The sequence below is a fragment of the Pseudomonas sp. GW822-FHT06D10 genome (assembly GCF_058799535.1).
Genome location: NZ_JBXALN010000007.1, coordinates 222,575 through 278,355, shown reverse-complemented (window position 1 = coordinate 278,355; position 55,781 = coordinate 222,575). Strand labels below are relative to the sequence as shown.

At 64.3% G+C, this 55,781-nt stretch carries 54 protein-coding genes (1 of these 54 cut by a window edge); 26 read left to right on the top strand and 28 right to left on the bottom strand.

Annotation, left to right across the window (positions count from 1 at the left end):
• Window positions 1–38 precede the first annotated feature (38 nt).
• Window positions 39–923: a sugar nucleotide-binding protein gene (locus AC1RL5_RS24050; RefSeq protein ID WP_036995925.1), complete on the top strand. Its 885-nt coding sequence runs from the start codon at window positions 39–41 to the stop codon at window positions 921–923.
• Window positions 916–1,845, top strand: coding sequence for an NAD-dependent epimerase/dehydratase family protein (locus AC1RL5_RS24045; RefSeq protein ID WP_072444880.1), 930 nt, complete (start codon window positions 916–918; stop codon window positions 1,843–1,845). The genes AC1RL5_RS24050 and AC1RL5_RS24045 overlap by 8 nt, the downstream gene beginning before the upstream one ends.
• Before the next feature lie 58 nt (window positions 1,846–1,903).
• On the opposite strand, the gene AC1RL5_RS24040 is transcribed toward AC1RL5_RS24045, so the two are convergent.
• The 5 genes from AC1RL5_RS24040 to AC1RL5_RS24020 all read right to left on the bottom strand — a co-directional run bounded on the left by AC1RL5_RS24040 (window position 1,904) and on the right by AC1RL5_RS24020 (window position 5,961).
• Window positions 1,904–2,602 carry an OmpW/AlkL family protein gene (locus tag AC1RL5_RS24040; RefSeq protein WP_072444882.1) on the bottom strand — a complete coding sequence of 233 codons (699 nt, stop codon included), beginning with the start codon at window positions 2,600–2,602 and terminating at the stop codon, window positions 1,904–1,906.
• A 167-nt stretch (window positions 2,603–2,769) separates the two neighbouring features.
• A complete protein-coding gene (locus AC1RL5_RS24035; protein WP_026019988.1) occupies window positions 2,770–3,291 on the bottom strand; it encodes a DUF3299 domain-containing protein in 522 nt (173 codons plus the stop codon).
• A 25-nt stretch (window positions 3,292–3,316) separates the two neighbouring features.
• Entirely contained in the window at window positions 3,317–4,582 is a 1,266-nt protein-coding gene (locus AC1RL5_RS24030; RefSeq protein ID WP_072452864.1) for an ABC transporter permease, read from the bottom strand.
• A gap of 1 nt (window position 4,583) precedes the next feature.
• Window positions 4,584–5,294: an ABC transporter ATP-binding protein gene (locus AC1RL5_RS24025; RefSeq protein WP_019093216.1), complete on the bottom strand. Its 711-nt coding sequence runs from the start codon at window positions 5,292–5,294 to the stop codon at window positions 4,584–4,586.
• A gap of 61 nt (window positions 5,295–5,355) precedes the next feature.
• A complete protein-coding gene (locus tag AC1RL5_RS24020; RefSeq protein ID WP_492590131.1) occupies window positions 5,356–5,961 on the bottom strand; it encodes a DUF2796 domain-containing protein in 606 nt (201 codons plus the stop codon).
• Between the two features lie 134 nt (window positions 5,962–6,095).
• Between AC1RL5_RS24020 and AC1RL5_RS24015 the strand changes: the two genes are divergently transcribed.
• Entirely contained in the window at window positions 6,096–6,437 is a 342-nt protein-coding gene (locus AC1RL5_RS24015; protein ID WP_072452868.1) for a hypothetical protein, read from the top strand.
• Window positions 6,438–6,529: 92 nt separating this feature from the next.
• Here the strand turns inward: AC1RL5_RS24015 and trxA are convergent, their stop codons facing one another.
• The 3 genes from trxA to AC1RL5_RS24000 form a co-directional block, all read right to left on the bottom strand.
• Entirely contained in the window at window positions 6,530–7,402 is an 873-nt protein-coding gene (gene trxA, locus AC1RL5_RS24010) for a thioredoxin (RefSeq protein ID WP_145714326.1), read from the bottom strand.
• A gap of 62 nt (window positions 7,403–7,464) precedes the next feature.
• The gene (locus AC1RL5_RS24005) at window positions 7,465–8,121 is read right to left on the bottom strand and encodes a class I SAM-dependent methyltransferase (RefSeq protein WP_053154128.1); all 657 of its coding nucleotides are present in this window, start codon (window positions 8,119–8,121) and stop codon (window positions 7,465–7,467) included.
• On the bottom strand, window positions 8,118–8,576 hold the full coding sequence (locus AC1RL5_RS24000) for a hypothetical protein (protein ID WP_011063740.1): 459 nt from the start codon (window positions 8,574–8,576) through the stop codon (window positions 8,118–8,120). The genes AC1RL5_RS24005 and AC1RL5_RS24000 overlap by 4 nt, the downstream gene beginning before the upstream one ends.
• Window positions 8,577–8,705: 129 nt before the next feature.
• On the opposite strand from AC1RL5_RS24000, the gene nrdR reads away from it, so the two are divergent.
• The 12 genes from nrdR to AC1RL5_RS23940 all read left to right on the top strand — a co-directional run bounded on the left by nrdR (window position 8,706) and on the right by AC1RL5_RS23940 (window position 17,380).
• Window positions 8,706–9,170, top strand: coding sequence for a transcriptional regulator NrdR (gene nrdR / locus AC1RL5_RS23995; protein WP_019095943.1), 465 nt, complete (start codon window positions 8,706–8,708; stop codon window positions 9,168–9,170).
• Entirely contained in the window at window positions 9,167–10,300 is a 1,134-nt protein-coding gene (gene ribD, locus AC1RL5_RS23990) for a bifunctional diaminohydroxyphosphoribosylaminopyrimidine deaminase/5-amino-6-(5-phosphoribosylamino)uracil reductase RibD (protein ID WP_103408106.1), read from the top strand. The genes nrdR and ribD overlap by 4 nt, the downstream gene beginning before the upstream one ends.
• Window positions 10,301–10,347: 47 nt before the next feature.
• A complete protein-coding gene (locus AC1RL5_RS23985; protein ID WP_011063737.1) occupies window positions 10,348–11,010 on the top strand; it encodes a riboflavin synthase in 663 nt (220 codons plus the stop codon).
• 16 nt (window positions 11,011–11,026) lie between these two features.
• Window positions 11,027–12,118, top strand: coding sequence for a bifunctional 3,4-dihydroxy-2-butanone-4-phosphate synthase/GTP cyclohydrolase II (gene ribBA, locus AC1RL5_RS23980; protein WP_011063736.1), 1,092 nt, complete (start codon window positions 11,027–11,029; stop codon window positions 12,116–12,118).
• 91 nt (window positions 12,119–12,209) lie between these two features.
• On the top strand, window positions 12,210–12,686 hold the full coding sequence (gene ribH / locus AC1RL5_RS23975) for a 6,7-dimethyl-8-ribityllumazine synthase (protein ID WP_011063735.1): 477 nt from the start codon (window positions 12,210–12,212) through the stop codon (window positions 12,684–12,686).
• Window positions 12,683–13,183 carry a transcription antitermination factor NusB gene (gene nusB / locus AC1RL5_RS23970; protein ID WP_011063734.1) on the top strand — a complete coding sequence of 167 codons (501 nt, stop codon included), beginning with the start codon at window positions 12,683–12,685 and terminating at the stop codon, window positions 13,181–13,183. Before ribH ends, nusB begins: the two co-directional genes overlap by 4 nt.
• Window positions 13,184–13,201: 18 nt before the next feature.
• Window positions 13,202–14,167, top strand: a complete 966-nt coding sequence (thiL, locus tag AC1RL5_RS23965) for a thiamine-phosphate kinase (protein WP_072452873.1) — start codon at window positions 13,202–13,204, stop codon at window positions 14,165–14,167.
• Entirely contained in the window at window positions 14,164–14,667 is a 504-nt protein-coding gene (locus tag AC1RL5_RS23960; RefSeq protein ID WP_011063732.1) for a phosphatidylglycerophosphatase A family protein, read from the top strand. Before thiL ends, AC1RL5_RS23960 begins: the two co-directional genes overlap by 4 nt.
• Before the next feature lie 10 nt (window positions 14,668–14,677).
• Entirely contained in the window at window positions 14,678–15,421 is a 744-nt protein-coding gene (locus AC1RL5_RS23955; protein WP_015637198.1) for a substrate-binding periplasmic protein, read from the top strand.
• Window positions 15,422–15,549: 128 nt separating this feature from the next.
• Complete coding sequence (gene ribA / locus AC1RL5_RS23950; RefSeq protein ID WP_011063730.1) at window positions 15,550–16,167, top strand: GTP cyclohydrolase II; 618 nt, start codon at window positions 15,550–15,552, stop codon at window positions 16,165–16,167.
• A complete protein-coding gene (locus tag AC1RL5_RS23945; RefSeq protein ID WP_011063729.1) occupies window positions 16,164–16,583 on the top strand; it encodes a hypothetical protein in 420 nt (139 codons plus the stop codon). The genes ribA and AC1RL5_RS23945 overlap by 4 nt, the downstream gene beginning before the upstream one ends.
• Window positions 16,583–17,380, top strand: a complete 798-nt coding sequence (locus AC1RL5_RS23940; RefSeq protein WP_011063728.1) for a cobalamin-binding protein — start codon at window positions 16,583–16,585, stop codon at window positions 17,378–17,380. Before AC1RL5_RS23945 ends, AC1RL5_RS23940 begins: the two co-directional genes overlap by 1 nt.
• A gap of 68 nt (window positions 17,381–17,448) precedes the next feature.
• On the opposite strand, the gene AC1RL5_RS23935 is transcribed toward AC1RL5_RS23940, so the two are convergent.
• The 4 genes from AC1RL5_RS23935 to AC1RL5_RS23920 all read right to left on the bottom strand — a co-directional run bounded on the left by AC1RL5_RS23935 (window position 17,449) and on the right by AC1RL5_RS23920 (window position 22,602).
• Window positions 17,449–19,341, bottom strand: coding sequence for a TonB-dependent receptor plug domain-containing protein (locus tag AC1RL5_RS23935; RefSeq protein WP_492590129.1), 1,893 nt, complete (start codon window positions 19,339–19,341; stop codon window positions 17,449–17,451).
• Between the two features lie 120 nt (window positions 19,342–19,461).
• Window positions 19,462–21,363, bottom strand: coding sequence for a 1-deoxy-D-xylulose-5-phosphate synthase (dxs, locus tag AC1RL5_RS23930; protein ID WP_011063726.1), 1,902 nt, complete (start codon window positions 21,361–21,363; stop codon window positions 19,462–19,464).
• A gap of 112 nt (window positions 21,364–21,475) precedes the next feature.
• On the bottom strand, window positions 21,476–22,363 hold the full coding sequence (ispA, locus tag AC1RL5_RS23925) for a (2E,6E)-farnesyl diphosphate synthase (protein ID WP_011063725.1): 888 nt from the start codon (window positions 22,361–22,363) through the stop codon (window positions 21,476–21,478).
• Window positions 22,360–22,602: an exodeoxyribonuclease VII small subunit gene (locus tag AC1RL5_RS23920; protein WP_011063724.1), complete on the bottom strand. Its 243-nt coding sequence runs from the start codon at window positions 22,600–22,602 to the stop codon at window positions 22,360–22,362. The genes ispA and AC1RL5_RS23920 overlap by 4 nt, the downstream gene beginning before the upstream one ends.
• Window positions 22,603–22,969: 367 nt before the next feature.
• Here AC1RL5_RS23920 and AC1RL5_RS23915 point away from each other — a divergent pair, with 367 nt between their 5' ends.
• From AC1RL5_RS23915 to nirK, 7 genes are all read left to right on the top strand, one after another.
• Window positions 22,970–23,761 (top strand): YfaP family protein, encoded by a 792-nt coding sequence (locus tag AC1RL5_RS23915; protein ID WP_019092777.1) that lies wholly within the window; start codon window positions 22,970–22,972, stop codon window positions 23,759–23,761.
• 37 nt (window positions 23,762–23,798) lie between these two features.
• On the top strand, window positions 23,799–25,511 hold the full coding sequence (locus tag AC1RL5_RS23910; protein ID WP_015637192.1) for a DUF2138 domain-containing protein: 1,713 nt from the start codon (window positions 23,799–23,801) through the stop codon (window positions 25,509–25,511).
• Entirely contained in the window at window positions 25,496–26,155 is a 660-nt protein-coding gene (locus AC1RL5_RS23905; protein ID WP_015637191.1) for a DUF1175 domain-containing protein, read from the top strand. The genes AC1RL5_RS23910 and AC1RL5_RS23905 overlap by 16 nt, the downstream gene beginning before the upstream one ends.
• Complete coding sequence (locus tag AC1RL5_RS23900) at window positions 26,152–30,729, top strand: alpha-2-macroglobulin family protein (protein WP_072452879.1); 4,578 nt, start codon at window positions 26,152–26,154, stop codon at window positions 30,727–30,729. The genes AC1RL5_RS23905 and AC1RL5_RS23900 overlap by 4 nt, the downstream gene beginning before the upstream one ends.
• A 1-nt stretch (window position 30,730) precedes the next feature.
• Window positions 30,731–32,374 carry a DUF2300 domain-containing protein gene (locus AC1RL5_RS23895; protein WP_011063719.1) on the top strand — a complete coding sequence of 548 codons (1,644 nt, stop codon included), beginning with the start codon at window positions 30,731–30,733 and terminating at the stop codon, window positions 32,372–32,374.
• A gap of 3 nt (window positions 32,375–32,377) precedes the next feature.
• A complete protein-coding gene (locus AC1RL5_RS23890; RefSeq protein WP_015637188.1) occupies window positions 32,378–33,196 on the top strand; it encodes a YfaP family protein in 819 nt (272 codons plus the stop codon).
• 113 nt (window positions 33,197–33,309) lie between these two features.
• Window positions 33,310–34,398, top strand: coding sequence for a copper-containing nitrite reductase (gene nirK, locus AC1RL5_RS23885; protein WP_011063717.1), 1,089 nt, complete (start codon window positions 33,310–33,312; stop codon window positions 34,396–34,398).
• 33 nt (window positions 34,399–34,431) lie between these two features.
• Here the strand turns inward: nirK and AC1RL5_RS23880 are convergent, their stop codons facing one another.
• The 15 genes from AC1RL5_RS23880 to exaC all read right to left on the bottom strand — a co-directional run bounded on the left by AC1RL5_RS23880 (window position 34,432) and on the right by exaC (window position 50,852).
• A complete protein-coding gene (locus tag AC1RL5_RS23880) occupies window positions 34,432–35,514 on the bottom strand; it encodes a dienelactone hydrolase family protein (RefSeq protein WP_093409682.1) in 1,083 nt (360 codons plus the stop codon).
• 126 nt (window positions 35,515–35,640) lie between these two features.
• Window positions 35,641–36,090: a DUF3828 domain-containing protein gene (locus AC1RL5_RS23875; RefSeq protein WP_011063716.1), complete on the bottom strand. Its 450-nt coding sequence runs from the start codon at window positions 36,088–36,090 to the stop codon at window positions 35,641–35,643.
• 10 nt (window positions 36,091–36,100) lie between these two features.
• Complete coding sequence (locus tag AC1RL5_RS23870) at window positions 36,101–36,472, bottom strand: hypothetical protein (protein WP_011063715.1); 372 nt, start codon at window positions 36,470–36,472, stop codon at window positions 36,101–36,103.
• Window positions 36,473–36,628: 156 nt separating this feature from the next.
• Window positions 36,629–37,804, bottom strand: a complete 1,176-nt coding sequence (locus AC1RL5_RS23865; protein WP_492590127.1) for a GGDEF domain-containing protein — start codon at window positions 37,802–37,804, stop codon at window positions 36,629–36,631.
• 138 nt (window positions 37,805–37,942) lie between these two features.
• The gene (locus AC1RL5_RS23860) at window positions 37,943–38,374 is read right to left on the bottom strand and encodes a hypothetical protein (protein WP_072453043.1); all 432 of its coding nucleotides are present in this window, start codon (window positions 38,372–38,374) and stop codon (window positions 37,943–37,945) included.
• 503 nt (window positions 38,375–38,877) lie between these two features.
• A complete protein-coding gene (gene ppa, locus AC1RL5_RS23855; protein WP_011063696.1) occupies window positions 38,878–39,405 on the bottom strand; it encodes an inorganic diphosphatase in 528 nt (175 codons plus the stop codon).
• Window positions 39,406–39,622: 217 nt separating this feature from the next.
• Window positions 39,623–40,435, bottom strand: a complete 813-nt coding sequence (locus AC1RL5_RS23850; protein ID WP_072452888.1) for a M90 family metallopeptidase — start codon at window positions 40,433–40,435, stop codon at window positions 39,623–39,625.
• Between the two features lie 5 nt (window positions 40,436–40,440).
• The gene (locus AC1RL5_RS23845; protein WP_093409692.1) at window positions 40,441–41,097 is read right to left on the bottom strand and encodes a DedA family protein; all 657 of its coding nucleotides are present in this window, start codon (window positions 41,095–41,097) and stop codon (window positions 40,441–40,443) included.
• A 242-nt stretch (window positions 41,098–41,339) separates the two neighbouring features.
• Complete coding sequence (locus AC1RL5_RS23840; protein ID WP_011063693.1) at window positions 41,340–41,798, bottom strand: GNAT family N-acetyltransferase; 459 nt, start codon at window positions 41,796–41,798, stop codon at window positions 41,340–41,342.
• Between the two features lie 106 nt (window positions 41,799–41,904).
• Window positions 41,905–42,729 (bottom strand): ethanolamine ammonia-lyase subunit EutC, encoded by an 825-nt coding sequence (eutC, locus tag AC1RL5_RS23835; RefSeq protein ID WP_041120010.1) that lies wholly within the window; start codon window positions 42,727–42,729, stop codon window positions 41,905–41,907.
• A gap of 11 nt (window positions 42,730–42,740) precedes the next feature.
• Window positions 42,741–44,135 carry an ethanolamine ammonia-lyase subunit EutB gene (locus AC1RL5_RS23830; protein ID WP_492590125.1) on the bottom strand — a complete coding sequence of 465 codons (1,395 nt, stop codon included), beginning with the start codon at window positions 44,133–44,135 and terminating at the stop codon, window positions 42,741–42,743.
• Window positions 44,136–44,186: 51 nt separating this feature from the next.
• Window positions 44,187–46,382, bottom strand: a complete 2,196-nt coding sequence (locus AC1RL5_RS23825; protein WP_103407242.1) for an ethanolamine ammonia-lyase — start codon at window positions 46,380–46,382, stop codon at window positions 44,187–44,189.
• 29 nt (window positions 46,383–46,411) lie between these two features.
• Window positions 46,412–47,848, bottom strand: coding sequence for an ethanolamine ammonia-lyase reactivating factor EutA (locus AC1RL5_RS23820; protein ID WP_015637179.1), 1,437 nt, complete (start codon window positions 47,846–47,848; stop codon window positions 46,412–46,414).
• Between the two features lie 25 nt (window positions 47,849–47,873).
• Window positions 47,874–49,154, bottom strand: coding sequence for an ethanolamine utilization protein EutH (gene eutH, locus AC1RL5_RS23815; RefSeq protein WP_011063688.1), 1,281 nt, complete (start codon window positions 49,152–49,154; stop codon window positions 47,874–47,876).
• Window positions 49,155–49,331: 177 nt separating this feature from the next.
• Entirely contained in the window at window positions 49,332–50,852 is a 1,521-nt protein-coding gene (exaC, locus tag AC1RL5_RS23810; RefSeq protein ID WP_011063687.1) for an acetaldehyde dehydrogenase ExaC, read from the bottom strand.
• Between the two features lie 375 nt (window positions 50,853–51,227).
• Here exaC and AC1RL5_RS23805 point away from each other — a divergent pair, with 375 nt between their 5' ends.
• The 4 genes from AC1RL5_RS23805 (at window position 51,228) to AC1RL5_RS23790 (ending at window position 55,530) form a co-directional block, all read left to right on the top strand.
• Window positions 51,228–53,150, top strand: coding sequence for a sigma-54-dependent Fis family transcriptional regulator (locus AC1RL5_RS23805; protein WP_072452895.1), 1,923 nt, complete (start codon window positions 51,228–51,230; stop codon window positions 53,148–53,150).
• A 121-nt stretch (window positions 53,151–53,271) separates the two neighbouring features.
• A complete protein-coding gene (gene mpl, locus AC1RL5_RS23800; protein WP_072452897.1) occupies window positions 53,272–54,621 on the top strand; it encodes a UDP-N-acetylmuramate:L-alanyl-gamma-D-glutamyl-meso-diaminopimelate ligase in 1,350 nt (449 codons plus the stop codon).
• The gene (ubiX, locus tag AC1RL5_RS23795; protein ID WP_011063684.1) at window positions 54,618–55,250 is read left to right on the top strand and encodes a flavin prenyltransferase UbiX; all 633 of its coding nucleotides are present in this window, start codon (window positions 54,618–54,620) and stop codon (window positions 55,248–55,250) included. The genes mpl and ubiX overlap by 4 nt, the downstream gene beginning before the upstream one ends.
• Window positions 55,243–55,530, top strand: coding sequence for a YceK/YidQ family lipoprotein (locus AC1RL5_RS23790; protein ID WP_011063683.1), 288 nt, complete (start codon window positions 55,243–55,245; stop codon window positions 55,528–55,530). The genes ubiX and AC1RL5_RS23790 overlap by 8 nt, the downstream gene beginning before the upstream one ends.
• Before the next feature lie 60 nt (window positions 55,531–55,590).
• On the opposite strand, the gene AC1RL5_RS23785 is transcribed toward AC1RL5_RS23790, so the two are convergent.
• Window positions 55,591–55,781 carry the end of an oxidoreductase gene (locus AC1RL5_RS23785; RefSeq protein ID WP_072453046.1) on the bottom strand. The gene runs 451 nt beyond the window's last position, so the window shows 191 of its 642 coding nt (coding positions 452–642); its start codon lies beyond the right edge, outside the window — the gene reads right to left on this strand; it ends in the stop codon at window positions 55,591–55,593.

The following is a 55,781-nucleotide window of genomic DNA, read 5'->3' as shown; positions in this document are numbered from 1 at the left end:
CCAACCATCGTTCTGAACAGACTGGGCCTGCTGACTCTATGCGAATGCGCCTTATGTTACTGGGCGGCGGAAATGCCCTTGGGCAGGCGCTGATTCGCCTGGGTGCGGAGGAAGACATCGGTTTCCTCGCCCCCCGTCCGCCGCAAGACGGCTGGGATGCCGCGAGCCTTACGCAACTGCTCGACGACACCCGCCCGGATGCCTTGATCAACCTGGCTTACTACTTCGACTGGTTTCAGGCGGAGAGCGTGAGCGAGGCGCGCTTGAGCGGCCAGGAACGGGCGGTCGAGCGTCTGGCAGAGCTGTGCCAGCATCACAACATCATCCTCTTGCAGCCTTCGAGCTATCGGGTGTTCGACGGCTCCCGGGCGACTGCCTACAGCGAAAAGGACGAGCCGGTGCCCCTGGGCCTGCGCGGCCAGGCTCTGTGGCGGATCGAGCAAAGCGTTCGCGCTACCTGCCCGCAGCACGTGCTGCTGCGTTTCGGCTGGCTGCTGGATGACAGCCCGGACGGCATTCTCGGGCGTTTCCTGGCCCGGGCCGAATCCCCGGACGAACTGTTGATGGCCGACGACCGGCGGGGTAATCCGACCCCGGTGGACGATGCCGCGCGGGTGATCATCTCGGTGCTCAAGCAGCTCGATTGCGCCGCGCCGCTTTGGGGCACTTACCACTACGCCGGCCAGGAAGCCACCACGCCCCTGGCCCTGGGGCAGGCGGTGCTGACCGAAGCCCGGCAATTGCACCCGCTGGCCATCGAGGCGCCGACCGCCCAGGCCCATGCCGCCAGCGCCGATGCCGCCGAGGAACCGCAGCACGCAGTACTGGCCTGCAAGAAAATCCTTCATACCTTCGGGATCAAGCCGCGCGCCTGGCGTGCCGCGCTCCCGGCTTTACTGGATAGGTTTTATCGTCATGGCTGAGGGCCTCGTATTGATCACCGGCGGTGCCGGTTTCATTGGCTCGCACCTGGCCGATGCCCTGCTCGCCAAGGGCTACGCGGTGCGGGTGCTGGACGACTTGTCCACCGGCAAACCGAGCAATCTGCCGCTGGCTGATCCGCGAGTCGAGCTGATCGAAGGCAATGTGGCCGATGCGTCGCTGGTCAGCCAGGCCATGCAAGGCTGCTGCGCTGTGGCGCACCTGGCAGCGGTGGCTTCGGTGCAGGCCTCGGTGGACGACCCGGTGCAGACCCACCAGAGCAATTTCATCGGCACCCTGAATGTCTGTGAGGCCATGCGTGAGCACGGCGTCAAGCGAGTGCTGTTCGCTTCCAGCGCCGCGGTGTATGGCAACAACGGGGAAGGCCAGTCCATCGACGAGGACACGGCCAAGGCGCCGCTGACCCCTTATGCCTCGGACAAGCTGGCCAGCGAGTACTACCTGGATTTCTACCGGCGCCAGCACGGGCTGGAACCGGCGATCTTTCGCTTCTTCAACATCTTCGGCCCGCGCCAGGATCCGTCTTCGCCCTATTCCGGAGTGATCAGCATCTTCAGCGAACGCGCCCAGCAAGGCTTGCCGATCACCGTGTTCGGCGATGGCGAGCAGACCCGGGATTTCGTCTACGTCGGCGATCTGGTTCAGGTGCTGGTGCAGGCCATCGAGGCGCCGCAGTTGGAAGTGGGAGCGGTCAACGTTGGCTTGAACCAGGCCACGACCCTCAAGCAGATGCTTGCGGCCCTGGCCGAGGTGGTGGGTGCCTTGCCTCCCATCAGCTACGGCCCGGCCCGTGCCGGTGATATTCGTCACTCCCGTGCCGGCAATCAGCGACTGCTGCAGCGTTTTACCTTCCCCGAACCCACGCCGATGAGTGTTGGCCTGGCTCGCCTGATGGGCCGCTGAATGAAATTGCGGACATGAAAAAGGCGCCTGCAAGGCGCCTTTTTCATGTCTGGCGGGCTTAGAACTTGTAGCCCAGGCCAACCATGTAGACCATCGGGTCGACGTCGACATTGACCTTGGCACGGGTGCCTGGAGCCACACCGTTGTTGTCCACATAGGCGCGGGTGTCGATATCGATGTAACGCACTTGGGCGTTGATCATGATGTTGTCGGTCAGCATGTAGTCGGCGCCGACCTGCCAGGCCAGGCCCCAGGAGTTCTTGGCGCGGAAGTTGTCGAAACCGGCGGTCTGGGCGCGGCTGCCGACGTGCTCGTCGTAGATCCAGGTGTAGTTGATACCGGCACCGACATAGGGCTGGAACGCCGATTTGTTATCCAACGGGTAGTACACCACGCTCAGGGTTGGCGGCAGGTGCTTGAGGGTGCCGAGCTTGCCGTTGGCCGGAGCCAGGGCAGTGTTCTTGATCTTCACATCGTGTTCGAACGGGGTGGCGGCCAGCAGTTCGATACCGATGTTGTTGGTCAGCATGTAGGCGAAGTTCAAGCCCAGCTGAGTGTCGCTGCTCATGGTCGCCTTGCCGCCGAGGTTGGTGCCGGCCAGAGGACCGCGATCGACTTTGACGTCGGAGCTGTTGGCTTTTGGATTGACGGTAATCGCACCGGCACGAACGATGATGTCACCGGCTTCGTGGGCGTTGGCAATCGGGGCGGCGAGTGCGAGCGCGATCAGGGAGGCGCTAAGCAGAGACTTGTGCATGGGAGCTCCAAAGGACGATTCAGATTGGCTATGTCCAATGGTAAGGATCGTCAAGTTGACCGCCTTGACTCAGCTCAATGAAATGGCAAACCCCGGTTGGCGGGGTGAACTATTCTTTTGCCCCGCACTCTTTTGACGTTCCCCGGGCATCGCCCGCCCGCACTCTTTTACTCTGGCAACTCGTAGACGTAGATCTTCTGCGCCGCCATCTGGTAGCCGGCATCCGCCAGCTCGCTGGTGGAGGGCTTGACCTGCATATCGCCTTCGATCCAGTACGGCTGGTACAGCTCATCGAGTTTCACCCCGACTTCGCTGGTGACGTGGACGATCTGGTTCGATGGCGGTGGCGGTACGTGGATGCAGGCGCCGAAGTAGGGCACCAGCAGGAAGTCTGTGGTGCGTCCTTCCTCGCTCACTTCCAGGGGCACGATGTAGCCGGGCAGACGCACCGATTGGCCGTCGAGGCTCTTCACCACCGGGGCATTGGGCAGGTCTTGCTTGGCAGCGGGGGCCGATTCGGCGGACAGCGCATCGCTCATCTGCGACAGGTCGTGCAGCGGCTTCATGTTCGGCACTTCCGGCGGCGCGTCCGGCGGGATCATTTCCGACCAGGTCAGGTCCTTCGGAGCCCCCGCCGCCCACAGCGGTGAGCTGAACAGCAGCGATAGGGCAAGCAGAGAGCGCAGCAAGCGTTGGGTCTTCATAAACCAGGGCTCATAAACGAATCGACAGGCCATCGGCCAGGGATTGCCGGTAGGCGCGCCAGGCCGGCACGCTGCCCATCAGCAGCGCGGCGATCAGAATACCGCCCAGCAGCGTCCACTCATACTGGCTGGGCCAGGACAGTGGCAGGTACAGGCCGTAATTCGACTGCACGTAGCCCTGGGCCAGGGCGATGCCCAGGTACAGCAGGCCAAGCCCGGCCAGCACCCCGAACAGCGCCAGGGCGAAGGCTTCGAAGATCAGCAGGGTCGCAATGTGCCAGGGGCGCGCGCCCACCGAGCGCAGGATGGCCATCTCCCGTCGGCGTTCATTGAGGCTGGTGAGGATCGCCGTGAGCATGCCGATCAGGCCGGTCAGGACCACGAACAGCGACACCACGAACAAGGCTTTCTCGGCGGTGCCCATCAGGCTCCAGAGTTCCTGCAGGGCCACGCCGGGCAGGATCGCCAGCATCGGCTCGCCGCGGAATTCGTTGATCTCCCGTTGCAGGGCGAAGGTCGAGATCTTGCTGTTGAGGCCCAGCATGAAGGCGGTGATGGCCTGGGGCGTCAGGTCCATGTTGCGCGCCTGGTCGGCGCTGATGCGCCCCTCGCCACGGGCCGGCACGCCGTTGTGCCAGTCGATGTGGATCGCCTCCATGCCGCCCAGGCTGATGTGCAGGGTGCGGTCCACCGGAGTGCCGGTGCGCTTGAGGATGCCGACCACGGTGAAGGGCTTGTCGTCGTGCTTGACCAGGCTGATGGCCGCCACGCCATGGGCCAGTACCAGCTTGTCCCCCAGCTTGTAGTGCAAGGCATCGGCGACTTCGGCCCCCAGCACCACTTCGAAGGGGTCGCTGGCGAAGGCCCGGCCCACCGCCAGTTGCAGGTTCTGCTGGTGGCCGTACTGGTAGTGCTGGAAATAGGAGTCAGTGGTGCCCATCACCCGATAGCCGCGGTGGGAGTCGCCCAGGGAAATCGGGATCGCCCACTTTACCTTGGGGTTGCTGGCGAAGTGCTCGAAGCTGTCCCAGCGGATGTTGTTGGTGGCGTTGCCGATGCGGAATACCGAGTACAGCAGCAGGTTCACCGAGCCGGAACGGGCGCCGACGATCAGGTCGGTGCCGCTGATGGTGCTGGCGAAACTGGCCCGGGCTTCGGTGCGCACCCGCTCCACCGCCAGCAGCAGGCAGACCGAGAGGGCAATGGCGAAGGCGGTGAGGATCGCGGTGAAGCGACGGTTAGCCAGGCTGGCCATGGCTAGACGGAACAGATACATCTCAGACCTCTGCGGGCTTGGCGGCGCGATTGAGTTCGGCCAGCGACAGGTTGCGATCGAACAGCGCTGCCAGGCTCTGGTCGTGGCTGACGAACAGCAGGCTGGCCCCGGCTTCGCGGCATTCGGCGAACAGCAATTGGAGGAAGGCTTCCCGGGCGTCGTGGTCCAGCGCCGAAGTCGGTTCGTCGGCAATCACCAGTTCCGGCTGGCCGATCAGCGCCCGGGCCGCAGCGACCCGCTGCTGCTGGCCGATGGATAGCGAATCGGCGCGGCGGCCGAGCAGCTCTGGGTCCTTCAGCCCCAGGTGGGCCAGCAGGGTGGCTGCGGCCTGGTCGACGCTGCCATGGCGCTGTGCGGCGCGGCCGGCCCGTAGCTTGGAGAAGTGGCAGGGCAGCTCGACATTCTCGCGTACCGAGAGAAACGGCAGCAGGTTGAACTGCTGGAAGATGTAGCCGGTGTGATCGACGCGAAAGCGGTCGCGGGCGCCGGCCGAAAGCTCGGTCAGCTCCTGGCCCAGCAGGCGAATGCTGCCCTGGTTGGGTTTCTGCACGCCGCCCAGCAGGCCCAGCAGGGTGGTCTTGCCGCTGCCGCTGGGGCCCTTGAGGAACAGGGTTTCGCCGACTTCCAGGCGAAAGTCCGGAATGTCCAGTAACGGTGGATGACCGGGCCAGTTGAAGCCCAGGTTGGACAGTTCGATAAGTGCTTGGGTCATGTCGGGTCGATCATCGGATGAGTGTTGTAGCCGCCGAAGGCAGCGGCTACAGGGTTGGCGCTCAGAACTTCAGGGTTGCCGCCGTGGCGCTGGCTTCGACGCCCTGCTGGCCATTCGGCGAAATGAGTTGTACCTGAATTTTCTGGGTGGCGGGGAAGGTCTTGAAGACCTGCCCCAGATCGAGGGTCTTCAGGGCATCCGGCTTGGCGCAGGTGAAATGGTAGTGGGCGTGGATCTCGCTGTGCTCATGGTGATGCTCGTGGCCAGCGGCATCCTTGGCATCTTCGTCGTGGTCGTCATCGTGATCATCGGCATCGGGCTGGTCGCCGAACAGCGGGCTCTCCAGCTCCTGCTTGGCCACCACGCACGCCGCTGCCTTGGGCAGGCTGAACAGCACCAGCGGCTGTTCCAGCTGGGTGCGGGCGGCAGCCACCTTGGCCTTGTCGGCGTCGGTGCTCGGAGCGTGTTCGAAGCCCACCAGGTTCATTGCCGGGCTCTCCAGCTCCAGTTCCAGGGTCTGGCCGTCGAGCACTGCGTTCAAACGGCCGACTCCATGTTCGTGGGCGCCGAGGCTGCCATGTTCATGCTCGTGATCATGGGCTTGCGCGGCCTGGGCGGCGGCCAGCGGCAACAGGGCGAACGGCAGGGCGAGTAGCAGACGGCGCATAGCAAGTCTCCGGAGCGAAGATGAAATAAATGTTATGTGATCTTATAACAATTGGCCGCTGAGTTTGACCGGCCGCTTGGCGTTGCGCAAGACGCGTGGGAGCATGCTCGTCAGAAAAATTCAGGAGCACAGCAATGTTGCGGATTCGTGGAAGCATCGGCGACTGGCCGGTGGATTTGACCCTGGAACTGGACGAAGGCGACTGGGCGCAACTGGGTGCGCAGTTGCAGGCGGCCAAGCCCGAGAGCGTCGCGGTGGCGGCGAAGCCGGCCAGCCAGGACGATGCCCTGTGGCAGACCACCAAGGAGTTGCTGCGCAAGGCCGGGCAGCTCAGCGGGCCGGAGTTGCTGGAGCAACTGGAAGGGCTGACCGGTAGCGCGGCGGCAGGCAAGCGCTTGTTGGTGCGCTTGCGCCACTGCGCCGAGGTCAAGGTGGTGAGCGGCGCCGATACGCCGATCTACAGCTGGGTGCAATGACCCTGCAGGAGCCCGCTTGCTGGCGAATGCGTTCGGCCTGTCAGAACGCTTTCGCTGGCAAGCCAGCTCCTACACAAGCCAGCTCCTCCGGCTCAGTACAGGGCGGCGAACAGCTTGCGGCGGTAGGCGGTCACCAGGGGGTGGTCGTTGCCCAGCAGGTCGAAGACTTGCAGCAGGGTCTTGTGGGCGATGCCTTCGTTGTAGCTGCGGTTGCGCATGAACAGCTTGAGCAGGGCTTCGAGCGCCGCTTCATATTGCTGGCGCGCCAGTTGCTGGATCGCCAGTTGGTACAGCGCTTCATCGTCCTGCGGGTCCTTGGCCAGGCGCGCCTTGAGCTCGGCGGCGTCCGGCAGGTCCGCGGCCTGCTTGAGGAAGGTGATCTGCGCCTTGGCTCCGGCCAGGGCCGCCTTGTGCTCATCGCTCTTGACCGCGTCGAGCACGGTCTGGGCTTCACCCAGCTCGCCACGCTCGGCCAGGCAGCGGGCGTAGAGGATCAGCGCCTTGGCGTTGCTGTTGTCTTCGCCCAGCAGCACCTTGAGCAGGGCCTCGGCATCGCTGATACGGCCTTCGGCAAACAGGGCTTCGGCCTGTTCCAGCGGGTCGGCGGCCGGTGGTGGCGGCATCTGCACATGGGGTTCGAGCATGGCCCGCACCGCGGATTCCGGTTGCGCACCGGCAAAGCCGTCTACGGGCTGGCCGTCTTTGAACAGCACCACGGTGGGCAGGCTGCGGATGCCGAAGCGGGCGACGATGTCCTGCTCGATGTCGCAGTTGACCTTGGCCAGCAGCAGTTCGCCCTGATAGCTCTCGGCAATTTGCTGCAGCATCGGCATCAGCGCCTTGCAGGGCGCACACCACTCGGCCCAGAAGTCCACCAGGACCGGCTTGTGAAAGGAGTTCTCGATCACCGACTGGTCGAAATCAGCGGTGCGGGCGTCGAAGATGTAGGGCGTTTCCTGACTCATAGGGTATCTCGAATAAGCGGGAATGGAACCACTATAAAGGCTGGCCGGGAGGCTGAAAATCGCTATCGCCGCTGTGCGTGATAGAGGCTCACGTTGCGAAATTCCCAGGGTTCGGCCAGGTCGGGCAGGGTGAGGGCATTGAGCATTTCCAGGCGCTGATAGAGCGGGTGCTGGAAGTCCCGTACGCGGGAATCCGCCACCAGGGCCTGGCGGCCACGGCTGAGGAACTGGTCCAGCAGCGGCAGGTTGGCCCGGTCGTAGAGCACGTCCGCCACCAGGATCAGGTCGAAGCGGTCGGCCTCGGCGAAGAAATCCATGGAATAGCTCAGCTCGACGCCATTGAGTCGGGCATTCGCCCGGCAGGCGGCAATGGCCAGCGGGTCAAGGTCACAGGCCACCACTTCCCGGGCCCCGGCCTTGGCCGCGGCAATCGCCGCCACGCCGGAACCGGCACCGAAATCCAGCACCCGCTTGCCCGCGACCCAATGCGGCTGCTCGGCCAGGTAGCGCGCCAGGGCCAGGCCGCTGGCCCAGCAGAAGCTCCAGTAGGGCGGCTCGTGGAGGATGCGCCGGGTTTCTTCCGGGGTGAAGGCGCGGTCCATGTTGTCGGCGTCGATCAGCCAGAGCTTCAGCGTGGTGTCGGGCAGCTCGCAGGCTACCAGTCGCGCGTCCCCCAGCAGTTCGCTGAGGGCAGCTTGCAGGTCGAGCGGGACATTCATGGGGCTTTGACAAATTGCAGTTGGCCCAGGGCCTGGCTGGTGGGTTGGTCGATGCGTTGGGCCGGCAGGTGCAGGATCAATTGGCCGGACTGGCTGGCGCGGCCGCGCAGTTCGACCCGGGCTCCGGCCGGAAAGGCTTCGGTGGCAAAGCGCAGGCGGAACGGCAAGGCCTGGCTGGTGCCGCTCAGGTTGCTGCTGGCCAGCAGGCGTTGCGGACGGCCGCGCTCATCGATCACCAGCAGGGCCAGCTCGACATCGGCGCCGGCCGGTACGCCCTCGAGGGTGCCGCTCAACTCGCGCTGGTAGGCCGGCAGGGGGCCTGGATCGGCCGGTTCCTGATTTTTTTTCACCGCCTGCTGCTGTGAAGTGGAGGGGGCCGCGGTTTTTGGCGCATCGCTGCTGCAAGCGACCAACAGGCTGACAAGACTGAGCAGAACGAGCGGTCTGAGCGGCATCTGAAGCTCCAACAAGGCGAATTTCCGTGTGCGAAACATAATAGTCGGTCTGTATACCGTAAAGGCTATGGCTTGTCTTGCCAGTGGGATGCGCTACCATGGCCCTCCCTTTTTTTGTTGCCTGCCACCATGCACTGTCCCTTCTGCGGTGCCAACGACACCAAGGTCATCGACTCGCGTCTGGTCGCCGAGGGCGAACAGGTGCGCCGCCGGCGTGAATGCCTGGCCTGTGGTGAACGTTTCACCACCTTCGAAACCGCCGAACTGGTGATGCCGCGCCTGATCAAGACTGACGGCAGCCGTCAGCCCTTCGACGAAGAAAAACTGCGCGCCGGTATGCAGCGCGCCCTGGAAAAACGCCCGGTGAGTGTCGAGCGTCTGGAGGCGGCGCTGGTGCACATCAAGCACAAGCTGCGGGCCACCGGCGAGCGCGAGGTCAAGTCGCTGGTCGTGGGTGAGCTGGTGATGACCGAGCTGCAGAAGCTCGATGAAGTCGCCTACATCCGCTTCGCCTCGGTCTATCGCCGTTTCCAGGACCTCAACGAATTCCGCGAAGAGATCGACCGTCTCGCCCGTGAGCCGGCCAAGCAATGAGCCAGCCTGCCGAGCAAGCGGTCCTCGACGCCCACTACATGGCCCGTGCTCTGGAACTGGCGCGCAAGGGTCGCTACTCCACCCATCCCAACCCGCGTGTCGGCTGCGTCATCGTGCGCGACGGCCAGGTGGTGGGCGAGGGCTGGCACGTGCGGGCCGGCGAGCCCCATGCCGAGGTGCATGCCCTGCGCGCGGCCGGTGAACTGGCCCGTGGCGCCACCGCCTATGTGACCCTCGAACCCTGCAGCCATCACGGGCGTACGCCGCCCTGCGCCGACGCCCTGGTGAATGCCGGTGTGGCACGGGTGGTCGCGGCCATGCAGGACCCCAACCCGGAAGTGGCCGGCCGTGGCTTGCAGCGCCTGGCCCAGGCCGGCATCGATACCCTTGACGGTGTGCTGGAAGGCGAGGCGCGGGCGATCAATAAAGGCTTTCTGAAACGCATGGAGCACGGCCTGCCTTATGTGCGGGTCAAGCTGGCCATGAGCCTGGATGGCCGCACCGCCATGGCCAGTGGCGAGAGCCAGTGGATCACTGGCCCTGCGGCGCGCTCTGCAGTGCAGCGCCTGCGGGCCGAGTCCAGCGTGGTACTGACCGGCGCCGACACGGTGCTGGCGGACGACGCGCGGCTGACCGTGCGCGCCGCCGAACTGGGCCTGGATGCCGAGCAGACCGCCCTGGCCATGAGCCGGCCGCCGCTGCGGGTGCTGATCGACGGCCGCCTGCGGGTGCCTCTGGATGCGCCATTCTTCAAGGCCGGCCCAGCGTTGGTTGCCACTTGTGCGGCGGTGGAAGAGCAATACGCCAACGGCCCGGAATGCCTGATTGTTCCAGGCCCCGATGGCCAGGTGGATCTGCGTCGCCTGCTGTTGGAGCTGGCGGCCCGTGGGGTCAACGAAGTGTTGGTGGAAGCCGGCCCACGCCTGGCCGGGGCCTTTGCCCAGCAGGGCCTGGTGGACGAGTACCAGATATTCGTCGCCGGCAAGTTCCTCGGTTCCTCTGCGCGGCCGTTGCTGGACTGGCCGCTGGCGCAGATGAGCCAGGCGCCATTGCTGAAGATCATAGAAATGCGTGCGGTGGGCGATGACTGGCGAGTCACTGCCATCCCGGCCCCGCCAGCGAGCGTATAATTCCCGACTTTCGCCTACCCGGCGGCCCTGTTCTCGAGGAGGACTCCATGTTCACCGGCATCATCGAATCCATCGGCAGCATTCGCGCATTGACCCCAAAAGGCGGAGATGTGCGGGTCTATGTAGAAACCGGCAAGCTTGATCTGGCCGACGTCAAACTGGGCGACAGCATCGCGGTGAACGGCGTCTGCCTGACCGCTGTTGAACTGCCTGGCGATGGATTCTGGGCCGATGTCAGCCGTGAAACCCTGGACTGCACCGCCTTTCATCAGTTGAAGGCCGGCAGCCGGGTGAACCTGGAGAAAGCCCTGACCCCGACCACCCGCCTGGGCGGTCACCTGGTCAGTGGCCATGTCGACGGCGTCGGTGAAGTGGTGGCGCGGGAAGAAAATGCCCGGGCCATCCAGTTCCGCATCCGCGCACCGAAAGAGCTGGCCAAGTACATCGCCCATAAAGGCTCGATCACCGTCGACGGCACCAGCCTGACGGTCAACGCGGTCAATGGCGCCGAGTTCGAGCTGACCATCGTTCCCCATACCCTGGCGGAAACCATCATGGCCGACTACCGGCCGGGTCGGCAGGTCAACCTTGAGGTGGACCTGCTGGCGCGCTACCTGGAGCGCCTGCTGCTGGGCGACAAGGCGGCCGAGGCCACGGGCGGCACCATTACCGAAAGTTTTCTGGCCGCTAACGGCTATCTCAAATCCTGACTCAAGGGGGTGCCGAGTGGCGCTCAACAGCATCGAAGAACTGGTTGAAGACATCCGCCAAGGCAAGATGGTCATCCTCATGGATGACGAAGACCGCGAGAACGAAGGCGACCTGATCATGGCCGCCGAGTGCTGCAAGGCCGAACACATCAACTTCATGGCCAAGCACGCCCGCGGCCTGATCTGCATGCCCATGAGCCGCGAGCGCTGCGAGCTGCTCAAGCTGCCGCTGATGGCGCCGCGCAACGGTTCGGGGTTTGGCACCAAGTTCACCGTCTCCATCGAGGCCACCGAAGGCGTGACCACCGGTATCTCCGCCGCTGACCGCGCCCGTACCGTGCAGGCCGCCGCTGCCAAGGACGCCAAGGCCGAGGACATCGTCAGCCCGGGCCACATCTTCCCGCTGATGGCCCAGCCCGGCGGCACCCTGGCCCGCGCTGGCCACACCGAGGCCGCCTGCGACCTGGCGCGCATGGCCGGTTTCGAGCCCAGCGGGGTGATCTGCGAAGTGATGAACGACGACGGCACCATGTCCCGTCGCACCGAACTGGAAGCCTTCGCCGCCGAGCACAACATCAAGATCGGCACCATTGCCGACCTGATCCACTACCGGATGATCCACGAACGTACCGTTCAGCGGATTGCCGAGCAGCCGCTGGATAGCGAACTGGGCCAGTTCAACCTGGTGACCTATCGTGACTCCGTGGAAGGCGACGTGCACATGGCCCTGACCCTGGGCGAGATCTGCGCTGAAGAGCCGACCCTGGTACGGGTGCACAACATGGATCCGCTGCGCGACCTGCTGATGGTCAAGCAACCGGGCCGCTGGAGCCTGCGGGCGGCCATGGCCACGGTGGCCGAGGCCGGCAGTGGCGTGGTGCTGTTGCTCGGGCACCCGCTGGATGGCGACGTGCTGCTGGCGCATATCCGTGAAACCGCGGAGCACCAGCCGGCGAAGAAGCCCACCACCTATAGCATCGTCGGTGCCGGTTCGCAGATCCTGCGCGACCTGGGCGTACGCAAAATGCGCCTGATGAGTGCGCCGATGAAGTTTAATGCGATATCCGGTTTCGACCTGGAAGTTGTAGAATACGTGCCCTCCGAATAAAAGCCGCCTGTTTCCGGCAGCCTATTCGCGGTTCAAATATCACTGAAGAGCGTGTACTAGACACGCTCTGGCTCTTTAAGAGATTTGTCGAATGACCCTGAAGACCATCGAAGGTACCTTCATCGCCCCTAAAGGCCGCTATGCCCTGGTGGTCGGCCGTTTCAACAGCTTCGTCGTCGAAAGCCTGGTCAGCGGCGCGGTTGACGCCCTGGTTCGCCACGGCGTGAGCGAAAGCGACATCACCATCATCCGTGCTCCTGGCGCCTTCGAAATTCCGTTGGTTGCACAGAAAGTGGCACAAAAGGGTGAGTTCGCGGCAATCGTCGCCCTGGGCGCGGTCATTCGTGGCGGTACCCCGCACTTCGAATACGTGGCTGGCGAGTGCACCAAGGGCCTGGCCCAGGTGTCCATGGAGTTCGGCGTGCCAGTGGCCTTCGGCGTGCTGACCGTTGACTCGATCGAACAAGCCATCGAGCGTTCCGGCACCAAGGCCGGCAACAAAGGTGCTGAAGCTGCCCTGTCCGCCCTGGAAATGGTCAGCCTGCTGGCGCAGTTGGAGGCCAAGTGATTAGCGACGATAGCGATCGTTTCAACCCGCGCGATCCCAAGCCTGCCAATGCCGGCAAGCCATCCAAGAGCGCCAAGCGTCGCGAAGCCCGTCAGCTCGCGACCCAGGCGCTGTACCAATGGCACATGGCCAAGCATTCGCTGAACGAGATCGAAGCGCAGTTCCGGGTCGACAACGATTTCACTGACATCGATGGCGCCTACTTCCGTGAGATCCTGCACGGGGTTCCGGCCAACAAGAACGAGATCGACACCGCGCTCGTGCCTTGCCTGGACCTGGCCATCGATGAGCTGGACCCTGTGGAGCTGGCGGTTCTGCGCCTGTCCACCTGGGAACTGCTCAAGCGCGTCGACGTGCCGTACCGCGTTGTGATCAACGAAGGTATCGAACTGGCCAAGGTCTTCGGTTCCACCGATGGCCACAAGTTCGTCAATGGCGTACTCGACAAGCTGGCCCCACGCCTGCGCGAAGCTGAAGTGAAGGCGTTCAAGCGCTGAACCGCGCTTGCAGCTGCCATGGGCGAGTTTGAGCTGATCCGTAACTTCTTCGCTGCCGCGCCTTGTGCGCAGGGCGGCGAGGGTGTTGCCCTGGGGATCGGCGACGACTGCGCCTTGCTGGCAGTTGCCCCTGGCGAGCAGTTGGCGATTTCCACCGACACCCTGGTGGCCGGTGTGCATTTCGCCGATCCCTGCGAGCCCTTTCTTCTTGGTCAACGCTCCCTGGCGGTGGCTGTCAGCGACCTGGCCGCCATGGGCGCCACGCCACTGGCCTTTACCCTTGCCCTGACCCTGCCGACGGTAAGCACCGATTGGCTGCAGGCCTATGCCCAAGGCTTGAATGCCATGGCGCAGAACTGCGGGGTGCGCCTGATCGGTGGCGATACCACCCGCGGCCCCTTGACCCTGACCCTGACGGTATTCGGCCGGGTACCTGCCGGCCTGGCCCTGACCCGCAGCGGTGCTCGGGCAGGCGATCTGTTGTGCGTCGGCGGTGACTTGGGCAACGCCGCCGGCGCCTTGCCGCTGGTTCTGGGCCAGCGCAGCGCCGAGCCGGCGCTGGCTGAGCCACTGCTGGCCCATTACTGGTCGCCGCAACCGCAACTGGCCCTGGGCCAGGCGCTGCGGGGCAAGGCCACGGCGGCGCTGGACATCTCCGATGGCTTGCTGGCCGACTGCGGCCATATCGCCACGGCCTCGGCGGTTGGTTTGCAGGTCGAGGTCGAGAAGCTGCCGCTGTCGCCGGCGCTGCTGGGCTTTCTCGGCCAGCAGCGCGCTCGCGCCGCGGCCCTGAGTGGCGGTGACGACTACGTCCTGGCCTTCACCCTGCCACCGGCCGAACTGGCGCCGCTACTGACGGCCGGCTGGCCAGTGCGGGTGGTCGGGCGAGTGGTGGCCGGGCAGGGGGTGACCCTGCTGGATGCCGATGGGCAGGACATCACCCCCGGCACCCGGGGTTATCAACACTTTCCGGAGACACAGTGACAGATCATCCCAAACAGGTCCCGGCGGAGTTCGTACCGCCGTCGGTGTGGCGCAACCCCTGGCATTTCCTGGCCTTCGGCTTTGGTTCCGGCACCTTGCCCAAGGCGCCGGGCACCTGGGGTTCGCTGGTTGCGCTACCCTTTATCCCGCTGTGGCAGATGTTGCCGGACTGGGGCTACTGGCTGATGCTCGGCATCACCATGCTGTTCGGCTTCTGGCTGTGCGGCAAGGTAGCCGACGATCTGCGAGTGCATGACCATGAAGGCATCGTCTGGGATGAAATGGTCGGCATGTGGATCACCCTGTGGCTGGTGCCCGAAGGCTGGTACTGGCTGCTGGCAGGTTTCCTGATGTTCCGCTTCTTCGACATTCTCAAGCCCTGGCCGATTCGCTGGATCGACCGGCATGTGCATGGCGGCGTCGGCATCATGCTCGACGACGTCCTCGCCGGGGTGTTTGCCTGGCTGGCGATGCAAGGGCTGGTGTGGTGCTTCAGCTGAGGAAATAGGCATGGGTGTGTGCCGCGCGCTGCTGGTATTGCTGGTTGCCTTGAGCTGTTGCAGCGTTCGGGCCGCGGAGCCGCAGGCGCAGCCCAGGCACATTCGCATCGCCAGCGAGGTCTGGAGCGATTACACCGAAGCCAACGGCGAGGGGCTGGGCTGGGACATCCTGCGCGAAGTCTTCGAGCCGCTGGGTGTGACCATCGAACGTTGCAGCGTGCCCTATACCCGTTCGGTCGGGCTGGTACAGCGCGGCGAAGTGGACGCCCACATGGGTGCCTACCGTGATGAGTCGCCGGGTGTGCTTTACCCCCACTGGAACTACGACACCGATCACATCTACGCCCTGGGACTGGCCAGCAACCCCGAGTTGAGCCTGGCGACTATCGCCAGTTACCGACTGGTCTGGGTGCGCGGCTACAAGTACCAGGACTACCTGCCCAATATCCGTCGCTACAACGAGATCCGCCGGCGCATCGGCATCCTGCCGATGCTGCTGTACAGCCGCGCCGACTATTACATCGATGCCCAGACCGAGATCGACTACGTGCTGGGGCAGGCCTCCGATCCGAGCCAGTTCAAGCGTACCCACCTGACCGAGCTGCCGCTGTACCTGGGGTTCGCCAGCAACCCGCGCGGGCGGGAAATGCGCGAACTGTACGACCAGCGCATGGCACAGCTGGTGAGCACCGGGCGTTTGCGGCCGATCTTCGAGCGCTGGAAACAGCCTTATCCCTTTGACGGGAGCCCTTAGCCGGCGGTGCGTTGATCAAACTTATCGATCTTTATCTCCGATAATTCAGCCTAAGCGTCCAGTGGAGGCTGCTGTTACAATGCCGCCTCTGCGAATCTCCAGTCCTCATACAGATCAGGAGCACAACAGTGCCCGTCGTTTTTGTTGCTGCTTGCAAGCTGCCTACGCCTTTTGCGCAATTCACCATGCATGGTTTTCTCGATGAAGCTACCGGCCGCGAGCATGTGGTGCTCAGCCTGGGCGATATCGCCGACGGCGCTCCGGTTCTCGGCCGCCTGCACTCCGAGTGCCTGACCGGCGATGCACTGTTCAGCCAGCGTTGCGACTGCGGCTCGCAACTGGAAGCCGCCCTGCAGGCCATCGCCCGCGAAGGTCGTGGGGTGTTGCTGTACTTGCGCCAGGAAGGCCGGGGTATCGGCCTCTTGAACAAGATCCGCGCCTACGAACTGCAGGACGGTGGCGCCGACACCGTGGAGGCCAACGAACGCCTGGGCTTTGCCGCCGACCAGCGCGACTACGCCATGTGCCTGCCGATGCTGGAGCACCTGGGGGTCAAGTCCCTGCGCCTGATGACCAACAACCCGCGCAAGGTCAAGGCCTTGACCGAGATGGGGATCCAGGTCGCCGAGCGCGTACCGCTGCACACCGGCCATAACCCGCACAACAAACTCTACCTGGCGACCAAGGCCAGCAAGCTCGACCACATGATGGGCAACGAGCACCAGGGCGAGGTCGACCGCGCGTGACCCGGGGCCAAGTCAAGCGGCGCCTGACCGTCAGTTGGTGGCAATACCTGGCCCTGGGCCTGTTGCCGTTGTTCGTGATCAACGCGCTGTTCGGCCAGGGCGAGCCCATCCTGCCGGTGCTGGCGATGCCGTTCTTCATTGCCGGGGTGGCATCGATGTTCGTCAGCCTGCGCTTCTTCGGCGGCTACAAGCACGCCCTGATCGCCACCCAGAAAGCCCTGGACACTCCCGAGGAACCGGCGGCCTGGATCAACCTTGCGGCCAGCCGGCGGGTGGCGTTCCTGGCGGCGTCGCTGCCGGCCTGGATCGGCACCCTGGCGGTGTTCGTCGGCCTGGAAGCGGTGCCGCTGATGCTTCTGGCGGTGTCCACGGCGGTGCTGTTCTACCTCTATCGCATTCCGCGTCAACTGGGCTGATGCTGCGCTGGCTGGCGGTCCTGTGCCTGCTGGCCAGTGTTCCGGCGCTGGCGGCGCAGCGGGTGGTGAGTCTTGCACCATCGCTCTCGGAAATCGTTGTAGAGCTGGGGGCCGCCGAGCTGCTGGTGGGCGTGCTGGATGCCGGTGAACGGCCCGCGCCGCTCAAGGACCTGCCTTCGGTGGGGCGCTACGGCCAGCTGGATATCGAGCGCTTGCTGAGCCTCAAGCCTGATCTGCTGTTGCTCTGGCCGGGCAGTGTCGGCCCGGCCCAGCGCGATCAACTGGCGCGCCTGGGGATCCCCACCCTGGTTGCCGAACCCCATGACTTCCCGCAACTGACCGCGCAGATTGCCGAGATCGGCGAGCGCCTGGGTCGCCCGGCGGCCGGCCGCGAGCTGGCCGCCGAGTTGAACGGGCAACTGGCTGCATTGCGCGTCCGCTATCACCGCGAACCGCCGTTGCCGGTGTTCTATCAGGTCTGGGACCAGCCGCTGTACACCGTGGGTGGTGGGCAGATCATCAGCGAAGCCTTGAGTGTCTGCGGCGCGCGCAATGTGTTTGCCGACCAGCAACTGCCGGCGCCCCAGGTCAGTATCGAGTCGGTGTTGCAGCGCAATCCGCAGGCGATCCTCGCCACCGCCCAGGGACAACTGGATGCCTGGAAGGACTGGCCGCAGGTCGCGGCGGTGCGGCAAGGGCGGTTGCTGCTGGTAAGGGACAAGGGCCTGGAGCGGCCCAGCGGGCAGATGATTGCCGCGACGGCCAGGCTCTGTGCCTTGATCGCACCTGAGCGCTGAGCCCCTTCACCGGCAGGCCTTGCCCTAGGGACCTGTAGGCGCCGGCTTGCCGGCGAAGGCGGCGGATCTTACAGCTCAGGCGTCCAGGTCACGCCGAGCATCCAGGTACGGCCTTCGCTGGGGTAGCCATAGTCGTTGCCGTTGTACTCGTAGAGCGCGCGGCTATAGGACTTGTCGAAGATGTTGTCGAGTTTCAGGTCCAGCTTCACTTCCTGATTGATCGCCCAACTGCTTCGCAGTCCGAGCAGGCCGTAGCCGCCAATCGGGACCTGCTTTTTCGTGCTCAAGTCTTCACGGCTCTTGCTCACCAGTTGCCAACTGGCACCTAGCGCCAATCGGTCGAACTGCCGGTCTAGATCCAGATTCAAGGTGCGGCGGGCACGGCGCGGCAGTTGATGGCCATCCTTGCGATTGCGCGGATCAATGATCGCGGTGCCGATGCTGGTCTGCCAGCCGAACAGTTCCTGTTTCAGGGCCGCTTCGAAACCGTTTATTCTCGCTGCGCCAACGTTTTCCGGGCGTTGGGCTATGCGGTCATAAATGATTGCGTCCTTGATATCGGTGCGGAAGATCGAGGTCTCCAGGCGAGTGCTTTGCGTCAGCTGGTTACGCCACTGCAATTCATAGCTCTTGGAGTGTTCCGGCTTGAGGTCGGGGTTGCTGAAGCCGGGGTAATACAGGTCGCTGAAGTTGGGCGCCCGGAAACCTTCGCTATAGGAGAGCAGCAAGTCATTGTCCGGGTTGAGCGGCAGGGTAAAGGTGCCGCTCCAGGTGTTCTGGCTGCCATATTGCTGGTTCTGGTCGCGGCGCAGACCCAGCTCGGTGGAGAAACTGTCACCGCGAAAGCGGTGCTGAATGAAGGCCGCCCGGTTCCAGCGGCTGTCTTCGGCAAATCGCGCCGGGCTGGTATTGAGCCGGTCTTCGTACCAGTCAGCGCCGAGGATCAGGCTGTTGTGTTCGTCCAGGCGCAGATCGTTCTGCCAGTTCAGCGAGTCCCGGTAGGTATTGAATACGTTTCGTTCGTCACTGAGTTTGTCGCGCTTGAGGTCGCGGTTCTCGCTATGCCCCAGCTCTACTCGCGACGTCCAGTAATCATTGATGTGCGCATCGAGATAGCCGTTGACGCTGCTGACACTGAAGTCGGTGTAAGGATCCTGGGCGAAGACGTCGTAGCTTGAGTCGTAGCGCCCAAAGGGGTTGTCATAGCGCGTGCGACCACGGTTATCCAGCAGGTTGAGGCCCACCTCCAGGTCATCGTTCAGCGCATGGCTGAGGGTGAAGCTCAACGACTTGTTGCGGTAACCATCATGGTCGGCATCGCTGGGGAACGATTCGTGGGTCCAGTCGATCCCGGCGGTTTCATCCAGGTTGGCGCCGAGGCTGAAGCGTGTCTGTTGATCTCCACCGGACAGTCCCAGGCTGCGCTCCCAGGTCTGGTTGCCGCCAGCGGCGACGCGCATGCGCCCATGGAGCCCCGAGTCCGCTCCGCGTCGGGTGAAGATCTGGATCACCCCGCCAATGGCGTCGCTGCCATAGATCACTGAGCGCGAGCCACGCAGTACTTCCACCCTTTCTATCTGCTCGATACTGATGAACTGCAGGTTACTGTCGCCGCTCGATGAGCTGCTGATGCGCTGGCCGTCCACCAGCACCAGGCTCTGGGCCGAGTTGGTGCCGCGGATGAAGATATTCGGCAGGTTGCCGCGCCCGCCGCCCTGGGCTACCTGCACCCCCGGCACCCGCTGCAGCAGGTCGGTGAGGCTGGTGGGTTGCAGGCGGTCGATGTCTTCCCGGGTGAACACGGTGTTGGCGGCGCTGCTGTCATTGCGCGCTTCTACCTGGCGGTTGGCGCTGATCAGCATTTCGGGCAGTTTCAGGGCCTGATCGCGGTCGGGGGTGTCGGCAAAGAGTTCGGCGCAGGGCAAAAGGCAAAGCGGCAGGGCCAGGCGAGAGAGTTTCATGGCTATTCCGTTGGCGCGGCTCGGCCTTTGCCGCAAAGTGGGAGAGGCTGCACAGTGAAGGCCAAAAAGCGACGCCCGCATGGCGGGCGTGCAACAGCGGCTACAGCTGGCCGTTGTGGATCAAGCCAGGCCCAGCAGCGCCAGGCGCTGGCGCACCGAGGCCTCGATGCCGGCTTCGTCGAGGCCGCACTCGGCGAGCATCTGCGCCGGTTTGGCGTGCTCGACGTAGGCGTCCGGCAAGCCCAGGTGGAGGATCGGCTTGAGGATGTTTTCCCGTGCCAGGTATTCGCTGACCGCACCGCCGGCGCCACCCATGATGGCGTTTTCCTCGATGGTCACCAGCAGTTCGTGGCTGCTGGCGATCTCGCGTACCAGGGCTTCATCCAGTGGCTTGACGAAGCGCATGTCGACCACCGTGGCGTCGAGTTTCTCGGCCACTTGCAGGGCTTCGGCCAGTTGCACGCCGAACACCAGCAGGGCCACTTGCCTGCCCTGGCGGCGGATCACGCCCTTGCCGATCTCGATCGGTTCCAGGCTCTTGTCGATCGGTGCGTTGGGGCCGGTGCCGCGTGGGTAGCGCACGGCCGCAGGGCCGTTGTACAGGTGCCCGGTGCTGAGCATCATGCGCAGCTCGTTCTCGTCGCTCGGGGTCATCACCAGCATGCCGGGGATGCAACGCAGGTAGGAGAGGTCGAAGCTGCCGGCGTGGGTCGGGCCGTCTTCGCCCACCAGGCCGGCGCGGTCGATGGCGAACAGCACGTCGAGGTTCTGTACCGCCACATCGTGGATCAGTTGGTCATAGCCGCGCTGGAGGAAGGTCGAATAGATCGCCACCACCGGCTTGGCGCCCTCGCAGGCCATGCCGGCCGCCAGGGTCACGGCATGCTGCTCGGCAATTGCCACGTCGAAGTAGCGCAGCGGGAAACGCTCGCTGAAGGCCACCAGGTCCGAACCTTCCTTCATCGCCGGGGTGATGCCCACCAGGCGCGGGTCGGCGGCGGCCATGTCGCACAGCCATTCGCCGAACACACCTGAATACTTCGGCCCGCCGGCCTTTTTCGGCGCGGCCGCCGGGGCGTCCAGGGGTTCCAGCTTGGTAATCGCGTGGTAGCCGATCGGGTCGACCTCCGCCGGGGCGAAGCCCTTGCCCTTCTTGGTCACCACATGCAGGAACTGCGGGCCCTTGAGGTCGCGCATGTTGCGCAGGGTGGCGATCAGGGTCGGCAGGTCATGGCCGTCGATGGGGCCGATGTAGTTCCAGCCCAGTTCTTCGAACAGGGTGCCGGGGACCAGCATGCCCTTGGCGTATTCTTCGGTGCGGCGAGCGATTTCCCAGGCCCCGGGCAGGCGCGACAGCACTTTCTTGCTGCCTTCGCGCATGCTGGCGTAGGTGCGGCTGGAGAGAATCTTGGCCAGGTAGTTGGACAGCCCGCCGACATTGCGCGAGATCGACATGTCGTTGTCGTTGAGGATCACCAGCATGTTGGCGTCCACTTCCGGCGCGTGGTTCAGGGCCTCGAAGGCCATGCCCGCGGTCAGGGCGCCGTCGCCGATCACGGCGATGGCCTTGCGCTCGCTGTTCTGCAGGCGTGCGGCGATGGCCATGCCCAGGGCAGCGCTGATGGAGGTACTGGAGTGGCCGACGCCGAAGGTGTCGTACTCGCTCTCGGAGCGCCGCGGGAAGGCGGCCAGGCCGTCTTTCTGGCGCAGGCTGGCCATCTGCTCACGGCGCCCGGTGAGGATCTTGTGCGGATACGCCTGGTGACCCACGTCCCACACCAGCCGGTCGTCCGGGGTGTCGAACACGTAATGCAACGCGATGGTCAGCTCGATGACCCCGAGGCCGGCACCGAAGTGCCCGCCGGTCTGGCCGACCGTGTAGAGCAATTCCAGGCGCAACTCATCGGCCAGGGTTTCCAGCTCGGCTTCGCCTAACCGGCGCAGGCCGTCCGGCGTCTGGGCGCGGTCGAGCAGCGGCGTGGTCGGGCGTTTGCGGGGAATCTCATGAAACGTCGTGGGCATCAGGCGAATCGTTATAGGTATAGAAAGAGGCGGCAGTTTACCTTATGCATCGCAAGCTGCCCACGCAGAGCGCCGAACTTGGCCGATATGCGGTCCTGCTACGGACCGCCGATCAGCTGCGGCGTTCGACGATATAGCGCGCCAGCTCGCGCAGCGGCTCGGCCGCTGCGTCAAACGGACGCAGGGCATGCAGCGCCTGGTCGCGCAGTTCCAGGGCGTACTCCTTGGCTGCGGCCAGGCCCAGCAAGGCCGGGTAGGTCGGCTTGTCCCGGGCGATATCGGCGCCCTGGCGCTTGCCCAGGGTGGCGGTATCGCTTTCGACATCGAGAATGTCGTCCTGCACCTGGAACGCCAGGCCAATGGCCTGAGCGTAGGTTTGCAGGGCCTTGAGCTCGCCCTTTTCGGCCCGGCCGCTGGCCAGGGCGCCAAGGATCACGCTGGCTTCGATCAGTGCCCCGGTCTTGTGCCGATGCATGTATTCCAGGGCCTGCTGGTCCAGCTTGAGCCCCACGGAGCCGAGGTCGATGGCCTGGCCGCCGACCATGCCCGCCGGGCCCGCGGCCTGGGCCAGGGTGGTGACCATGCGCAGGCGGATCTCGGCGCTGGCGTCGCTCAGGGCCGGGTCCAGCAGGGCGCTGAAGGCCAGGCTCTGCAGGCCGTCGCCGGCGAGGATCGCGCAGGCTTCATCGAAAGCCTTGTGGGTAGTGGGCTGGCCGCGGCGCAGGTCGTCATCGTCCATGGCCGGCAGGTCATCGTGCACCAGGGAATAGGCGTGGATCAGCTCCACCGCGCAGGCGGCGCCGTTGGCTTGCTCGGGCTTGCCGCCCAGGGCCTCGCAGGCGGCGTAGGCCAGCAGCGGGCGCACGCGCTTGCCGCCATTCATCACGCTGTAGCGCATGGCTTCATAGAGGCGGGCAAGTTCGGGGCTAGGGGCGGTGAACAGGGTGTGCATTGCAGCGTCGACGCGGGCCTGGCTGGAGGCCTGATAGGCGGTAATCATTCCGGCTGTTCCGCATCGAAGGGCTGTTCCGCCAGCTCGCCATCGCGCTCCAGGAGGATCTGCACCTTCTGCTCGGCCTGGGCCAGGGCCGCCTGGCAATCGCGGGTCAGGCCGATGCCTTGCTCGAAGGCGGTCAACGAGTCTTCCAGCGACAGCTCGCCGTTCTCCAGACGCTCGACCAGGGTTTGCAGGTCGGCGAGGGATTGTTCGAAATCTAAGGCAGCTTTTTTGCGGGCCATGGCGGCTATCCCGGTTGACGTTAAACCGGCGCGACACTAGCAGACAGCGGGGTTTCGGGCAAATGAGAAGCGCCCGCTGGCGGGCTTCGGGCGGGGGGCGTTGGGGTAGGGGGGCAGGGGTTTTCACGACGCGCATTGCTCCCGGGATTGAAGGGGGTGATGGCGCTGTAATGGCACTTGTTGCGGGGGGGTCAGGGCATTGCCGATTCCCTCGCAAATTCCTTTTCCGGCAATTGTGCAACAGGCGCCAAGTCGCTAATCTGCGGCCTTTCCAACGCCCTTTGTTGCCGGGCACTCTTTCTGAATATTTGCAGCCGCGCCGAGGATCTGGCGCCAGGGTTTTCCCATGCATGGCAGGACGCATTACATGCGCGCTCTATCCTCCCTTCTGCTGACCTTGCTGCTGGCCGGGCCGGCATTCGCCGAGCCTTCTGCCGAGCTGCAGGAACCCCTGGCCGGCTGGCGTTATTCCGGCCTGCTGGACCGCACCGAGCAGGATCGCGTGGCCTATCCGACGCCGCCCATCGACCGCGGCATCCAGCGCAACCGCACCCTGATCGAAGGCCAGCTCAAGGCCATTGGCCATTTGCGCCAGCCCCACAGCCTGTCGGTCAACGGCAACCCGTTGAATCTCTATACCGACGAGCAGGGCCGTTTTGCCCGGCCCTATGCGTTCGGTGCCGGCTCCAACAGCGTCGAAGTGCGCAGCTCCGAGGGCAAGTCCCTCAAGCGCGTGCAGTTCTATGAAGCCAACCTGAACAAGACTCCACCGCGCATTCGCGTAGTGCTGGGCTGGGATGATCCCAAGGCCGAGCTGGACATGCACATCATTACCCCCGACGGTCAGCACGCCTTCTTCGGCCACCCCGGCCTGACCAATGGCGGCGGCCTGGACCCGGACGGCGTCGATGGCCCGGGCCCGGAAATGTTCACCATGACCGCACCGCTGCGGGGCACCTACCTGATCTACGTGAACTACTGGGGCAACTTCGGCAGCGGCGGATACAACTTCGACGAAGGCAGCAATCAGAACGAGGTGATCACCTCGCAGATCAACCTGATCCTTAACGAAAACACCGTCGATGAGAAACGCGAGACCTTTATCGTGCCCATGCGGGCCATCGGCGACCTGTTGCTGGTCAAGTCTTTCAACTATTGAACATCCCGCACCACGGATGAATTGGGCTTTGTGAATCATGAGCGAAAACACAGCATCCCCGGCAGCCGGCGTGCCCGGTACTGAACAACCCGCCAGCAAGCGGCGCTGGCCGGTCCTGGTCATGGGCCTGTGCCTGGTGGCGGCCGCGGTCACCGGCGTGGGCTGCAAGCCCAAGACTCCGGTGGCGGAGCTGGCCGGCGACAAGCTGGGCCTGAGCCGCCCCGATGGGCTGCTGGAAACCCATTCCCTGGCGCAGTTGCCCAAGGACCTGCTGGCAGTGCCTTTCCTCAAGGAAACCCTGACCGAGGATTTCGTCTTCTATTACCAGACCCACGCCGACCGCCTGGGCCTGATCGGCAGCCTGCGGCGGATCATCTACGAGCATGACCTGAAGCTGCAGGACAACCTGATCGAGCAGTTGTTCGACCAGCCGGCCGACGTGGCGCTGTGGCGCGGCGCCGACGGGCGTCTCAAGGACTTCCTGCTGGTGATGGACCGCGGCGGCCTGGCCAAGCTGCTGGAGCCCCTGGCCAAGGTGGCCCTGGATGACACCCAGTTGAGCAAGCTGGCGGACCTGAAGGTCGGTGGCGATGCGGTGACCCTGTACCAGTTGAATTACAACGCCAGCCGGTCCCTGGCATTCGCCTCCCACGGCGACAAGCTGGTGGTGCTGTCCAACCCCGCCAAGCTGTATGACCCCGCCACCGGCGCCGACGACGAGCATGGTGCGGTGTCCACCACCGCCCTGGAGGCCCTGCTCAACGGCGACAAACTGTTCCCCGAGGCCTTTGGCCTGGAAGCGCGCAAGCCTGAAGTGCAGCAGCGGCTGGCAGTCAATTCCAGCGTTCTGGCCATGGGTTACCAGCGCTTTATCCCCAACTTCGCCGGCCTGCGCTTCGACATGGACGACAAGGGCTGGCACAGCTACCTGGCCATGCAAGAGCAGGACAACCAGCCGGCGTTCGACTTCAAGCCGATCTGGCAGGCCATGCCCATGGGCGCCAGCGCCTGCGTAGCCTTGCCCCTGGCGGCGGAGCAGCAGAAGCCGTTGCTGGTCAAGCTGGGCGCCGAAGAAGCGGTGGCCACCACCCTGACCGAGCACATGGCCGGGACCGCCGGCCTGTGCTGGTACGCCGACTCGCGGCTGTACACACCGCTGCTGGTGGCCAGCCTCAAGGACAAGGACAATGCCAAGCTCGATGCGGACCTGGGCAAGCTGTTCGGCTCCATGGTCGGCACCCGGGAAAGCAAGGTGGCGGAGCGCATCTTCCCGGTGGTCGAGCAGCAGAACGGCGACGTGCACCAGTGGCAGCGCCAGGTCAGTTCCAACTTCGGCCAGTACCCGGCCAAGGAAGCCAAGGACCCGCAAACCATCACCGGTCGCGCCTTCATGCAGGTCAGCCTGGCCCGCCATGGCTCGACCTTGGTGTTCTCCCTGGATGACAAGCTTGTGAGCAAGGCCCTGGGCACCCTGGACAAGCGCTTCCCGCCCCTGGCGGACGTGGTGCCCAAGGATGCACTGATGCCGGTGTACCTGGGCCCGCAGTCCCTGGCCCAGCTGATCCAGCAGGAAACCTTCGACAGCCTGCCCCAGGACATGGAGCCGGTGTTCAACAACGCCGCGCAAACCTACTTGGTGCCCAAGCTGCGTACCCTCGGCGGTTATGGCAAGTACGCCCTGACCCTGCCCGAAGGCAGCGAGCCCGACGGTCACTGGCAATGGCTGCCTCTGCAATGGCGTGCCCTGTGAGTGCACTGCGCAAAGGTCTGAGCAGCCTTGGCCTGTTGGCCTTGTTGCTGAGCAGCGCCGTGGGCGCGACCCAGGCTCCGCCCCTGGACGTGCAGCAGTCCCAGGTGTTCCGTGCCTGGTTCGTGCGCATCGCCCAGGAGCAGTTGAGCCAGGGCCCGAGCCCGCGCTGGTACCAGCAGGACTGCGCGGGCCTGGTGCGCTTTGCCGCCAACGAAGCGCTCAAGGTCCACGACAACAAATGGCTGCGGGCCAACGGCATGTCCAATCGCTACCTGCCGCCGGAGCTGCAACTGAGCGAAGGCCAGCGCGGCCTGGCCCAGCAGTGGCAGCAGGGCGGCGGCCAGACCGGGCCCTACGTCAATGCCATCAAGCTGATCCAGTTCAACAGCCATCTGGTGAGCCGTGACCTGGGGCAGGCGCGCCCCGGTGACCTGTTGTTCTTCGACCAGGGCGACGACCAGCACCTGATGATCTGGATGGGCCGCAACATCGCCTATCACACCGGCACCACCACTCCCACCGACAACGGCATGCGCTCGGCTAGCGTGCAGCAACTGATGACATGGAAGGACACTCGATGGATACCCGACTCAGCCAACCCCAACTTCATCGGCATCTATCGACTGAACTTCCTCACCCAATGAGCGAATCCCGTATGTCCCGTTTTCTGTTTCGCCTGACCCTGGCCTTGACCCTGCTCACCCCCGTGGCCCTGGTCAACGCCGAAGACTCGGTGCCGCCCAGCGACTATGCGGCGGTCTCCGGCGAGAGTTTCTTCCTCCTGGCCGACAGCAGTTTCGCCAGCGACGAACAGGCCATGGTGCGCCTCGAAGCCCCGGGCCGTGACTACCGGCGCTTTCGCATGGAGCCCTATGGCGGCGCGGACATCCGGGTGTACCGGATCGACCAGCCGCTGGACTTTCTCAAGCGCCAGAAGAACCTGCACCGGGTGGTCAGCGACGGCCAGTTCAAGGGCGAGGGCCTGTCCAACACCCTGGCCTACCTGTGGGACAACTGGTACCGCAAATCCCGCCGGGTGATGCAGCGCGCCTTCTCCTACGAGTCACGCAAGCAGGTCACCGAAGAGGTGCCGGAACTGAAGGTGGGCAACTCCATGCTGGCGCCGACGCCGTATGACGCCCAGCCGCAATTCGCCCTGATCCCGGGGCTGCCTCTGGTGACCCAGTTCCGTTATCCGCTGTGGCAGGCCAAGCCGATCCAGCCGCCGGCCGGGGTAAACCTGTCCGGTTCCTCCAGCCAGTTCATCACCGTCGCCCCGGGCAACGTCTACATCCCGCTGGGGCAGCTCAAGCCCGGCCTGTACCTGGTGGAGGCCCTGGTGGGCAAGTACCGCGCCACCACCATGGTCTTTGTTTCCAACACCGTGGCGGTGAGCAAGATCGCCGGCGACGAACTGCTGGTCTGGGCCGCGGGCAAGCATGAAGGCAACTCGGTGCCCAAGGTCAATGTGCTGTGGACCGACGGCCTCGGCGTGATGAACAGCGGCGCCACCGACGAACAGGGCCTGGTGCGCCTCAAGCACGTCAGTCCCGAGCGCTCCTACGTGATCGGCGAAGACCAGGAAGGCGGGGTGTTCGTCTCCGAGAACTTCTATTACGACAGCGAAATCTACGACACCAAACTGTATGCCTTCACCGACCGGCCGCTGTATCGCCCGGGGGACTGGGTATCGCTGAAGATCGTCGGTCGCGAGTTCAAGAACGCCCGGGACTCGGTACAGCCGGGTGCCGGCACGGTGAACGTCAGCGTGCTGGATGCCGCCGGCACCGCCCTGCAGAACATGACCCTGAACCTGGACTCCAAGTCCGGCACCCAGGGCCGCTTCCAACTGCCGGAAAATGCCGTGGCCGGTGGTTATGAACTGCGTTTTGGCTACAAGGGCCAGGTCTACAGCAGTGCCTTCCGCGTGGCCGAGTACATCAAGCCGCACTTTGAAGTTTCCCTGGCCCTGGCCAAGCCGGACTTCAAGACCGGCGAGCCGGTGAAGGGCAACCTGGTACTGCTCTACCCCGACGGCAAACCGGTGGCCAACGCTCGCCTGCAACTGAGCCTGCGGGCCCAGCAGCTGTCCATGGTGGACAACGAACTGCAGTACATGGGCCAGTTCCCGGTGGAGTTGACCAGCGCCGAACTGACCACCGATTCCAAGGGCAGTGCGACCCTCGACCTGCCGGCGGCGGACAAGCCCAGCCGCTACATGCTCACCGTATTCGCCAGTGATGGCGCTGCGTATCGGGTCAAGACCACCAAGGAAATCCTCATCGAGCGTGGCGCGGCGAGCTTCAGCCTCAGCGCGCCGCAGCGTTTCAGCGCGGCCGGCGACAAGGTGCAGTTCAGCTACGCCAACCAGAACACCAGCGAGCAGAGCAAGAACGTCAAGCCGAGCCGCTACGGTTGGGTGCGCATGGAGGACCAGTCCACCGGCGAGGGCAAGCTGGCTGCCGCCGACAGCGGTTTCGCCCTGGCCTTCGAGCGCCCCGGTACCTACAACCTGACCCTGCGCGACGAGCACGATCGTGTACTGGGCGGCACCAGCCACTCGGTCACTGGCGAGGGCGTGAAAGCGGTGCCGGGCACCGTGGAAATCGTCCTCGACAAGCCCGAGTACAAGGCTGGTGACGAAGCCCTGGCGCTGATCACCTTCCCGGAGCCGATCAACGACGCCCTGCTGTCCCTGGAGCGGGACAAGGTCGAGGCCACGGCGCTGCTGTCCAAGGGCGGCGATTGGCTCAAGGTGGAAAAACTCAGCCCCACCCAATACCGCGCCCGGGTGCCGGTGAAGGACGGCTTTGCGCCGAACCTGACCTTTTCCGTGCTCTACACCAAGGGCGGCGAGTACAGCTTCCAGAACGCCGGGATCAAGGTGCTGACGCCGCAGATCGATGTGGCCATCCATACCGACAAGGACAAATACCAGCCGGGTGACATGGTCACCGTCGACCTGTCTACCCAGTTCGCCGGCAAGCCGGTGCCCGCACACCTGACGGTCAGCGTGGTGGACGAAATGGTCTACGCCCTGCAACCGGAAGTGGCGCCGAGCATCGACCAGTTCTTCTACCACCCGCGGCGCAACAATGTGCGCACCAGCGCCAGCCTGTCGTTCATCAGCTACGACGTGGCCCTGCCGGGCAGCCCCACCGCCCCGGGCAAGGCCAACCGCAGCGAACGCGGGGTCAAGGTACTGGAGCGTCCGCGGCGCGAAGACGTCGACACCGCTGCCTGGCAGCCTGAGCTGGTCACCGACGGTAGCGGCAAGGCGCGTTTCACCTTCCGCATGCCGGATTCCCTGACCCGCTGGCGCATCACTGCCCGGGCCATCGCTGATGATGGCCAAGTGGGGCAGAAAAAGCAGTTCGTGCGTTCCGACAAGGCCCTGTACCTGAAGTGGAGCGGTCCGACCCGCTTCCGCACGGGTGACAAGCCGGACCTGGGGGTATTCGCCTTCAGCCAGTCCGAACAACCCACCAAGGCCGAACTGGTGATCCATTACGCCGGGGAGTCCCAGCGCCTGCCGCTGACCCTCAACAGCGGCATCAACTATGTGGCGCTGCCGGCCATTGCCCCGGGCAATGGCGAGTGGAGCGCCGAGCTGGTGCAGGGCGGCAAGACCGTGGATGCCCTGGCGGTGCGCCTGGTGAGCAGTGCGGCCGGCTGGCAGAGCGTGCAGACCCAGAGCCTGGACGTGGTCACCATCAGCACGCCGCTGGGCCTGCCGGCCGATGCTGCGGACATTCGCCTGCGCCTGGACGACAGCCCGCAAGCGCTGTTCCGTTCGGCCCTGGATGACCTGCTGGAATACCCGTATGGCGGCGTCGAACAGACCGCCAGCCAGTTGCTGCCGTTGAGCGTTGCCTACCCGGCGCTGGCCAGCAATCCGCAGATCCGCGACCGGCTGCGGCTGATGATGCAGAACAGCCGTCTGCGCCTGGTGCACATGGCCGGGCCGGAAGCGGCATTCACCTGGTGGGGCGAAGATGCCGAGCCGGATGCCTTCCTCACCGCCTACGCCTATTACGCCGACTGGAATGCGAGCAAGGTGCTGGACCTGAACCTGCCGCCGGAGCACTGGCAGCGGGTGCTGGAGGTCTACGCCAAGCAGGCTGGCAATACGCCGTTGCTGCAACGGGCGCTGATCCTGTCGTTCGCCCGTGAAATGAAACTGCCGATCAACACCCTGGTCAGCGGCCTGATGGACGACCTGGCCAAGGCCGGTAGCGGCCCGGCAGCCAGCATGCAGGACAACGGCAGCGACAGTCTGGTGATGGACGATCCGGATTCGGCCCTCGGCCTGGCCAGCGCCCGGGTGCTGGCCGCGGCCCTGGCGCGGGATGCCAAGGTCACGCCACCCGCGGCGTTCGTCGCCCAACTGGAAGCGGCGCAGCAGCAATTGGATATCAGCTCCCAGCCGTTCACCCAGGCCCTGAGCCTGTCGCTCAAACCGTTCGACCAAGGCGCGGCGCGTGCCTTGCTGCAACGCCTGCTGCCGTCGCAATCGACCCTGGAACGGGCCCTGGCCCTGACCTGGCTGCAGCGCAGCATCGCCCAGTCGACCCCGGCGGTGGCCTTGAACCCGGGGCAGGGCTGGCAACAGCGCCAGGGCGCCAGCGGTGAAAGCTACTGGCAGTGGCAAGGGGCGCAGGTGCCGACGGTACTGGCCCTGGGCTCTGTGCCGGAACGTCCGCTGCGGGCGTCGGTGAGCTACCTGAGCAAGCTGGACATGGGCACGCCGTCGCCGGTGAACATCACCCGCCGCCTGTTGCGCCTGGTGCCGGGGGACGAAGCCTTCACCTTCAAGCTGGAACCGGTGGGCAACAAGCCGATCGCCAGTGACGGCCTGTACCTGGACGAAGTGATCATCGCCAACGAAGGCAACCGGCCGCTGCTGTACGGCATGCTGGAAGTGCCGCTGCCGCCGGGTGCCGATGTCGAGCGCACCACCTGGGGCATCAAGCTGGCCGGCCCGGCCGGTACGGAGGCGGCGTCCCTGGAGAAGGCTCGTTCCGAACCTGGGCAGATGAGCTACGCGGTGCCGCTGGATGCGTTGAACGACGGCAGCGAAGTGCGCCTGCGCCATCTGGTTCGCTTCTCCCAGAAAGGCCAGTTCAATCTGCCGCCGGCACGTTTCTACCAGGTGTACGCACCGGAGCATCAGGCTCAGGAACGCACCCCGGCCCTGGGTCAGGTCACGGTCAAATAACATGGTGCGGTGCTGGGCCTGGCTATGTCTGTGTTTGCTTCCTGGGTGGGTGACGGCCCAGGACGAGCCTCTGCGCCTGGCCTGGAAAACCGCCCCGGACAGTGAGCTGGTGAGCCTGAGCAAGACCCAGGTTCTGTCTCGCGAGCCGTTGCCCAAGGATCTGCAAGCGCCCCTGGGCAGTGTCTGGAAACTCTTTGTCTACGCCTGGCTGGTGGACACCGGCGCCCAGGAGCCGGCCTATGCCTGCCAGGGCAAGTCCAAGGAAGAGGTCTACTGCTGTGCGGTGGGCGCCAGCATCGCCCGTGATCAGGCGCTGGTACGTTCCTGCGGTTTGTATTTCGAGCCCCAGCGCTTGCAACTGTCCGCCGCTGACTGGCGCCATTACTGGCAGGCCCGCAACGCTCCCGACTGGTTGCAGGACCTCAACCAGCTGCAGCCCCAGACCCGGGTCCCGGTAGCGGAACTGCTGCAGGTGCTGGCGCTGTTGCCGGCCCGGGACACGGCCCGGCGCGTGCTGCTGGATGTGGTGCTCAATGCCGCCGACGGCGCTGTAGTGGGCGCCTTGGGCGGGCGCTTGCGGGTCAAGACCTGGAGCTGGCTGGCGGATCAGGACCCGCAATCGCGCCAGGGTGGTTTTGCCGGCTGGCTGGTGGATGGCACACCTCTGTGGGTGGGCGGGCGTGGCACCAGCCAACGGGTGTTGAAGGACTACGCCCAGGCCCTGAACCAGGAACTGCCGGACAACCCGCCTGTGGATAAAGGCCGCTGTGTGGAGGTCAGCCTGTTTTCCCGCTACCCGCTCAGAAGCGTCAGCCAGGGCGGCCAGCCGGCTAAACCGGGTGCCTTGCAAGGGGATTACCGGGTGGAGTTTGCCAACGGCAACCAGCTGGATATCCACAGCGCCGGCGAGCTGTTCCTGCAGCAAGACCCTGCGGCCCAGCGACTGGTGGCGCGCCTGGACCGTGAGGAATATGTCGCTCGGGTACTGCAGCGCGAAGCCACCAGTGAGCCAGTGGAGGCCGCCAAGGCGCTGGCCGTGGCCATCCGTACCTACCTGTTGCAGAACGCCGGGCGCAGCGGCGAATGCCTGAGCATCGACGACAGCAGCAACCGCCAGCGGGTCGCGCCGCGCCCGGCCACTGCCCAGGCCCGGGCCATAGCCGCCTGGACCAGCGACCTGGTGCTGGCCGGCACTCAAGTCACCTATCACTCGGACCTGAAGGCGCCGGACAAACTGTCCTGGCAACAGGCCGTGGAGCAGGCCCGGTCCGGGCAACGCTACGACGCCATCCTGCTGCACGCCTATCCCCGGGCCAGCCTCAGCCGCTGGGACAACCCCGTGGCCTCCTGCGAACCCTTGCCGGCGGCCCAGGAGTGGCTGCTGCAGCAGCGCCGGCGCTGGCGCCAACCGCTGGAGCAAGAGATCGGCTACAACGAAATCAGCCAGTTCGCCGTGTGCCGCCTGAGTTTCGGCCGGCCCTACGTCGACCGTGAACGGCAACGCATCTATGTGCGGGGCGTGCTCTCGCTGCAAGACCGCCTCGACCTGACTCACGAATACCTGCACCTGGCCTTTGAAGCTCATCCCAACGGCCAGGATGAAACCTACATCGAAGGGCTCGCCCGTCATCTTTTATTGGAATAGGCCATGAAACTTCCTGCTCCCCCGGTCCTCCTGTTCCTTTGTGGAATGTTCAGCCTGCCCATGGCCCTGGCCGACAGCGGCATCCAGCTCGACACCCCCAAGGGCGGCTGGCGCACTCGAGCCATGGATGGTGAACAGTACATTCAGGAGGTCAACTACCCGGCCTCCTCGGTGAATACCCCCCAGGGCCAGGCCGATACCGCGCGTATTCGCGGGCAGATCAAGGGTGCGCCCAAGGCGAACAAAGAGCCCGGCAAGCTGATCGTCAATGGCGTCAGCATGCCGCTCAAGTTCGATGAGCAAGGCAGCTTCGACCGGCCGTACGCCTTCCCCAACGGCAGCAACAGCGTCGAAGTGCGCAGCCCGGATGGCCAGCAGCGCAAGCGCGTGCAGTTTCTCAACACCGGCGGTGGCGTGACCCCGCCCAAGTTGCGCGTGCTGCTGTCCTGGGACAGCGACAATACCGACCTCGACCTGCACCTGGTAACCCCGGACGGCGCGCACATCTGGTACGGCGACCGCGTGGCTCCGAACGGCGCGACCCTGGATGTGGACGTGACCACGGGCTACGGCCCGGAGATCTTCTCCATGCCGGCGCCGCTCAAGGGCCAGTACCTGGTCTATGTGAACTACTACGGTGGCGGTTATCGCAGTGACGACGATGAAGACGGCGGCCAGGAAAATGCCGTGCAGCCCCTGACCACCGCCCAGGTCACAGTGATTACCGAGGAAGGTACGCCGGATGAAAAGAGCGAGACCTTTGTGGTGCCGATGCGCGCCCCCGGGGAACTGACCCTGGTGCGCAGTTTCAGTTATCCATGACCGGGCTCAACGGATGCGCTTTCCCGGCCATCCGTTCATTGCCCTGAGACAATACGGGCCCCCGGTGTTTGCCTTGCAATGAATCACCATTCATTGGCAGGGAAATGCAGAACATGGGTGCTTTTCAATCGTGGTTGAAGTGCTGTGTAGTGGCCGGAAGCTGTGCCTCCAGCCTGGTGTTGGCCGCGGGCGCCGACGGTTTGCAGCGGGTCAAGGTGGACCTGGTGGCGCCGCCCCAGGTGCATGCTCATGAGCAGGCTGTCAGCGGGCCGCCAAAGGTCGTGCAGTTCCGAATGAACGTGGAAGAGAAAAAGATGGTGGTGGACGATCAGGGCACCACCCTGCAGGCCATGACCTTCAACGGCTCCATGCCGGGGCCGACCCTGGTGGTGCACGAGGGCGACTACGTTGAGCTGACCCTGAGCAATCCGGCCAGCAACAGCATGCCCCACAACATCGACTTCCATGCGGCCACCGGTGCCCTGGGCGGTGCGGCCCTGACCCAGGTGCTGCCGGGGCAGGAAGTGGTGCTGCGTTTCAAGGCTGACCGCAGCGGGACCTTCGTCTATCACTGCGCGCCGCCGGGCATGGTGCCCTGGCACGTGGTTTCGGGCATGAGCGGGACCTTGATGGTGCTGCCGCGCGAAGGCTTGCAGGACCCTGCCGGCAAGCCCTTGCACTATGACCGGGCCTACACCATCGGCGAGTTCGACCTGTACATCCCCAAGGACAAGGACGGGCATTACAAGAGCTACCCGGACCTGGCCTCCAGCTACCAGGACACCCGTGAAGTGATGCGTACCCTGACCCCGAGCCACGTGGTGTTCAACGGCCGTGTCGGCGCCTTGACCGGAGCCAACGCCCTGACCGCCAAGGTCGGCGAAAGCGTGCTGTTCATCCACTCCCAGGCCAACCGCGACAGCCGTCCGCACCTGATCGGCGGCCATGGCGACTGGGTCTGGACCACCGGCAAGTTCGCCAACGCCCCGCAACGCAACCTGGAGACCTGGTTCATCCCCGGCGGTTCGGCCCTGGCGGCGCTCTACACCTTCAAGCAGCCGGGCACCTACGTGTACCTCAACCACAACCTGATCGAGGCCATGGAGTTGGGGGCTCTGGCTCAGGTCAAGGTCGAGGGGCAGTGGGACGATGACCTGATGACCCAGGTAAAGGCCCCCGGGCCCATGACTCCGGCCAAGTGATAGCAGCCGGGGCTCAAGCCCCGGCACCTGGCATCAGAGGTTCAGGGCGAACTTCAGGTAGCCCGGATACACCTGGCGCCAGTCGTCCTGGAAGGTATGGCCTTGCTCATGCTCATGGCTCTGGACCTGGTTGCCGGGTTCCAGGGCCTGTTGCGTGGCGGCGGTGAGCTTCTGGTTGCTCTCGTGCTCCTTGGCGCCATGGACGATGACGATGCGCTTGTCCCGGGCCTTGGTTTCGCCGAAGGGAATCCGGTAGCCGCCGGGTGACAGCAGCAGCGCGCCGCTGTAATGCTGCGGGTACTCGGCGATCAGGTGCGAGGCGTGCTCGGCACCTTGGGAGAAACCCATCAGGACGATGCGCGAGCGATCGATACGGGTCTGCTTTTCCAGTTTCTTCAGCGCTGCGCTGACCGCTTCTTCGGTCGGTGCTACCGAATGCTGCTGCCACATGAATTGGTGCTCGTCGCGCTTGAGAGTGCCGTTGATGCCCACCAGCACGGCTTTTCCCCCCACAAGGTCCGTGCGCATGTCGATGCCGTCGCTGCCTTCGGTACCGAACCCCGACAGCCAGACCACTACCGGCCAGCCCTTGCTCGGGGCCTTGCCCTGGGGAATGCTGAAGGCCGCAAGGCCCGCATCCCTGGCCTTGGCCGGGTAGTTCTTCTCGGCGGCCTGCAACAGCTTCTTGTAGGCCGGGTCCTGCTGCAACGATTCCAGTTCGTCGTCTTCCTTGAGCAGCACCAGCTGCCAGAAGCCACGCTCGCGGGCCTGGTCGAGGTATTCGGCGGCGCGCTTGTTCTTGTCCATGGCCGCCAGGCTGCCGGCGGCCTGGTAGGAGGCGTAGGCATTCTTTGGGTCGAGGCGGGCAGCGGTCAGGTAGTAGGCGAGGGCGCCGGCGTAGTTGTCGTGCTGGCTCTTCTCATTGTCCCCGGCCTCGATGAAATCCGCTGGCGTGGCTTCGTCCAGGTACAGGTTGGCCATGCCGGCCAGGCCTTGCCAGCGCCCCTTGGCGACGTCCTGTTGCGCATCGGCATGGGCCCAGGAACTGCTGAGGCTGAGAGCGCTGAACAGCGAGATAAATGACAGGGGCAGGCGTACTGCGGCCGGCAACGACATGACTGAGAGTCCTTTTTCAGTGAAGGAGGTCCCGGGCCGTTGCCCGAAACGGCGCGCAGCTTAGCATGGCGGATCGCCCGGATGGACGACCCGCGCTGTGGCCGGAGTCAGCGCCGAAGCGGTAGGTCAATCGCTCTGGTCGGCAGTGGAAATCACTTCATCGATCTTCCAGCAGCCCTTGTCCTTGATCATCCGCACATCGACGATCTGGGTGGTGTCCGGGGTGTTGCCCAACGTCACTTGCTCCTTGGCGCTGGAGCCCTGGACTTGTGGTTCGCTGACCTTGATCTGGGTCAGCCACTCATCCATGTAGTCTTGGGCCTTGAGGAAGTAGTCCTCTTCCAGGCCGTCGGGGCTGGCCATCTGTTTCTTGATCTTGGTGATCAGCGAGTCGGAGACGTACTTCTTCATTTCCGCCACGTTGTCGGTCAACGGATCCTTGTCTTCGCTGAAGGTTTGCAGGTACCAGCTATAAAACGCCTGGGTTGCGGGCTTTGGCGAACTGGCGCAGTCGGCCAGGGCGACCGACTGATGCATCGCGACCGCTGCCAGCAGCGAGCAGAACAGCATTCTCATGGGGGACCCCTTACGGATGGCGATAGATTTTGTAGGCAGGTTTCTGCACCCGGTAGGAATGCCCCGGGTAGAAACCGTGCAGTTGCTTGAAGTCTGACACCCAGAGTGTGCCGTTGAACATCGCCATGTGACCGTGGGGGTGCCCTGGAATGGGCTGGATGATCACCACATCGCCCGCTGCGGGCGTCTGGCCGGCCGGCTGTTCGATGAAACCGGCAGAAGTCAATGATGAGCCGAAGTCCTTGGCCGAGTGCTTCCTGTGCAGAATCACCCCACCGCCACCGGCTTCGATCGCCTGGCGAGTATAGGCCGCACAGCGCCCCGTACTACCGGCGTGAGCGTGAGCGTTCAAGTGACTGATAGCGGCTTCTTTATTCCACATTCCTTGTCATCCGAGAGTCCTGGAGAGCGGCGAGTTTATTCTTGCCCAAGGGCGCCGGAAATACTGGCTAAGTGCCTTATTTGCCGCCTTTGGGGGGCGTATCACAGTTATCCCGCTGATTGGCAAAACCACACAGGAGCCAGGCGGCTTGGCCGTTCAGTCCGGCTGCAACTCCAGGGCGCTGCGCGATACCGTGTGCACTCGGTTGCGCCCCTGGTGCTTGGCGTCATACAGGGCTACGTCGGCCAGGGACAACAGGCGCGGCAGGTCGTAGCCCCGGGTTTCACTGCTGACCACACCGATGCTGACGCTGAGCAACCCGGGTTCCAGCAGAGGCAAGCGGGCAAAAGCCTGGCGAACCCGCTCGGCTACCGTTACTGCGGCCTGCTCATCGGTCGCGGCCAGGAGGCAGGCGAACTCTTCACCGCCAATGCGGGCATATACGTCTTTTGTACCCAGGGTTTCTGCAAGTACCTGGCTGAATGCGACCAGCACCTGGTCGCCGGTCTGATGACCGTAGGCGTCGTTCAGGCGCTTTAAATGGTCCAGATCGCACAGCAGCAGGGCCATTGGTGAGCCCCGGCGCTGGCATTCGATCAGCATCCGCTCGCCATTGACCATGAACGCCCGGCGGTTGCCGATACCGGTCAGGGCGTCGCAGAAGGCCGCCGCCTTGAAGCGCAGTTCGACTCGTTCCTTGACCATGCACAGGGTCACGTAGGCAATGCCGATCACATACAGCATCGATTCGAACAGCATGAAGGAGAAGAGTGGCACCCCGGCACCGTAGCCTTTGAGCGCCTGATCCATGGCCACACCCTGGTCAATAAGGGCACGCACGATGTAGTACGTCGTGTGCAGCAGGGTCAGGACCACCGCCGGCATATAGGCGACCTCCAACTGCTGGCGGCTGCGCCAGAACTCCAGCAGGGTCAGCACGCCATAGGCCGCCGCCAGTAGCGAATACACCGAGACCCGAACCGGCATTGACTGGTAGAACGCCGGCACCACACACAGGATCAGCCAGATGCCGGCCCCGGCCAGCAGGCCCGGGACATGGGGGCGACGCCCGGCGAAGACCCGCATCGCTGTCCAGTTGAGGCCGGCACTCAGCAGCAGGACCACGTTGCCGAGGATTTTCGGCACGAAGTCCATGCCCGTGTCGCGCAGGCTGACCAGCACCACGCCCACCGCCGCCAGCAGCATCATGCCGCCCAGATAAGCCAGTGGCCGCTCACGGGTTTCCCGTAGCCAGGCGTGGAAGGTCAGCAGGCTCATCAGAAAGAAAATGAACACCGAGACTACGAGCAGGGTGGGGATGTGCAGGGCCATGTCCGGAATTCTCGTTAACGTCGCGCTCAAGGGGCAGGAGTCGAAGCCGGCCGCTGCAGAGCGGGCGAATTGCCATCAATGGGCGGGATTGTAGCGAGAACGTGAGTGCCTTGGTGTGGGGGGCAAGGAGTGAAGGTCCTAGCGGAACCTCCCGCAAAGCGCGTTGCCCTGGTAACCGTGCGCGATTGGCCCGAGGAACATGAATGGGCCACAGGCGTAGAAGTCCGAACCGACTTTCTGGTTCACATACAGCAACGCAGCTTCGGCGCCGTTTATATCGTTGCCGTACGAGGTGGCGCTGTAGGACTCGCAAACCGGCAGTTTCAGCGGGATTGGCAGGATCACGAGCAAAACGGTGGTGCCGCACCACTGGCGTTCGGCGGGGCTCTTCTGCGTGCGGGTGATGACTGGGGTCATGGAGTGGCCCACCAGCGTTTGGTGAGCGTCGGTCTTGGTGACTTGCCTTTCGGGCATATCCATCCAGGCACCCACGCACCCGCAAAGGCCAAGGGCTGTCAGCGCCGCCAGCAATGCACCGTTGATGGCTCGCCGCAGGGGTTGAAAATTCACCGCAGGGGATCTTGTGGGAGCTGCAAAGCTGCGTAGGTCGTGCATCCTGCACCTGCTGTCGGAGTGGCCAGTCCTTCCCGTGCTCGGGTTCCAGGCATTAAAAAGCCGGCTTGTGGCCGGCTTCTCGGGGACTGGCTTGGTTCATTTTTGGTAAACCGCACCAGCCTTCAAAACGTACACCCAGCTCTTGCGGCTGGCTGTGGGACTGGGCGAGAAAGTCATCCGCTTCGTCAGGCGCTCTGACCGCTTGAAGGGTCGATGCGCAAATGTGGGGCGCAGCATACGCATATTCGCCGGGAATTCCCAGTGCGAAGCGCGTTCCAGAGGCCTTGAAGCAGTAAAAAGTGCGAAGAATATGTTGCTGGATGCGTGGTCAGCCCGAGGAAGCGGTTCACCGGCAAGCGGGCGCCAGCAGGCAACCGGTGCTGCGTGCGGGCATAAAAAAGCCCCGGATGACCGGGGCTCTTTCTTGAAGCTTGTTGCTCCAAGCGTGCAGTTGCTGCTTAGCCTTTGTAGGCAGCAACCGACTTCAGGATCTCGGCGCGGGCTGCATCGGCATTGCCCCAACCGTCGATCTTCACCCACTTGCCTTTTTCGAGGTCTTTGTAGTTCTCGAAGAAGTGCTTGATCTGTTCCAGCAGCAGGGCTGGCAGGTCGGTGTATTCCTTCACGTCGACATACAGCTGGGACAGCTTGTCGTGTGGTACCGCGATCACTTTGGCATCGCCGCCGCCGTCGTCGGTCATGTTCAGGATGCCCACTGGACGGGCACGGATCACCGAGCCTGGCGCTACTGGGTAAGGGGTCACGACTAGTACGTCGAGGGGGTCGCCGTCGTCAGCCAGGGTGTTGGGGATGAAGCCGTAGTTGGCCGGGTAGAACATCGGGGTGGCCATGAAGCGGTCAACGAACAGGCAGTCGCTGTCTTTGTCGATTTCGTACTTGATCGGCGCGTGGTTGGCCGGGATTTCGATAGCGACGTAGATGTCGTTCGGCAGGTCTTTGCCCGCCGGAATCTTGCTGTAGCTCATTGGGCGTTGCCCCCGTTAGTTGACCAAATGACTTGGCCGGATTGACCAAAAAGTGGCGGCGATTATAGACACACTCCGCTACCGATGCCACGTACCAAGGGTCGTAGAACCTTGGTTGTACTGTGTCGCGGGCGTGTTCGGGTTTACCGAGCGACCGGCGGCCTGGTTGTCAGGTAACCGGTCTTCAGATGAACAGCTTAAATAGCGCGACAGGACATTAGTGGTGCGTTTGATAGACCGGATCTTCTGCTTGAAGTTGCTGTAACCGGGCCAGTGGATTCTGCCGATAAAACAGCTGTAGTTGTGCATAGACTTTCGGATAGGCCGCCACCAGCAAGTCCGGGGCGCTGAAGAAGTATTCGCTGGTGACGGCGAAGAATTCCGCCGGGTTTTCCGCGGCGTAGGGGTCGATGGCGGTTTCTGCGTCTGGATTGCGGTCCAACTGGTGGTTGAGGTCGTCGTAGGCGCTTTGCATCACTTGCGCCCACTCGCTGACCCGCATGTCGCTGTGCAGCGGCGGCAGGCCGTTGGCGTCGCCGTTGAGCATGTCCAGCTTGTGGGCCAGTTCGTGGATCACCAGGTTGTAGGCCTCCCAGCCTCCGCTGGCCAGGACTCCGGGCCAGGCGAGGATGATTGGCCCCTGTTGCCAGGCTTCGCCGCTGTGCTCGCCATCCCATTCGTGCTCGATACCGCTGGCGTCGCGATGGCGTTGCGGGCTGAGGAAGTCGTCGGGGTAAAGGATGATTTCGTGGAAGCCCTGATACCAGTTCAGGTCCCCCAGGTGCAGCAGCGGCAGCTGTGCCTGGGCCGCCAGTAGCAGGCGCTGTTCCTGGTGCAGCTCGACCCCGGGCAGGGCGGTGAGGTGCTTGTCGTCGAGAAACAGTACGCTGGCCTCGCGCAGCCACTGGTCCTCGGTGGCACTGATGCCGTCGAGGAAGGGCAGGTGCTGGCGTACCCGCTGCCAGGTTTCATCGCTGACCGGGTGCCTGGCCAGCCGGCGCTTGCGGCGCCAGGCGCTGAGGGACCACATGGTGCTTAGCGGGTTTCGGCTTTTTCGGCACTGCGGCCAAAACGGCTGCGCAGTACGCCAATGATCATCGGCACCAGGGACAGGAGGATGATGGCCACCACCAACAGCGAGAGGTTTTTCTTGATGAAGGGCACGTTGCCGAAGAAGTAGCCCAGGGTCACCAGGCCGCCGACCCAGAGGATGGTGCCGGCCACGCTGAAAGCGAAGAACCGTGGGTAAGGCATGCGCGCCACGCCGGCGACGAAGGGCGCGAAGGTGCGGATGATCGGCAGGAAGCGCGCCAGGGTCACGGTCTTGCCGCCGTGCTTTTCATAGAAATCGTGGGTTTTCTGCAGGTAGTCGCGGCGGAATATCTTCGAGTCGGGGTTGCTGAACAGCCGTTCCCCTGCCGTTCGTCCAATCACATAGTTGGTGCTGTCGCCAAGGATCGCCGCCAGCATCAGCAGGCCGCCCAGCAGTACCGGGTCCATGCCGCCGCCTGCGGCCACTGCGCCGGCGATGAACAGCAAGGAGTCGCCGGGCAGGAAGGGGGTTACCACCAGGCCCGTCTCACAGAAAATCACCAGGAACAGGATGGCGTAGATCCAGGGCCCGTAGTTGGTCACCAGCATGTCGAGATAAACGTCGAGATGAAGGATTAGGTCGATCGGGTTGAAATCCATTGGGGCACCTGTGATGACAGCCTGGCTCGGCAGGCCTGTGCGATGACTCGGAGAAAGGGACTACAGGGGGGTGTAGCTTTTCTTACGATCCGAAAAGGTCGGCATTATAAGGGCTGACAAGTGAAATGCGTGTTCAGATTGTAGCGGGGCGTTTCGGCTTGGCCGGTGCTTGGTAGGTTGCCGGGAGGGCGCGCGCCAGGGGCGGAAATACCAAAGCGGCCCTGGGGCCGCTGTCTGCAGAGTCAGTCGTCGCTGAGGGGCAGGACGTAGTTCTTGAACTCGGTATCTTCGCGAAAACCCATGGATTCGTAGGTTTTGCGTGCCACTTCGTTGTTGCTGCTGGTGGACACCCGCAGGCGCACGGCGTTGGTTTCCTTGGCCATCTTCTTCGCGGTGCGCATCAGGTTGTCCGCCACCAACTGGCGCCGGGCGTCTTCAGCAACGTAGATGTCGTTGAGAATCCACACACGCTTGAGGGAGAGGGAGGAAAAGCTCGGGTACAGCTGGCAGAAGCCCAGCAATTTGTTGCTGTCGTCGTCGGCCAGGGCCAGGTAGATCACCGATTCCTTGCGCCGCAGGCGTTTTTCCAGGAAGGCCCTGGACGAATCCGGGTAGGGCAGTGCGCCATAGAATTCGCGGTATTTGACGAATAAGGGGGTCAACAGATCCAGGTGCTCGAGGGTTGCTTGAGTAATCCGCATGGTGGCTCTCAACTTCAAGTGGATGTGACGGCACAGGTTGGATGACTCGGGCAGCCGTGTTGCGATGCTGCCCAAAGCGGCGAAAAAGCGCAATCGTCTTGCAAAGTCACGCTTGGGGCGGGCCCAGGAGGAAGTTGCCCTTCATATCTGCCGGCTCGTCGCTGTCCAGGGTCTGCACTTGCGCCTCGTCTTTGAGGTTCACCCCCGACAGTTGGCGGCGGCAGGCTTCACGCATCAGGTAGAGCAGGCGGTGAGCGGCCATGCCGTAGCTCAGGCCCTCCAGGCGCACATTGGAGATGCAGTTGCGATAGGCGTCGGTGAGGCCGATTTTCGGCTGGTAGGTGAAATACAGCCCCAGGCTGTCGGGGGAACTGAGCCCCGGGCGTTCGCCGATCAGGATCACCGTCATCTTCGCCCCCAGCAGTTGCCCGACCTCGTCGGCCACCGCCACCCGGCCCTGTTCCACCAGCACCACGGGCGACAGCGACCAGCCTTCGGCGGCGGTCTGTTCCTCCATGCGTGCCAGAAATGGCAGGGTATGGCGATGCACCGCCAGGGCCGACAGGCCGTCGGCTACCACCACTGCCAGATCGAACCCGCCGGGATGGGCGCTGGCGTAGTCGCGCAGGGCCTGGGCCGAGTCGTCACTGAGCCGGCGTCCCAGGTCGGGGCGTTGCAGGTAGCTGTGGCGGTCGGTGGCGGCGCTGTGCAGCAGCAGGCTGTCACGGCCGCGCTCGGCCAATTGGGCGCTCAGGCCGGCGTGGTCGAAGGGCAGGTGCACGGCGTCCCGGGCCTGGGCGTGGGCGTATTGGAAGTCCAGTTGAGCATCGGTGGGCAGGCTGGTGCCGGTACGGCCCAGGGCAATGCGTGCCGGAGTCAGGCGGCGCAGTTCCAGCCAGGGGTTCTGCGAATCGGTGGGGTGTTTTTGCATGAGCCTGTTCCTTATCCCAACTGGGCCAGCGCCTGGCGGAAAGCCGGCGGCAGGTTGTTGCCGAAATGCACCTTGCCGTCGGCCTGGGTGAAGATGCCGGTCCTGGCCAGCCATTGCTCGAATTCGGGAGCGGGTTTCAGGCCAAGGGTCTGCCGGGCATAGAGCGCGTCGTGGAAGGACGTGGTCTGGTAGTTGAGCATGATGTCGTCGGACCCGGGGATGCCCATGATGAAGTTGATTCCTGCCACCCCCAGCAGGGTCAGCAGGTTATCCATGTCGTCCTGGTCGGCTTCGGCGTGGTTGGTGTAGCAGATGTCACAGCCCATGGGCACGCCCAGCAGCTTGCCGCAGAAGTGGTCTTCCAGGCCGGCACGGATGATCTGCTTGCCGTTGTACAGGTACTCGGGGCCGATGAAGCCGACCACGGTATTGACCAGGAACGGCTTGAAGTGCCGGGCCACGGCATAGGCGCGGGTTTCGCAGGTCTGCTGGTCGATGCCGAAGTGGGCGTTGGCCGACAGGGCGCTGCCCTGGCCGGTCTCGAAGTACATCAGGTTCTGCCCCAGGGTGCCGCGGTTCAGGCTCAGGCCCGCCTCGTAGCCTTCCTGGAGCACGTTGAGGTTGATGCCGAAGCTGGCATTGGCCGCTTCGGTGCCGGCAATCGATTGAAAGACCAGGTCCAGGGGCACGCCGCGATTGATCGCCTCGATGGAGGTGGTGACGTGGGTCAGCACGCAGGCCTGGGTGGGGATCTCGTAGCGCTGGATGATGGCATCGAGCATTTCCAGCATGGCGCAGATCGAGGCGATGCTGTCGGTGGCCGGGTTGATGCCGATCATCGCGTCGCCGTTGCCGTACAGCAGGCCGTCGAGAATGCTTGCGGCGATGCCCGCCGGCTCGTCGGTGGGGTGGTTGGGCTGCAGGCGGGTGGACAGGCGTCCACGCAGCCCCAGGGTGCCGCGGAACTTGGTCACCACGCGGATCTTCTGCGCCACCAGGAGCAGGTCCTGCACGCGCATGATCTTCGACACCGCGGCGGCCATTTCCGGGGTCAGGCCCGGCGCCAGGGCCCGCAGGCTCTGTTCGTCGGCGGCGTCGCTGAGCAGCCAGTCGCGAAAGCCGCCCACGGTGAGGTGGCTGACCGTGGCGAAGGCCTCGCGGTCATGGGTGTCGATGATCAGCCGGGTGACTTCGTCGGACTCATAGGGAATCAGCACCTCTTCGAGAAAGTGCTTGAGTGGGATATCCGCCAGGGTCATCTGGGCGGCAACCCGCTCGCCGTCGTTGAGGGCGGCAACCCCGGCCAGAAAGTCGCCGGAACGGGCCGGGCTGGCCTTGGCCATGACGTCCTTGAGGCTGTCGAAGCGATAGGTCTGAGAACCTACGCTGTGGGAAAATTGGGCCATCTCAGTCTCCGTTTCAACGATGTAGGGGCGTTGCCGAGTGCTGGCGGATCATCAGGATGCCACCTTCTTCAGCAGGTTTTCCAGACGGTTGCCGGCAGCCCGGTGATGGAGGATGGCAAAGGCCTTTTCCGCCACCAGGCTGCCGCCTTCCAGCGGCGGCAGGCCACCGCTGTAGATGTTCGAGATCACGGTGTATTCATAGCGAATGTCGGCATTGCCGCTGAACTGGGCGGCGGCGCGGCGGGCCTGCTCGTCCGGCAGGCGGTAGCCCAGGTAGGCGGACATGCTCCGTGAGGCCAGGGCATCGCCGCCGGGCCGCTCGCCGATCAGCACGATGATCAGCTGGGGTTGCAGGGCCTCGCCCACCGATTCCGCCAGCTTGACCCGGCCATAGGGCGCGAGGATCGGCTGGCCGATGCGCAGCTCGCGGCTGTGCAAGCCGTCCAGCAGCACCGGCAGCAGCTCGGGAATGTTGTGGTGGATGGCCTCGGCACTGAGGCCGTCGGAAATCACGATCTGCACGTCGTTGTATTCCGGTTTAAGGCGCCGCAGCACTTCCTCGGTCAGCCGCGCGCCCAGCTCCGGGTCTTGCAGATGGGCCAGCTTGTCCGGGGCGGCGGTGCGCAACTCACGCAGGGGAATGGCGCCGATTTCGGTGGGGCGCAAGTCGACGTAGATTGCCTCGCGGGCCACTGCCAGGTTGGCGCGTACAGTACGCGACACGCTGTTGGCCGGGCGCGGCCCGGCGTTGTCGAAGCCGTAGGTGGCCGGGGTGGATTCCAGCAGGCGCTGGAAGTCGATGTCCGACTGGCAGAAAATCCTCGGGTTGCCCCAGTTCGGCCCGCGTTCCACGTTGCCGTGGGCGTCTTCCTGGAAAATCCCCTTGCCCAGGGCCCAGCGCAGGTATTCCGGGGCCGGTGCCAGGTCGTGCACCTCGCGCAGGGTCTGGTTGTCGTGGGCGCTGGTGTCGAAGTAGGCGAGCATGCGGTCGGTGCTCAGGTACACGTCCATGAAGAAGTTGGCCCCGGCCGCGGTCAGCAACTCGGTGGCCATCTGCTGGCCTTCCAGGGTTACTTGCGAGTGCAGGGTGTAGCAGGGGGCCATGCCCATGGGCAGGCCCAGCAACTTGCCCATGAACTGGTCCTGCAGGCAGGAATAGGTCATCTCGAAGTTGTCGAGGTGGGTTTCCGGGCCGATGAAGCCGGTGACGTTGTTTACCATGTACGGCCGGTAGCGCCGGGCAAGCCCGTAGCACAGGGCTTCGCAGGTGGTCATGTCGATGCCTTCGTGCTTGCCGTAGGTCAGCTCGCTGCCCTGGCCAGTCTCGAAGTACATGAAGTTTTCCGCCACGTCCCGCAGCGGGCCGCGCTCGGCCATGGTCTGCCAGGCCTGGTCCAGCAGTTGCACGGTAACGTCGAACTCGTCGGTCAGGGTACGTTCGGTGCCCGCCAGGCTCTGGAACATGATCTCCACTGGAGCGCCCTGGTCGAGGCAGGCCAGTTGGGTCTTGATATGGGACAGCACGCAGATTTGGGTGGGTGCTCCGGTTTCCCGGCGCAGCTTGTCCAGGTGGTGGAGCGTGGCGCTGATGTTGTCCACGGTATCGATGGCCGGGTTGAGGCCGATCAACGCGTCCCCCGAGCCCATGCTCAGGCCGGTGTAGACCAGCAGGGTGATGCCGCTGAGGTTGTCGGTGGGATGGTTGGGCTGCAAGCGCGACGACAGGGTGCCGGGCAGGCCCACCAGGGTTCGGGCCTTGGCGGCCGCGCCACTCTTGAGCTTTTTCGACAGCAGGATCAGTTCATGCACATCCAGCAGCTTGGCCAGGGCGGCCACCATCACCCCGGTCAGGGCGCGGCCGATGCGGCGTATTTCGGTGCCGTGGCTGCGCAGCAGGCGATCTTTCAGGGCGCCCAGGGTAAGAGGGGCGATTTCCCCGAACACTTCGTGGTCGATGTCGTAGTTGACCTGCATGACACTGTCGATATGGCCGTGGCGGTCGGTCAGCGGGTGCTGGAAATAGTGATCCAGGGTCAGTTCCGAGAGCACCTTGCGCGCTGCTTCGCGAGTGATTTCATCCACGGCGGCCAGCCCCGCCACACGGTCCCCGGCCTTGCTGATATCGGCGGCGCCGAGCACCGCCTTGAGGCTGTCGAAGGCGATCTGGCGATCCAGCACCCGGGTGCTGTAGCCACGTTCGGCCGGGACGACGGGAAGGCGGATGTGCTGCAGTTCGGTGAGTGACATGGCAAGACTCTCCTTGGCCGGCATCGGCATCAGTGCACACCGTAAAAGGCGACGGGCACTATGTGCTGATGGGGTGTTCCCAGATTGATGAAGTGCGCCGAGCGTTCACGTACTTCGTCGATGACGATCAGGTTGCAAGAACTGCGCCCCCAATCCGTGGCGTAGTTGCCCAGGACCTTGCCGACGTTGCTCTCCAACAGCAGCACCAGCGGCCATTGGGCTGCCGGGCGGGCAGTGCCCAGGGCCCGGCACAGCAGGGCGCCGAGGTGGCGTATTTCTTCCAGGCCCGGCGCCTGGCCGCCATCGAGCAGTTGCAGGCAGGCACCGTCGCGGCTGCTCAGGGCCAGTTCCAGGGCCGCCTCCAGTTGCTGCCGGGAGGCGCGCACCGATAGACGGGCCACGATGGGCAGGTCCTTGAGCGGCAGTGCTTCGGGCCGGGGCAGGAACAAGGTGCTGCCGGAGATTTCGGTGTTGTGCAGGGTCAGCCCGTAGACCGTGGCCCGGCCACGGTTTTCCGGGACCAGGCGGCGGGCGTCACGCACCAGCCGCGGCTGGCGGGCAATGGCCAGGGCCAGGTCGATGCCCAGGTCGCCGTAGTGGGTGGTGCCGGGCAGGGTTTCACCCTGCAAGTGCCGATACAGCAACTCGCCGACGCCACCGGAAAAGGTCAGCGCCACATCAGGTTCGTGAGCCGGCAGGTTCAGCGGCAGTTGCTCCGTCAACCGGCCCAGCGGGCTGGCAAAGAACGCTCGGTCCCCCGACACGAGCGCCAGCAGGGCGTCGATGTACCAATCCAGCACGGCCTGCAGTTGTGAGCTGTCGAGGAGTTGCCCGGATGTTTTGCCAATCGCCAGGTGATCGAGCAGGGCCCGGCCGAACTCCGACATTCCGCTGAGCCGATAGCTGCCCGGCTCGAATTGCAGGTGCCGGGCACCGATGAAATGGCAACCGCTGGCCAGCACATTGCCCTCCAGGCCCCAGGCGGCATTGGTGGTGCCACCGCCGATATCCAGGTTGAGCATGGGCTGCTGCGCGTGAAAGCGGCTCAGGGCCGAGCAACTGCCCATGAACGCCAGCCAGGACTCCAGGCCGCCATCGTCGGCACGGGTGATCAGTGCGTTACCGATCAGTTGCCCCACCAGTTGCGCCAGGGCCTGGGCGTTGTGCCGACGGGCCGCCAGCCCGGTGATGATCACCCCGCCGGAAAACAACTGCTGCGGACGCACGTCCGCCTGTTCAAGCCAGGTTTCGATCAGGCCGCGGATCGCGGCTTCATCGATGACCTCATCCTTGAAGGGCGTGAACACCGGGTCGCCGCGAAACAGCACCCGGGGTTCGTTGAGGGCCATGCGCCCGGTGATGCAGTGGCTGCTGAGGCTGGCCTGGGCAATCAGCACGCTGCTGGTGGTGGACCCGAAGTCCAGCCCCAGCAGCAAGACCTGGGCGCCGCCGGTGAAGGCTTGCATGCAGGCGTTCCTCGCCGCGACGGAGTCAGGCCGTGGCCTTCTGGCCTGCCGGTTCCGGGGTTTCCAGGGCCGTGCCGCCCAGGTACTCGCCTTCGCCGATGATTCCGGCAGCCCGGTCCTGGGCTTCCAGTTGCAGGGCCTTGGGCACCGACAGCCAATAGGCCAGTCCCACCGCGACGAAGCCGGCGCTGATTTTGCCGATCAATACCGGGAGGATGATGGTCGGCTGGAAGTTGGCGGTGAAGGACAGGTGGTCCCCCAGCAGGAAGGCGGCGCAGACACCGAAGGCGATGTTCACCACCTTGTCCTTGGGCGGCATGAAGCGCACCAGGCGGAACATGGCCAGGATGTTGGCGATGGTGGCCAGCATGCCGGCACTGCCTACCGCGCTGAGGCCGATCTTGCCGCCGAGGTTTTCCAGGGGCTTGCCCAGGTACTTGCGCAGCAGGTAGACCATGGGGAAGGCGCCGGCCAGCATGATGCCGATGTAGCCGGCGGTTTCCAGGGCGCGGGTCTGGTCCTCTGCGTCGGCGATGATCGGGTGGAAGCCCCAGCCGCCGAACACCGCGGAGAAGGCCCCGGTGAAGTACTCGACGATGGAGAACACCAGTACCAGCTTGATCGCCGCGTCCATGGCCCGGCCGAAGATGATGAAACCCTTGATCATCATGTCCGGCAAAAAGCGCAGGCCCAGGGCCAGGGCCACGACGAAGATCAGGATCGGCAGCAGGTTGGCGAAGATGCTGCCCAGGCCCAGGGCCAGTTGGTAGCTGGCTTCGCCGCTGGTGCTGACCAGTTCGCGTACCTGCGGGTTGCTGAAGGCCAGGATCAGGCTGGCGATCATTACGCCCACGGGAATGGTGAGGATCCCGGACATGATCCCCAGGGCCATGTACTTGTGGTCGCGCTTGTCGAGCATCGCCAGGCCCATGGGGATCGAGAAGACGATGGTGGCGCCACCCATGAAGCCGGTGATCAGCGCCATTACCAGCGCTTCCTTGCTGGCGGCCAGGGCCGAGGCCAGCTGATAGCCGCCCATGTCCGAGGCGATGATCATGGTCGCCGCCAGGGCCGGATCGGCTCCCAGGGAATTGAAGAACGGTCCGAAGACGGTTTCGATGACCACGGTGAGATAGGGGATGGAGGCCATGATGCCTGCGGCCGGCACGAAGATGTAGCCGGTGGCGTGAATGCCTTCCATGAATTCCTTGCCCAGGCCTCGCTCGCTGTCATAAATGGCGGCGAAGGCGCCAAGTACGGCGCAGAGCATGATGAGGTAGAGCACGTAGTTGCCGATCTGATCCATTGCGTTTGTCCCTTGTTATTGTTTTTCAAGCAGGGTCTGTGCACGACTGGTTTGGCGCAGAACTTCCGACAGCAGTGTCCCGTCCGGCAAGCCGTCGGCACCGGATCAGAGCAGGTGAACCTGTGCGGCAAGGCCGCGAAAAGGCCTCCCGGCGGCCTGGGCCGCCGGGAGGATCGATCAGAAGAAGCCCAGCGGGTTGATGTCGTAGCTCACCAGCAGGTTCTTGGTCTGCTGGTAGTGGTCGAGCATCATCTTGTGGGTTTCACGGCCGACGCCGGATTTCTTGTAGCCACCGAACGCGGCGTGGGCCGGGTACAGGTGGTAGCAGTTGGTCCACACGCGGCCGGCCTTGATCCCGCGGCCCATGCGGTAGGCACGGTTGATGTCGCGGGTCCAGACCCCGGCACCCAGGCCGAACTCGGTGTCGTTGGCGATCGCCAGGGCTTCGGCTTCGTCCTTGAAGGTGGTGACGCTGACCACCGGGCCGAAGATTTCCTCCTGGAACACGCGCATCTTGTTGGTGCCCTTGAGCAGGGTCGGCTGGATGTAGTAGCCGCTGGACAGGTCGCCCTCGAGTTTTTCCACCTTGCCGCCGGTGAGCAGCTGCGCACCTTCGTTCTTGGCGATGTCGAGGTAGGAGAGGATCTTGTCGAACTGCTGCTCGGAAGCCTGGGCGCCGACCATGGTGTCGGTGTCCAGTGGGTCGCCACGCTTGATCTGCTCGATCTTCTTCATCACCACTTGCATGAATTCGTCGTAGATCGATTCCTGCACCAGGGCGCGGGATGGGCAGGTGCAGACTTCACCCTGGTTGAAGAATGCCAGCACCAGGCCTTCGGCGGCCTTTTCGATGAACTTGGGCTCGGCCTGCATGATGTCTTCGAAGAAGATGTTCGGCGACTTGCCGCCCAGTTCCACGGTGGACGGAATGATGTTCTCGGCGGCGCACTTCATGATGTGCGAGCCCACCGGAGTCGAGCCGGTGAAGGCGATCTTGGCGATGCGCTTGCTGGTGGCCAGGGCTTCGCCGGCTTCGCGGCCAAAACCTTGCACCACGTTGAGTACGCCGGGTGGCAGCAGGTCGCCGATCACTTCCATGAGCACGGTGATGCCCAGCGGGGTCTGCTCGGCGGGCTTGAGTACCACGCAGTTGCCCGCTGCCAGGGCCGGGGCGAGTTTCCAGGCGGCCATCAGGATCGGGAAGTTCCACGGAATGATCTGCCCGACCACGCCCAGGGGTTCATGGATGTGATAGGCCACGGTGTTGCCGTCGATTTCCGCAGCGCTGCCTTCCTGGGCCCGCAGGCAACCGGCGAAGTAGCGGAAGTGGTCGGCGGCCAGGGGAATGTCGGCGTTCAGGGTTTCGCGCACGGCCTTGCCGTTGTCCCAGGTTTCGGTGATGGCCAGCAGTTCGAGGTTCTGTTCGATGCGGTCGGCAATCTTCAGCAGGATCAGCGAGCGCGCCTGCACCGAGGTCGCGCCCCAGGCGTCAGCGGCGGCATGGGCGGCGTCCAGGGCCTTGTCGATGTCTTCGGCAGTGGAGCGGGGGAATTCGGCAATCGGCTGGCCGTTGACCGGCGAGGTGTTGGTGAAGTACTGGCCTTTGACAGGCGCGACGAACTCGCCGCCGATGTAGTTACCGTATTTGCTCTTGAACGAAACGATAGCGCCTTCAGTACCGGGGTGTGCGTAACGCATGGTGGGTATCTCCTGGCTTTTATGCTTATGGGGGAGGACGCGCCGTAGCGCATATCAAGCGTAGAGCAAAGGTCGGGCCAGCGTGCTACAGGCCATATGCATCAAGGGTTTGCGGATGTTTCGAGAGGGCCGCTACGGGGCGCTGTGACGGATCCGGTACAGGCTTGAGTGACAGTTTGTAACCTAAGTGGCACAACCTGTGACTCGGGAGTCAAGCCGGCATTGCAATGCAGCAGCGCCTGGAGGATGCTGGTTCGCGTGTCGAATCTTGTCGGACAAGTCTGATGAGCATTCCTCCTTCATAGTCGATTGCAGCCCGGCAGTGGCGACAGTATTTCGTCTGAGCGTGACAGCGCAGCAGGAGAATAATAAGAAATGCACACTAGCAATTACTTGAGCCGGCATGCCCAGCAGGTGCTCACCGTGGCCCAGGGCAAGGCTCATTTGCAGGGCCCGGGCAGCGATCCTTCCATTGCCCGCTCCTGGCTGCGCTGCCTCGAGGACTATCATCTCGACCCGGCCCAGGTCATGGCCCCTACGGTGCTTGAACATGGCCGCCTGTTGGAGAGCCGCGAGCGCCTGCAAGATGTCTTGCAGATAGCCGGCACCGAGATGGCCAATCTGCACCAACAACTGTCCGGCGCCGGGCATGCGGTGCTGCTGACCGATGCCCGGGGCGTGATCCTCAACTGCATTACCGCCCCTAGCGAACGCAAGATCTTCGAGCATGCCGGACTGTGGCTGGGCGCCGATTGGAGCGAGGCCCGGGAGGGCACCAACGGCATCGGCACCTGCCTGGTGGAGCGCCAGCCGCTGACCATTCACCAGGGCGAGCATTTCCGCGGCCGGCACACCGGCCTGACCTGCTCTGCGAGCCCGGTGTTCGACCCCCATGGCGAGTTGCTGGCGGTGCTGGATGTGTCGTCGGCGCGCCAGGACGTGTCCCGGCAGAGCCAGTTCCACACCATGGCCCTGGTCAACCTGTCGGCGAAGATGATCGAGAGCTGCTATTTCCTGCGTTATTTCGAGAACCAGTGGCTGCTGCGCTTTCATCTGCAGGCGGAGTCGGTGGGGCTGTTCAGCGAGGGCCTGCTGGCGTTCGATGGCGATGGCCGGATCTGTGCGGTGAACCAGAGCGCCCTGAACCTGCTGGGGCATATTCGCGGCGGGTTGCTGGGCAAGCCGGTGGAAAGCTTTTTCGACTGCTCCCTGGATGAACTGCTCGGCCGCGCCAGTATCAATGCCAGCGCCAGTTGGCCATTGCGCACCCGGGACGGGCGACGCCTGTTCGCCTTGTTGCGCGGCCAGCCACAGCCGGCCGCACAACCAGCGGTGCTGCGGGCACCGCAGGCCATTGCGCCGGCGCGGCCCTCGGGGATCTGCCTGGGGGATGACGGCCTGCAGAACGATTTTCGCCGCGCCTCGCGAGTGTTCGAGCGCGATGTGCCGTTGCTGATCAATGGCGAGACCGGCTCCGGCAAGGAGGCCTTCGCCAAGGCGGTGCACCAGGGCAGCGCGCGGGCGGACAAGGCCTTTGTCGCGCTCAACTGCGCGGCTATCCCGGAAAGCCTGATCGAGAGCGAGCTGTTTGGTTATCGCGGCGGCAGCTTTACCGGGGCGCGCAAGGAGGGCATGCGCGGCAAGTTGCAGCAGGCCGACGGCGGTACCCTGTTCCTCGATGAAATCGGCGATATGCCCCTGGCCCTGCAGACCCGTTTGCTGCGGGTACTGGAGGATCGGCTGGTGGTGCCGATCGGCGGCGAGCCGCAACCGGTCAACGTGCGCATCATCAGCGCGACCCACCGTGACCTGCTGGAGCGGGTGCGCGACGGTAGCTTCCGTGAGGACCTGTATTACCGGCTCAATGGCCTGGAGATCGCCTTGCCGGCCTTGCGCGATCGCAGCGACAAATCCCAGTTGCTGGATTTCCTCCTGGCCGAAGAGGCGGGCGGCCAGCCGGTGATGCTGGAGGACGCGGTGCGCCAGAGCCTGTTGAGTTATTCCTGGCCGGGTAACGTGCGGCAATTGCGCAACGTGCTGCGCACCCTGGCGGCCTTGTGTGAAAACGGCCGCATTGGCCTGGATGATCTGCCGCCGCTGATCCGCCACAGCCGCCCGGCGCCGCTGGGCGAAGCGGTAGCAGAGGTGCTGGAGCGGCCACTGGAGGACGCCGAGCGGGTGGCGTTGCTGGCGGCTCTGGAGCAGCAGCGCTGGCACATGACCCATACCGCCGAGCAGTTGGGCGTGAGCCGCAACACCCTCTATAGAAAGCTGCGCAAGCACGGCATCGCGCGCTAGTCCGAGCTGGCGGCCCGTCGGGCTTGCGCCAGCGCAGGCCAGCAGCAACCTCCCGGTCAGCTAATGGGTGCGATTTGCAGCCCTCTACGCTAACCTGCGCCGATGTTTTTCGAGGTCGACTATGCACATCCATATTCTCGGTATCTGCGGCACTTTCATGGGGTCGATGGCGGTTCTGGCCAAAGAGCTGGGCCATCACGTCACCGGTTCCGACGCTAACGTGTATCCACCCATGAGCACCCAGCTGCAGGCCCAGGGCATCGAGCTGACCCAGGGCTACGATCCTGCCCAGCTGGACCCGGCGCCGGACTTGGTGGTGATCGGCAATGCCATGTCCCGCGGCAACCCGGCGGTGGAGTACGTGCTGAACAAGGGCCTGCCCTATGTGTCCGGCCCGCAATGGCTGGCCGACCATGTGCTGCAGGGGCGTTGGGTACTGGCGGTGGCCGGGACCCACGGCAAGACCACCACCAGCAGCATGCTGGCCTGGGTCCTGGAGCATGCGGGCATGAGCCCGGGCTTCCTGATCGGCGGCGTGCCACAGAATTTCGCCGTCTCCGCGCGCTTGGGCGGTACGCCGTTCTTCGTGATCGAGGCTGATGAGTACGACAGCGCCTTCTTCGACAAGCGCTCGAAGTTCGTCCACTACCGCCCACGGACCGCGATCCTCAATAACCTGGAATTCGACCATGCGGATATCTTCCCTGATCTTCAGGCTATCGAGCGGCAATTCCACCATCTGGTGCGGACCATTCCCAGCGAAGGCCTGGTGATCCATCCCACCACCGAGCCTGCCTTGCAGCGGGTGATCGAGATGGGCTGCTGGACCCCGGTGCAGACTACCGGCGCTGGCGGCCAGTGGCAGGTCAAGTTGCTGAGCGCCGACGGTTCGGCCTTCGAGGTGATGTTCGAAGGCGTGAGCCAGGGCGTGGTGGAGTGGGAGCTGACCGGCCAGCACAACGTCGCCAATGCCCTGGCCACCCTGGCTGCGGCACGCCATGTGGGTGTGGTGCCGTCGATGGGCATTGCCGGCCTGAGCGCGTTCAAGAGCGTGAAGCGGCGCATGGAGAAAGTCGCCGAAGTGCATGGCGTGACCATCTACGATGACTTCGCCCATCACCCGACGGCCATAGCCACTACGCTGGATGGCTTGCGCAAGCGGGTTGGCGATGCCCCGGTGATCGCCATCATCGAGCCGCGCTCCAACTCCATGAAGCTCGGCGCGCACCGTGATGGCCTGCCGGAAAGCGTCAACCAGGCCGATCAGGTGATCTGGTATGCCCCGGCCAACCTGGGCTGGGACCTGGCCGCCACGGCGGCCTTGTGCACGGTGCCGTCGATTGTCAGCGACTCTCTGGAAGGCATCATCGAGCGGGTGAAGAGCCAGGCCAAGCCGGGCACCCAGGTGGTGATCATGAGCAACGGCGGCTTTGGCGGCCTGCACGGCAAACTGGCCGAGGCGCTGCGATGAACAACGGCCCGGAACGCATCACCCTGGCCATGACCGGTGCCTCGGGCGCCCAGTACGGCCTGCGCCTGCTGGACTGCCTGGTGCGTGAGGATCGGGAGGTGCATTTTCTGATCTCCAAGGCTGCGCAATTGGTCATGGCCACGGAAACCGATGTGACCCTGCCGCCCAAGCCGCAGACCATGCAGGCCTTCCTCACCGAATACACCGGTGCGTCGGCGGGGCAGATCCGCGTTTATGGCAAGGAGGACTGGATGTCGCCGGTGGCCTCGGGCTCCGGCTCGCCGGCGGCGATGGTAGTGGTGCCGTGCTCCACCGGCACCTTGTCGGCGATTGCCACCGGTGCCTGCAACAACCTGATCGAGCGCGCCGCGGACGTGACCCTCAAGGAGCGCCGGCAGTTGATTCTGGTGCCTCGCGAGGCGCCGTACTCCAGCATCCACCTGGAGCACATGCTCAAGTTGTCGAACATGGGCGTGACCATTCTGCCGGCCTCGCCGGGCTTCTATCACCAGCCGCAGACTATCGATGACCTGGTGGATTTTGTCGTGGCGCGGATTCTCAATCTGTTGAACATCCCGCAGGACATGTTGCCGCGCTGGGGCGAGCATCATCTGAGCAGCGATGAGTAAGTCCCTGCTGGTGCTGTTGGCCGCCCTGCAACTGGGCGGCTGTGCCACGGCCCGGACCTTGAATGCCGCCCAGCCCGGGGCGCCGGTGGTGTATTCGGGGACGCGCCTGGACTTGTATGCGATGCAGGGTGGGTGCTGCGCCATGGACCGCTTTGGCGCCGAGGCACCGAGCTATCCTGGCGTGGATCTGCCAGCCAGTGCCCTGCTCGATACCCTGTTGCTGCCGCTGTCGGTGCTGACGGTATTGGGGGTGGGGTTTCAGGCAACGGGCGGGTTGTAGTGCTTCGCCGGCAAGCCGGCTCCTACAGGTACGTGCAGGAGCGGCTTGCGGGCGAGCGATTCATTTGCCCAGCTTGCGTAGTTCGTCGGACTCGACGATCCGCGTGCCGGTCTGCTCTTCTAGGGCCAGGCGCCACATGGCCCGGGCCAGTTGGCAGGCTTCGATCCCGCGGTACTTGCCCGGTATCAGCCGCGACAGTGGTCCGGCCAGCTGTTCGCCCAGGCGCGGTTCGATGCGATCCCCCAGCAGCA

Bases quoted from the DNA above. Each gene is read 5' to 3' on its own strand.
- AC1RL5_RS24050 (WP_036995925.1), top strand. From the start codon at position 39: ATGCGAATGCGCCTTATGTTACTGGGCGGCGGAAATGCCCTTGGGCAG.
- AC1RL5_RS24045 (WP_072444880.1), top strand. From the start codon at position 916: ATGGCTGAGGGCCTCGTATTGATCACCGGCGGTGCCGGTTTCATTGGC.
- AC1RL5_RS24040 (WP_072444882.1), bottom strand. From the start codon at position 2,602: ATGCACAAGTCTCTGCTTAGCGCCTCCCTGATCGCGCTCGCACTCGCC.
- AC1RL5_RS24030 (WP_072452864.1), bottom strand. From the start codon at position 4,582: ATGTATCTGTTCCGTCTAGCCATGGCCAGCCTGGCTAACCGTCGCTTC.
- AC1RL5_RS24025 (WP_019093216.1), bottom strand. From the start codon at position 5,294: ATGACCCAAGCACTTATCGAACTGTCCAACCTGGGCTTCAACTGGCCC.
- AC1RL5_RS24020 (WP_492590131.1), bottom strand. From the start codon at position 5,961: ATGCGCCGTCTGCTACTCGCCCTGCCGTTCGCCCTGTTGCCGCTGGCC.
- AC1RL5_RS24015 (WP_072452868.1), top strand. From the start codon at position 6,096: ATGTTGCGGATTCGTGGAAGCATCGGCGACTGGCCGGTGGATTTGACC.
- trxA (WP_145714326.1), bottom strand. From the start codon at position 7,402: ATGAGTCAGGAAACGCCCTACATCTTCGACGCCCGCACCGCTGATTTC.
- AC1RL5_RS24005 (WP_053154128.1), bottom strand. From the start codon at position 8,121: ATGAATGTCCCGCTCGACCTGCAAGCTGCCCTCAGCGAACTGCTGGGG.
- AC1RL5_RS24000 (WP_011063740.1), bottom strand. From the start codon at position 8,576: ATGCCGCTCAGACCGCTCGTTCTGCTCAGTCTTGTCAGCCTGTTGGTC.
- nrdR (WP_019095943.1), top strand. From the start codon at position 8,706: ATGCACTGTCCCTTCTGCGGTGCCAACGACACCAAGGTCATCGACTCG.
- ribD (WP_103408106.1), top strand. From the start codon at position 9,167: ATGAGCCAGCCTGCCGAGCAAGCGGTCCTCGACGCCCACTACATGGCC.
- AC1RL5_RS23985 (WP_011063737.1), top strand. From the start codon at position 10,348: ATGTTCACCGGCATCATCGAATCCATCGGCAGCATTCGCGCATTGACC.
- ribH (WP_011063735.1), top strand. From the start codon at position 12,210: ATGACCCTGAAGACCATCGAAGGTACCTTCATCGCCCCTAAAGGCCGC.
- thiL (WP_072452873.1), top strand. From the start codon at position 13,202: ATGGGCGAGTTTGAGCTGATCCGTAACTTCTTCGCTGCCGCGCCTTGT.
- AC1RL5_RS23955 (WP_015637198.1), top strand. From the start codon at position 14,678: ATGGGTGTGTGCCGCGCGCTGCTGGTATTGCTGGTTGCCTTGAGCTGT.
- AC1RL5_RS23940 (WP_011063728.1), top strand. From the start codon at position 16,583: ATGCTGCGCTGGCTGGCGGTCCTGTGCCTGCTGGCCAGTGTTCCGGCG.
- AC1RL5_RS23935 (WP_492590129.1), bottom strand. From the start codon at position 19,341: ATGAAACTCTCTCGCCTGGCCCTGCCGCTTTGCCTTTTGCCCTGCGCC.
- dxs (WP_011063726.1), bottom strand. From the start codon at position 21,363: ATGCCCACGACGTTTCATGAGATTCCCCGCAAACGCCCGACCACGCCG.
- ispA (WP_011063725.1), bottom strand. From the start codon at position 22,363: ATGATTACCGCCTATCAGGCCTCCAGCCAGGCCCGCGTCGACGCTGCA.
- AC1RL5_RS23920 (WP_011063724.1), bottom strand. From the start codon at position 22,602: ATGGCCCGCAAAAAAGCTGCCTTAGATTTCGAACAATCCCTCGCCGAC.
- AC1RL5_RS23915 (WP_019092777.1), top strand. From the start codon at position 22,970: ATGCGCGCTCTATCCTCCCTTCTGCTGACCTTGCTGCTGGCCGGGCCG.
- AC1RL5_RS23910 (WP_015637192.1), top strand. From the start codon at position 23,799: ATGAGCGAAAACACAGCATCCCCGGCAGCCGGCGTGCCCGGTACTGAA.
- AC1RL5_RS23905 (WP_015637191.1), top strand. From the start codon at position 25,496: ATGGCGTGCCCTGTGAGTGCACTGCGCAAAGGTCTGAGCAGCCTTGGC.
- AC1RL5_RS23900 (WP_072452879.1), top strand. From the start codon at position 26,152: ATGAGCGAATCCCGTATGTCCCGTTTTCTGTTTCGCCTGACCCTGGCC.
- AC1RL5_RS23895 (WP_011063719.1), top strand. From the start codon at position 30,731: ATGGTGCGGTGCTGGGCCTGGCTATGTCTGTGTTTGCTTCCTGGGTGG.
- AC1RL5_RS23890 (WP_015637188.1), top strand. From the start codon at position 32,378: ATGAAACTTCCTGCTCCCCCGGTCCTCCTGTTCCTTTGTGGAATGTTC.
- nirK (WP_011063717.1), top strand. From the start codon at position 33,310: ATGGGTGCTTTTCAATCGTGGTTGAAGTGCTGTGTAGTGGCCGGAAGC.
- AC1RL5_RS23880 (WP_093409682.1), bottom strand. From the start codon at position 35,514: ATGTCGTTGCCGGCCGCAGTACGCCTGCCCCTGTCATTTATCTCGCTG.
- AC1RL5_RS23875 (WP_011063716.1), bottom strand. From the start codon at position 36,090: ATGAGAATGCTGTTCTGCTCGCTGCTGGCAGCGGTCGCGATGCATCAG.
- AC1RL5_RS23870 (WP_011063715.1), bottom strand. From the start codon at position 36,472: ATGTGGAATAAAGAAGCCGCTATCAGTCACTTGAACGCTCACGCTCAC.
- AC1RL5_RS23865 (WP_492590127.1), bottom strand. From the start codon at position 37,804: ATGGCCCTGCACATCCCCACCCTGCTCGTAGTCTCGGTGTTCATTTTC.
- ppa (WP_011063696.1), bottom strand. From the start codon at position 39,405: ATGAGCTACAGCAAGATTCCGGCGGGCAAAGACCTGCCGAACGACATC.
- AC1RL5_RS23850 (WP_072452888.1), bottom strand. From the start codon at position 40,435: ATGTGGTCCCTCAGCGCCTGGCGCCGCAAGCGCCGGCTGGCCAGGCAC.
- AC1RL5_RS23845 (WP_093409692.1), bottom strand. From the start codon at position 41,097: ATGGATTTCAACCCGATCGACCTAATCCTTCATCTCGACGTTTATCTC.
- AC1RL5_RS23840 (WP_011063693.1), bottom strand. From the start codon at position 41,798: ATGCGGATTACTCAAGCAACCCTCGAGCACCTGGATCTGTTGACCCCC.
- eutC (WP_041120010.1), bottom strand. From the start codon at position 42,729: ATGCAAAAACACCCCACCGATTCGCAGAACCCCTGGCTGGAACTGCGC.
- AC1RL5_RS23830 (WP_492590125.1), bottom strand. From the start codon at position 44,135: ATGGCCCAATTTTCCCACAGCGTAGGTTCTCAGACCTATCGCTTCGAC.
- AC1RL5_RS23825 (WP_103407242.1), bottom strand. From the start codon at position 46,382: ATGTCACTCACCGAACTGCAGCACATCCGCCTTCCCGTCGTCCCGGCC.
- AC1RL5_RS23820 (WP_015637179.1), bottom strand. From the start codon at position 47,848: ATGCAAGCCTTCACCGGCGGCGCCCAGGTCTTGCTGCTGGGGCTGGAC.
- eutH (WP_011063688.1), bottom strand. From the start codon at position 49,154: ATGGATCAGATCGGCAACTACGTGCTCTACCTCATCATGCTCTGCGCC.
- exaC (WP_011063687.1), bottom strand. From the start codon at position 50,852: ATGCGTTACGCACACCCCGGTACTGAAGGCGCTATCGTTTCGTTCAAG.
- AC1RL5_RS23805 (WP_072452895.1), top strand. From the start codon at position 51,228: ATGCACACTAGCAATTACTTGAGCCGGCATGCCCAGCAGGTGCTCACC.
- mpl (WP_072452897.1), top strand. From the start codon at position 53,272: ATGCACATCCATATTCTCGGTATCTGCGGCACTTTCATGGGGTCGATG.
- ubiX (WP_011063684.1), top strand. From the start codon at position 54,618: ATGAACAACGGCCCGGAACGCATCACCCTGGCCATGACCGGTGCCTCG.
- AC1RL5_RS23790 (WP_011063683.1), top strand. From the start codon at position 55,243: ATGAGTAAGTCCCTGCTGGTGCTGTTGGCCGCCCTGCAACTGGGCGGC.